Raw genomic sequence first — 55,035 nt, 5'->3', positions numbered from 1 at the left:
GGAAACCGGCGTGGACACCGACATGCTGGCCCAGCGCATGCTGGACGAGGGCTACCTCATCGCGCCCGGCGCGCTGTTCCACGCCACGCGCCGCCCCTGCACGCTGATGCGCATCAACTTCTGCACCACGCAGGACCCGGCGTTCTGGCGTACGTGGAAGAGAGTGGTCCAATCGGGCTGAAGCGCTTGATGGACAAGCGCAAGCAGCTCTTTTTTGCGTAGCGTTGGCGTCAACGCCGCGGCGGCGTGAGCCCCAAGGCGGTGTTCACCTTGTCCAGGTTGTCCACGTGTGCCTGCAGCATCTCCTGCAGCCCGGCGCGGATGCCCGCATCGTCCACCAGCGGCAGCAGTTCACGCAGCTTCTTGGCCACCCAGCCCTGGCCGCGGTTGAGGAAGGCCAGGCGCTCGCGCAGGTCGGGCACGGCCATGGCCTTGTCGTAGAAGTCGCCCGTGCGGCTGCCGGGCGTGCCCTCCAGCGTGCGGATGGTGCGCATCAGCATGCCGCACCACTTCACTTCGTCGCGGTGGATGGCGTCGATCAGCGCGCGCAGCGCTTCGTCCTCGGTTTCGGTGCGGCTGCGCAGCGCCACGCGCGCGCCGGCGCGCTCGGCCTCCAGCAGCTCGTCCAGCCGCGCGATGAGTGGGGCGTGGCGCTCGCGCTCCGCATCCCCCGCGTAGCACACGGGCGACGCCAAGGCCACGGGCGTGTCGTTCAGCAGCCGCAGGTGTGCGGTGGCCTCCGCGGCGATGCGGCGCAGCCGGTCGCCCGCGGGTTCGATGGCCGTGATGCGCCCCACACCCTGGCCGGCGTACAGCGCCATGGCCTCGAAGTCGCCGGTCATGGAGCGCAGCGGCGAGTCGGTGCTGAACAGGTAGATGGGCCGGCCTTCCTCGTCGCCGATCACCGTGCGTGGGATGTCGCCTGTGGCGGCGAACGGGTCGCCGCGCTCGCGCCGCGTGACGCTGTTGGCCAGCACACGCACCGCGGCGTGGGGCGGCCAGTTGATGTGGAAGTCCTCGGTCAGCACGGTGTCGCCGGCCTGCGCGCCCACCAGCCGCTGCTTGTGCGCGTCGTGGGCGAAGGACTCATGCGTGGCCATCAAGGCGGTCCCCAGCACCGCGGCCTGCGCGCCCTGGGCCAGTACGCGCGCCACGCCCTGCCCATCGGCCAGGCCGCCCGCGGCGGCCACGGGGACGCTGGCCATCGCCAGTACCTCGGACAACAGCTCGGCCAGCGGCTGGCGCCCGCGCACATGGCCGCCGGCCTCCACGCCCTGCGCGATGAGCGCCTGCGCGCCGGCCTCCTGCGCCTGCAGCGCCTCGGCGGCGGAGCCGATCTGGTGCACCACGGTGATGCCCGCTGCGCGCAGCCGCGCGATCACGCCGGCATCCACGTCCCAGAACAGGCTGACCACGGGCACCTGCAGCGCGATCAGCAGGTCCACCTGCGCGCGCAGCAGGGGCGCGGGCGTGGCCGCGGGGATCAGGTTCACGCCGAAGGGCAAGGCCGTGCGCTGGCGCACCTGCGCCACCTCGCGCTCGATCAGCGCCAGCGGCTCGCGCACCATGCCCAGGAAGCCGAACCCCCCGGCCTCGGTCACCGCAGCCACCAGTTCGCTGCGCGACACGCCGCCCATGCCCGCGACCATCAGCGGCAGGCGGCAGCCCAGCAGGCGGCACAGGGGGGTGGCGGGCGGGGCGTCGTGCATGGAGTTCTCCTGTGGGCTGGCGGCTATGGAAGAGCCGGCCATCATGCGTCCTGCGCCACGCACGGCGCAAAGGCCATGCCGGCGCCATGGATGGAGTGCGCTATGAAAAAACTAGCTGCTTGCGCTGGCCAGGAAAGGGTTGCGCGGTGTTTTTGCTCAAAACGCCGGGGTGCCGCGCCGTCACGTGCCGGAGAACACCCCCAGCCCCGCGAGCATGACCAGCAGGATCAGCACCGGCGTGACCCAGCGCAGCAGCAGGCTCACGACGCGGGCCAGCCCCTGGTTGCCCAACTGCCCGTGGTTGGAGAGTTGCGCCGCGAATGCGCGCTCGCCCCAGGCCCAGCCGACGAAGAGGGCGATGGCGATGCCCCCCGCGGGCAGCAGCAGGTTGGACGAGAGGTAGTCCGCCCAGTCGAACAGGGTGCGCCCGCCCGGCTGGAAGGCGGCCAGCGTGCTCTGGCTCAGGGCGCAGCCCGCGCCCAGCAGCCCCAGGATCAGCAGCGTGAGCAGCGTGGCCCGGGGCCGGCTCAGGCCCCAGCGCTCGTGCAGGATGACGACCGGTACCTCCATCAGGGAGAGCATGGCGCCGGTCGCGGCGATAGCGGTGAGGAGGAAGAACGCCGCCAGCAGCACCGAGCCACCCGGCATCTGTGCGAACACCGCGGGGATCGTGATGAACACCAGGGATGGCCCCGCCGACGGCTGGAAGCCGAAGCTGAACACCGCGGGGAAGATCGCCATGCCCGCTAGCAGCGACACCGACAGGTCGGCCAGCATCACGCGCGTGGCGGTGGCCGGGATGTTCTGCTCGGCGGTGAAGTAGCTGCCGTAGGTCATCATCGTGCCCATGCCGATGGACAGCTTGAAGAACGCCAGGCCCATGGCGGTCAGCACCACCGCGGGCGTGATCTTGTGCCACTCGGGCGCGAACAGGAACGACAGCGCCTGGCCGGCGCCGGGCAGCGTCAGGCTGTAGCCGCCCAGCAGCACCAGCAGCAGGAACAGCAGCGGCATCAGGCGTTTGGTGGCCGCCTCGATGCCGCGGGTGACGCCCAGCAGCAGGATGCCGCCGATGAAGGCCAGCACCACCCACTGCCACAGCAGCGCCTGCACCGGGTCCCGCACCAGGGCGTCGAAGCTGGCCTGCGTCTGCACCGGGTCGCTGGACAGCAGGTTGCCCGAAAGGGCCTTGGCCACGTAGGCAAACACCCAGGCGACGACCTCGGAATAGAACGCCATGATCAGGAACGCCGCCGCCATGCCTGCCACGCCGATCAGCCACCACGGCGCGCCGCGGGGCTGCAACTGGCGCAGCGCAGAGATGGGATTGGCGCGCGCCTGGCGGCCGATGGCGATCTCGGCCACCATGAGCGGCAGGCCGATGAACAGCGTCGAGAGCAGGTAGATCAGCAGAAAGCCCGCGCCACCGTTGGCCCCGGTGAGCGAGGGGAACTTCCAGATGTTGCCCAGCCCGACGGCGGAACCCAGCGTGGCGGCGAGCACGCCCAGGCTGGAGGAGAAGGCGCCGCGGCTGGTGGTTGCGTGGGTGCGGGAGGCGTCGGTGCTTGAAGGGCCGGATTTGCTCATGATTTGATAGTGGTCTGCGCGCCTGGATTGTGCGCTACGGCCCAAAAACACCACGGGCCGTGAGTCGCCATCAGTGCGCGTGCGGGCGCTCCACCACCAGCTCGGACAGCACGCGCAGCAGCGCGCGGTTGACGTATTCCAGCTCCAGCTCATGCGTCTCGCACAGCTGGCGGATGGCGCCCGCGTCGTCGCTCTCCAGCGCGCAGGCCATCTCCAGGCTGGGGGCGTAGGGGCCGGTGCGCAGCACCGCGGCGTCGTACACCCGCTCGGACAGCGGCACGCGGCGCAGGATGGTGCCCAGAGGCTCGCGCAGCACCTCGTCCAACTGCGAGAACAGGCCGCTCAGGTACACCTCGCGGCGCAGGTCTTTGCCCACGCCAGCGTCCAGCAGGTGCTCGGTCAGGCGCGCGCGCAGCACCATGCTGGCGCGGATGGGGCGCAGATCGGGTTCGGTGGCAGCGTGCGGCAACTGGTCGGCCAGCCAGCGCCCCAGCGAGCCGTAGCCCATCATCACCAGACCGCGGCGCAGCGAATCCACGCCGGTGGACAGGCCGAGCGCAGCGGAGTTGGTGTAGACCATGAAGCGGTAGGCCAGCAGCGGATCCTCGCCCAGGATCTGCTCGAAGCGGTCGATGGACTGCTCGTCGTCGATGGCCTTCATGAGCTTGAGCACCACCTCGTGCGCGGGCTGGGGCTGGCGATGGCGCAGGCTGTAGAGCACGTCCTCCACGGGCCAGCCGGCCACGGCCAGCGCGCCGCCTTCGTCCAGGCAGTGCGTGAGCAGCGCGCGGCTGGCCACGTTGTCATACATCTGCCCGGCGATCAGCGGACTGCGCTGGCCGGCGGCACGGGGGCTGGCATCGCTGCGCCCCGCAGCGGCGGCCTGCAGGGCCTGCACGGCGTCGCTGCTGGACAGGTGCAGCAGGCTGTTGTCGAACATCCGCGCGGTGTCGGCGTCGGGCAGGTGGTCCAGCTCGCCGCGCCACACCAGGCGCAGGCCGCGGGCGTGGGCCTGGCGCGCGCGCTCGCGGATCGCGGGCACGTCCAGCCAGGCCTGGGGCACTTCGATCCAGGGCGCGCCGCGAGGGGCGTGCTCCAACAGGTCCACCAGCAGCTGCTGCGAGCGAGCGGACAGCAGCAGCGGCGGCGAGCTGGAGGTCCACAGTTCCTGGATGGTGCGCAGCAGGTGCGGCGCATCCACCAGGGTGGCGCCCTCGCTGTGAACGTACAGCTGGATGCCGGCCAGCCGGCGCGCGGCATTCCAGAGGGGCCGGTAGCCCAGCACCAGGCTGCCAAGAACGGATTGGACCATGGGGTAGAAGTGTGGTCAGAGCGGGATGCCGGCCATTGTCACGCCAGTCGCGCGGGCGCGCACGTGGCGAAACCCTGCGTGCGCGGCGTCAGCTGATGAAATTGAAGAGCGACAGGCGCTGCACCTGCGCGTAGGACTTGAGGGCGGCCTCGTAGCCCACGCTGGCGTTCTGGAAGTCCGAGATACCCTGCACCATGTCGAGGTCCTCCGCGCGCGAGCGGTCGGCTTCGAGCTGGATCGAGCGCTTGTCCTGGTCGCCGGTGATGCGGTCGGCGCGGTTGAGCAGCTCGCCCGCATAGCCGCGCATGTTGTGCAGGCGTTCCATGCCGGCGTCGATGTTGGCCAGGGCCTGGCCGACGGCCTGGGACGCGGCCACGCTGTCGGTGGCGTCGGTGATCCCGCGGATCGCGCTGTCGATGGTGCCCATCAGGCTGGAGCTGGGCTGCAGGGAAACGCTGTCGCCCGCCGCGGGCGTGCCCGTCAGGCTGAACGACATGACCGTGTCCGGGCCTTCGTTGATGGTGATGGGAATGGGCTGGCCGGTCTTGACGGGCGCGGTGGTCACGTTCGAGGTGGTCACCGTGCCGTCCTTGGCGGTCTTGGTCAACTTGTAGTCGACGACGGTGGTGCCCGCTACCGGGTCCACCGTGACGGTGTTCACGGCCAGCGCATACTGCGCGCCGTCCAGTGCCTCGCGGTTGGAGGTCGTGATGGCGCTCGTCACCAGGGAACTGCCTGCGCCGCGCGTGACGGTGGCGGTGTACACGCCGTCGCGCACCGGGTCGAACATCAGCGCCGCATGCCCGTCCACGGTGGTGGGAATCGACGTGCCGCCGCTGGCCGCCTGCCCGGGCAGCCCGGCGAACAGGTAGTCGGGGTTGCTCAGTAGCGGGCCGGTGAAGGGCTCCAGCGCACTGCCCAGCGCGCCCAGCAGCGGCACACCGTTGGTGTCCTTGCGGTTGATCACCTGCGTGAGCTGCTCGCGCAGGCTCTGGATCTGGTTGGCGTAGGTCTTGCGGTCCTCGGGCTTGAGCGCGCCGCCACCGGCGGCCACGACCAGCTGGCGAATCTCCTGCACCAGGCCCACGGCGTCGCCCAGGGTGGATTCGGCCTGTGCGATGGCGTTGCGCTGCACGTCCAGCGCGCGTTGCTCGGTCTGGATGCGGCTGATGCGCGTGAGCGCGCGCTCGGCCTGGGCGGCGGCCACGGGGTCGTCGCTGGGACGCACCACGCGCTTGCCCGCGGTGAGGTTCTCCTGCAGGTCCACCAGGGATTTCTGCCGCGCGCTGAGGTTGCGCAGCGTGGCGTCGTACATGTTGGCGGTGCTGACGCGATAGAAAGAGCTGCTCATGGCGGTTCCTTTCAGCGGCCCATGGTCTGGATCAGGTTGTCGAAAATGTTCTGCGCAATCTGCAGCATCTTGGCGGATGCCTGGTAGGCCTGCTGGTATTGGATGAGCCGCGCGGCCTCCTCGTCCAGGTTCACACCGGAGACGGCCGTGCGGCTGGCTTCCAGATTGCTGGCGATGGAGTCCGAGAGCTTGGCCGCGTACTGGGCGCTCTGCGTGCGCGTGCCCACCTGGGCCATCAGCCCGGCGTAGCCGTCGGACAGCGTGGACTCGTCGAACATCTTCACGTCGCGCAGCGCCATGAGGGCCGATGCGTTGCCGGCGTTGCGGGTGTACCAGTCGCCACTGAGCTTGGCATCCCCAACGGTTACCGTGTCCCCGTCCTTGGGGGTGCCCTGCAGAGTGATGGACCAGCCGTCGATCCGAATCGGCTCTCCTGGCACATAGGGAACGACGGTCGTACCCGGGGTGTAGGGTGCTGGCGGAGGAAGGTTCAGCGGCTGATCATTGGTACCCGTGATGACAAATCCTGAGGGTGGCCCGTCGCGGTACGTGAGCTGCACCCCTCCAGCGGGTGGGAGATTGAGCACGCCAGTGGCAACCACCTTGCCTGCAGTCGCATCCCAATGCTGGCCAGTGGCCTTCAGTTCCGCCAGTTGCAGCGAGCCCGCGTTGGAGGTGCCCATGGCCGAACTGATGGGGTTTGCCGCGGCCAGCTCGCGCGGCGAGTACACCAGTGCCTGTATGTTGGCCGCGGCGCTGGCAAAGGGCTTGAATAGCACGCGCTCGTTGACGGCGCCCGCGGTGCTGAACTTGAAGGTTAGCCCGTCCATTTGTGTACCCGCTGAGGCCATCAGATTCGCTACGTTGATGGTCTTGCCGTCGGATAGCCGAATGATTTGCCCTGGAACCTCGCCAGTGGGAGTGGGTCCCCCCGTAAACCGCACCTCGTAGTCCGATGCGGCGAACTCGGAGGTGCCCAAAGGCGTTTGAAAATCGATGAATCCTTGTGCCGTTCCGCTGGTATAGCCCGGCGCCTTATCGGGTTCGGAGAACAGTGGCTTGCCGGCCTGTCCGTCAAGTGTCAGGCCCATGCCCTGTTGGTAGTTCATCGTCCGGCCGATGGCCAGCGCCATGCGCCCCAGCAGGTTGCGCCCCTCGGCCAGGTCCTGGTTGGCAAAACGCAGCAGGCCGGCCACTTCGCCACCGCCCAGCATGCCCTCGTTCAGCTCCACGGGCGAACCGCCCGCGGGCTTGAAGAATAGCTGCGTGAGCTGGCTGCCCGGGAATTGCTGCGATTCGGCGATGAGTACCTCGCTGGCCTTGCCGCCCAGCACCAGCGCCTGGCTGCCGCCGATGAACACGCCCACCGTGCCGTCGTCGGCCGGGATCTGCGTGGTCTGGATGAACTGGTTGAGTTCCCGGATTAGCTGGTCGCGCTTGTCCAGCAGGTCGTTGGGAGTCTGGCCGTTGCCCTTCACGCGGGCGATCTGCTCGTTCACGTCCGCGATGCTCTTGGCCAGCGAGTTGACGCGCGTGGCGTCGTTCTGCAGCTGCTCGTTGACCGAGTATGCGATCTCCTGCAACTGCTCCGCGCTGCTGCGCATGCGCGCGGCCATCTCGTCCATGCGCGTGAGCGTGACGGTGCGCGCCGTGATGTCGGTCGGCGAGGACACCACGTCGGCCAGCGAGTTCAGCATGTCGGTGATGGCGGCGCCCAGGCCGCTGGTGCCCCCCTGGAACACGTCCTGCAACTGGCCGAGGCGCTCGGCGCGCACGGTGTCGCCCGCCTGCACCGCCTGTGCGGCCGCGGCCTGGCGCGTGAGCAGCTCGTTGTGATTGCGCAGGATGGTCGCCACCTGCACGCCGTTGCCGATGTAGCCTGAGCCGGTGAACTGGCCCTGCACGGTCTCCATTGCCACGTTCTGGCGCGAATATCCGGCCGTGCTGACGTTGGCGATGTTGTGCCCGGTGGTCTGCAAGGCGACCTGGTTGGCGAGGAGGGCGCGGGCGCCGACGTTCAGAAGACTCATGGTTCAGTGCGTTGGTTCTTATGGGTTCAGGCCTGCGTGCCGGATGCCTGGGCCAGCACGGGCGCGCTGGGGGTGCGCGCCACGCCCAGCGTGCTCTGGATGGCGCGGCTGAGCTTGGCGGCGTATTGCGGATCGGTGGCGTAGCCGGCCTTCTGCAGCTCCGTGGCGTAGGCGACGGCGGAATGGGTCTTCTCGCGCGCCTTTTCGTAGCGCGGGTTGTCGTTGATCAGGCGTGCGTAGTCGCGGAACGACTCCTCGAACGAGTCGTAGGCGCGGAACTTGGCGACCACCTTGCGCGGCGCGCCGTTGATGTATTCGGTGGTGGTCACCTCGGCCACCTTCCCGGTCCAGCCCTTGCCGGCCTTGATGCCGAACAGGTTGAAGGAGTTGCTGCCGTCCTTGTGGCGGATCTCGCCCTTGCCCCAGCCCGTCTCGTGCCCGGCCTGGCCCAGCATGAAGCTGGCGGGAATGCCGCTGCTGCGCGCCACGCGCTCGGCCGCCGCGCGGTGGTGCTGTACGAAGTCGTCACGGCCCTTGGGCGACGCCGCGCGCGGATTGTCGGCAGGCGCGGCCTTGCGCAGCGCGACGTCCATGCTCAGCGTGGAGCCCGGCACCAGCGTGGTCTGGCCGTCGCCGCCCAACTGGCGCGAGAGCTGGCGCTGGATGGCCTCGGCCAGCCCACCGGGCTGACCCGCCATCTGCACCGACAGCTGCTGGTCGAACAGGTCGCTGGCCAGGTTGCCCTCGGCGCCCTCCAGCAGGCCGGACTTCATCGTGGCCTCGCGCATGCTCTTGATGAGCTCGCGCATGAACAGGGATTCGAGCTGTTTGGCCGCCTCCAGCGTGGCGTCCTTGGTGGCCTGGGCGTCGCCCTGGCTGGCTTGCGCCTTGAGGCTGTTGAGTGCGCGGCCGTCCACGGCCAGCGCCTGGCGTACGGACGTTGCGCCTGCATTGGGGAGCGAAAGGCTCATGTCCACCTCCCGTCGCGCCGCACGCGGCATGGGCCTTGAATGGAAGCGGCGCCGCCGCGGGGAAGGACGCGCAGGAGCGGCATCAGATCACCTCCAGCTCGGCGTTGAGAGCGCCTGCGGCCTTGATGGCCTGCAGGATGGCCAGCAGGTCCTGCGGTGTGGCGCCCAGCGTGTTGAGCGCGCGCACCACGTCGGCCAGCTGCGGCGAGGCGGGCACCTGCATCACCTTGCCGCCGTCCTGCTGGATGGCGATGTCGCTCTTTTGCGCCACCACGGTCACGCCGCGCGACAGCGGGCTGGGCTGGCTGATGACTGGCGTGGTGCTGATGGTGATGGACAGGTTGCCGTGCGCGATGGCGCAGGGGCCCAGCGTCACCGCCTGGTTGAGCACGATGGAGCCGGTGCGCGCGTTGATGACCACCTTGGCCGCGGGCGTGGAGTCGGGCAGTTGCAGCTCCTCCAGCTCGGCGATGAAGTTGACGCGCGCGCCGGGGTCCTGCGGCGCGCGCACCTGCACGGTGCGCCCGTCCAGCGCCACGGCGGTATCCGGGCCCGAGCGTGCGTTGATGGCCAGCGCCACCTTGCGCGCGGCCTGGAAGTCCGAGGCATTCAGGCCCAGGGTGATGGTGTCGCTGTCGTGCAGCGGCGTGGGCACGGCGCGCTCGACCTGGGCGCCATCGGGGATGCGTCCAGCGCTCAGGTGGTTGATCTGCACCTTGCTGCCGCCGGCCGATGCGCCCGCCCCGCCCACCACCACGTTGCCCTGCGCCAGGGCGTAGATCTCGCCGTCCGCGCCGCGCAGCGGCGTGGCGATCAGCGTGCCGCCCTTGAGCGACTTGGCGTTGCCGATGGAGGACACCGCCACGTCGATCATCTGCCCCGGCTGGGCGAAGGCGGGCAGTTGCGCCGTGATCACCACCGTGGCCACGTTCTTGAGCTGCGGCGCCGTGGTGCCCGGCGGCAGGCTGATGCCCGCCTGCTGCAGGTAGTTGGACATGGCCTGCGCGGTGAACGGCATCTGCGTGGACCGGTCGCCCGTGCCGTCCAGGCCCACCACCAGGCCGTAGCCGGACAACTGGTTGCTGCGCACGCCCTGCACGGCCGCGATTTCCTTCAGGCGCACGGCCTGCGCGGGCGCGGCCAGGCCCAGGGCGGTGGCCAGGGCCACCAGGCAATGGACGATGCGGGAGTAGGGCAAGGCTTTCATGCCCCCGATTGTGGGCAGCCGGGCCTTTGGGCAATGCGCGGAAAAGCGGGGGCTTTTGGGGCGTTTATCGGCGCTGGGGCGGCGGGTGTGGCGTGGCTTGCCGGTGGCGCAGCGCTGATAGCAAAATTGGCCTCCAGCGCTTTACCATCAAGCGCTAGTAGCTATAAAAGTAATAGTTTACTTGCGCGTGCGCGCGGCCCTGGCGGGCGCTGCGGCATGGCGGATGCAGTAGTAGTAGCCGTTGGGCACGCTGGCCAGGTGGTTGGGCCGCGCGCGGCCCGCGCCGTCGTGCGCAAGCGCCGTGTCGTACAGGCCCGCCTGCACGTGGTACACGCCGGCCGGCTGCAGGGCCACGCCGCCGCCGTAGAAGCCCGCGGCCTCGGCGGTTTCCAGTTCTGCCGCCGTGGGCAGGGCGGCGTTCTGCGACTGGCAGTAGCGCAAGGCCGCATCGCGCGACACCAGCCGGTCGGCATGGCCCGGCGCGGCCGTGAGCCACTGCGCGCTGCCCAGCGGGTTCTGGTGGGCCGTGAAACGCGTGCCCTGGAAGTAGTCGAACAGGTCGCGCGCCAGCGCCTCGGCCAATAGCGGCGCGGGCGCCGTGGCGGTGAAGCTCTGCGACGCACCGCTGCGCAGCTTGACCAGCGTGGCCGTGGCCTGCACCAGCGCGCCGTCCAGCCGCGTGTAGGTGATGTAGGCGGCCAGCGTGATGCGGCCCACGCGGCTGGGAAGGTCGTCCCGTGCGGAGGGGCGCTGCAGCTGCTCGGGGGTGATGTCGGCGAAGTCGAAGCGCAGTTTGGGGTTGCGCGTGTTGATGCGCCGTGCTTGCCGGTCCAGCTCGGCGATCAGCTGTACGTTGAGGCTGCGCCCCAGCTCGGCCAGGGCCGCGCGCTCGTGGTGGGCCTGCAGGCCGTCCACCGCTTGCAGCGCGGCGGCCACCTTGGCGGGGTCGGTCTTGTCGGCATGCAGGTCGGCAATGATCTGGCGGTCCTGGCCGTAGTCCCCCAGGTCGGAGGCGCGGATCACCGGGATGTTGGGCCACACGGTGAAGGGCTGGTCCACCGGGTCGCGGAAGTCCTGCGCGCCCGCCGGCGCGCAGGCCAGTGCCGCCACCAGCGCGGCCGCGCGCAGGGCACCTGCCCACAAGCGTTGCAGCGTCATTTAGAACGGGCTGATGGTGTTGAACGCGCGCGCCAGCCAGCCCATGGCCTGGGCCTCGGCCTGCTCGCCCAGGCCGCGCGAGATCACGCGCACATTGGCCACGTAGCGCGAGTCGATCACGCTGCCCGGATGGCCGGGCTGGCCGCGGCGCAGGTGGCGGGGGTCGACGATGCCCGAGAAGCGCAGCACATCCACGCTGCGGTTCACGCCCACCTGCTTCTCGCCGGTGATGACCAGGTGGCCGTTGGGCAGCACTTCGGTGACGAGGGTGGTGATGTTGCTCTTGAACTCGTTCTTGCTGGCGGTGTTGCCGCTGCCGTTGAAGGTGTTCTCGTAGCCTGCGCCCAGGCCCGATCGCGCGGCCAGCTTGCCCACCGTGGAGGGGGCCAGCAGCGGCAGCGCCGTGATGCTGCCCTTGGTGTCGCCGTTGCGGTTGACGTTGGACTTGGTGTCCTGCTTGGCGTCGATGCTCTCCAGGATCTCGATGGTGACCATGTCGCCCACCAGGCGCGCGCGTTGATCCTCGAAAGCAGGCCGGTAGCTGGCGGCATGGAACAGGCTTCCCGAGGCCGGGCCGGCGGGGCGCGGCAGGGCGGCGATCGGGGGCGGTGTGGTGGGCAGCACGTCCACCGGCGGGGGCGGGTTGATGCTGGCGCAGCCGGCGGCCAGCGCGGCAGCGGTGGCCGCTGCCAGAAGGCGCAGGAGGGAGGTGGTCATGGCAGGGTTCCTTGTCATGCGGCTCACAGCTGCGACAGCTTGGCCAGCATCTGGTCGGACGTCTGGATAGCCTTGGAATTCATTTCGTAGGCGCGCTGGGTCTGGATCATGGTGACCAGTTCCTCCACCACGTTGACGTTGGAGTTCTCCAGGAAGCCCTGCTTGATGATGCCCAGGCCGTTGGTGCCCGGCTCGGCCTGCTGCGGCGCGCCGGAGGCGGCGGACTCGCGGTACAGGTTCTGTCCCACGGGCTCCAGGCCCGCGGAGTTGATGAAGCTGGACATGCCCAGCTGGCCGATCTGCTGGGGGTTGGGGTTGCCCGCCACGGTCACGCTTACCATGCCGCGCTCGCTGATGCTGATGCTCTTGGCGTCCGCCGGCACGGTGATGCCGGGCGCCACGGGCAGGCCGCTGGAGGTGACCACGCGGCCCTGCGAGTCGAGCTTGAACGCGCCGTCGCGCGTGTAGCCGGTGGTGCCGTCGGGCAACTGGACCTCAAAGAAGCCGTTGCCGTCGATGGCCACGTCCAGGCTGTTGCCCGACTGCTGCAGGCTGCCCTGCGTGAAGTTGCGGCTGGTGGCGACCACGTTCACGCCCAGGCCCAGGTGCAGGCCCGTGGGCAACTGGTTCTCCTCGGTGGTTTGGCTGCCGACCTGGCGCAGGTTTTGGTAGATCAGGTCCTCGAACACCGCGTTGTTGCGCTTGAAGCCCGTGGTGGACACGTTGGCGAGGTTGTGCGAGATCACGTCCAGCTGGGTCTGCTGGGCGGTCATGCCGGTCTTGGCGATCCACAGCGAATTCATCATGGCGGTAGTCCTTCAGGGTTAGCCGTTGAGGCTCAGCAGCTGGCCTGCGCTCTTGTCGTCGCTCTCGGCGGTCTGCAGCAGGCGCATTTGTTGTTCGAACTGGCGGGCGGCGGCGATCATGCCGACCATGCATTCCACCGGGTTCACGTTGGATCCCTCCAGCACGCCCGAGCGCAGGCGCGCGTTGGGGTCGGCGGGCAGCGGGTCGCCGCCGGCCGTGCGGAACAGCCCGTCGTCGCCGCGCTTGAGCGGGTTGTCCGCCGCGGGCGTGGCCAGTTTCAGGCGGGCCACGGGCTGGGGTACTTCGCCCGCCAGGCGGGCGGTGATGGTGCCGTCGGCGCCCAGCGTCACTTCGGCATTAGGGGGCACGTCGATGGGTGCGCCGCCGTCCGAGAGCACGGCCATGCCGGTGCTGGTGACCAGCTGTCCGGCGGCAGTGACCTGAAAGGACCCGGCGCGCGTGTAGGTTTCCACGCCGTCCAGACCCTGCACGGCGAACCAGGCATTGCCCACGGCCATGGCGTCCAGCGGACGGCCTGTGGTCTGCGCGGGGCCGGGGGTGTCCACATGGCCCGAGGTGGCCTCCAGCGCGAACACGCGCGTGGTGGAGCCGCCGCCTTGCAGCGGCACCGAGCGGAAGTTGGACATCTCGGCGCGAAAGCCGGTGGTGGAGGCGTTGGCCAGGTTGTTGGCCAGCACCGCCTGCCGGTGCGCGGCGGCATTCGCGCCGGTCATGGAGGTGTAGATGATGCGGTCCATGGCGTGGCCTCGGCGTCAGTGGGTTATCAGCGCAGGTTGACGAGGGTGGACATCACCTGATCCTGCGTCTTGATGGTCTGGGCGTTGGCCTGGTAGGCGCGCTGGGCGGTCATCATGTTGACCAGCTCGGCCGTCAGGTCCACGTTGGAGTCTTCCAGGGCGCCGGCGCGCAGCGCGCCGAAGTTGCCATCCGTGGGCGCACCCAGCACGGGCTGGCCCGATTCGTAGGTCTCCACCCAGTTGTTGCCGCCCACGGCCGCCAGGCCCTGCGTGTTGCGAAAGCTCGCCAGCGCGATCTGGCCCTCGGCACGCGTCACGCCGTTGGAGTAGCGGGTCATGATCATGCCGTTGTTCTCGACATTGATGCCCGTGAGCTCGCCCGAGGTGTAGCCGTCCTGCGAGAGTTCGGAGACGGCGAACTTGGTGCCGAACTGGGTGACCTTGTTCAAGTCCAGCGTGACAGGGTAGGAGCCTGGCGCGGGGTTGCTGCCCGGCGCCGTGGGGCTGTTGGGGTTGGCCGGGCTGGGGTTGACCATGAGCGCCAGCTCGAACGACTGCTTGGCGGCCGCGGGCGCATCGGTCAGGTCGGCCACCCCGAAGGTGCCGCCCGCGGGCGACGTGCCGCCCGCGTAGTCCACCAGGTTGTCCTTCAGGCGGGCGGAGGCCACGAGGCTGTTGGTGGGCGCGTCCGAATAGGTGAAGTCCCAGGCGTCTTCGGGGTTGGTGAAGCTCAGCGTGGTCTCGCGGATGGCATACACGCCCTGGTCGTCCGGGCCGTAGAAACGGTAGGTGAAGGACGTGGGGAAATCGTCCTTTTGCGTCAACGCCGGGTCCGCATTGGCGACCGAGGTGGCCACGGGTTCCAGCGTGGCGGCCACGGCACCGTTCTTGTCGGCAATCAGGCGGCCAGTGATGGCCGGGACCGTCGGCGGCGTGGTGGTCAGGTCGTCCAGCTGGTTGTAAATGTCCCAGGTGTTCGCGCCGTTCTTCTCGAAGTAGAAGGACAGCGGCGTGGCCACGCCCTGGCTGTCGTACACGTTGAGCGAGGTGCCGTAGGTCGTGCGCGGCGTAGCCGCCACGGGTGGGGTGGCGCCCGGGTCGCCCTTGGCGTTGGGCGTGCGGGCATCCAGGTTGAAGGCCGTCTTGATGGCCGTGGTCTGCCGGGCCGGGATGGGCGCCGTGGTGGGGAAGGTCAGCGGCACGGCGGTGCTGGAGGTGCGCAGGCCGGTCACGGGGTCGATGGGGTAGCCCATGACCTGGGCGCCGTCATTGGTGACCACGTTGCCCACGTTGTCCAGCTTGAAGTTGCCGGCGCGCGTGTAGGCACGCGAGCCATCCGGCATCTGCAGCGTGAAAAAGCCGTTGCCGTTGATGGCCACGTCCAGGCTGTTGCCCGTGACGGTGAGGTTGCCCTGGTTGAACTGCTGCGCAATGGCCGACACCTCTACGCCGATGCCGGAGTTGGTGCCGCTGGCCGCGCCGATGGCCGAGGCAATCATGGCCGCGAATTCGGTGCGCGAGGCCTTGAAGCCCGTGGTGTTGGAGTTGGCGATGTTGTGGCCGATCACGTCGAGGTTCTTGGCCGACGCGTTCAGGCCCGAGAGGCCTTGCTGGAAACCCATGGTGTTCTCCTGGAGGAAAGCGCGGCTCTCAGAGCACGCTGTGAATGCGGAAGTAGTTGACGATGTCGCCGTTGTCCAGCGTGAGCGTCAGCGCACCGGCGTTGGAGCCCGTGGCGACCACCTGCGCCTCGGACAGTCCCGTCGCGGTGACCGCGGTCTCGCCCGACGTGGCCCGCACGCGGAACCGCAGGTCGGCGGCGTTGCCGCTGTAGCCGGCGGCGTCCCACTCGAAAGAGCGGCGGCCCTTGTCCTGTGCGCCGAGGTCCACGGTGTCCACCACCACGCCGCCGGGCGTGACGATGTCCACCTGCACGTCGGTGGCGGTGTTGTCCAGGTTGAAGTAGCCCTTGCCCTTGCCGTCGCTGACGCTCAGGCGGTCGCCCTCGGTCAGCACCGAGCGGCCGATGAGCGAGATGCCCTGGATCTGCTGCATGGTCGAGAACTCCTCGGCCATGGTTTGCATGGTGAGGTTGAGCGTCTGGATGCCGGTGACGGTGTTGATCTGCGCCATCTGCGTGGTCATCTGCGCGTTGTCCAGGGGGTTCATCGGGTCCTGGTTGTTCAACTGCGCGACCAGCAGCTTGAGGAAGCGGTCTTGCATGGCCGCGGGGTCGTTGGTCGCGTTGGCCGAAGCGCCGGTGTTGGTCGTGGCGGTGGTGCCGATGGGGTTGAGGATCATGGCGTGCTTTCGGAGGGCGGTTTACTGGCCCATCTGCAGGGTCTTGAGCAGCAGCGTCTTGGCCGTGTTCATGACCTCGACGTTGTTCTGGTAGGAACGCGATGCAGAGATCATGTTGACCATCTCCTCCACGGCGTTCACGTTGGAGTGGGTCACGTAGCCCTCGGCGTCGGCCATGGGGTTGGCCGGGTCGTGCACGCGGCGGCCGGGCTGGTCGCTCTCCTGGATGGACGACACGCGCACGCCCGCGGCGCTCTCGGGCCCCATGGGCGCGGTCTGGAAGACCACCTGGCGCGCCTTGTACGCCTGGCCGTCGGGGCCGGCCACGGCGTCCACGTTGGCCAGGTTGCTGGCCACGACGTTCAGCCGCTGCGACTGCGCGCTGATGGCGCTGCCCGAGACGTTGAAGATGGAGAACATGGACATGGCGGGTGCTCTCTTTCGGGATTACTGGCCCTGGATGGCGCTGAGCATGGTCTTGGACTGGCCGTTGATGAAGCGCAGCGTGGCCTCGTAGCGCACGGCGTTGTCCACGAACGCGGCGCGCTCGCGGTCCATGTCCACGGTGTTGTTGTCCAGGCTCGGCTGGGTCTGCAGGGCATAGCCCAGCGTGCTGTCCGAGCTGCCACTAGCGGCTGCCGGCAGCGGGATGTGGCGCGGGTCGCTCACGCTCTGGCTGCGCAGGGGGCTGGGGTTGTGAGCTTCGTTCACGGCACGCATGGCATCGGCAAACTTGAAGTCGCGCGCCACGTAGCCGGGCGTGTCCGCGTTGGCGATGTTGCTCGCGATGGCACGCTGGCGCTCCGAGCGCAGCAGCAAGGCGCTTCCGTGAAAGTCCAGGCGGTTGGTCATCTTGTCGAGCATGTGGGCCTCGGCGTGTAAAAAAGGGGTTCGGCCGCCATGGCCCAGGGGGCTTGTGGCGTGCGTCGATTATGGAAATCGCCCCGTTTTTCTAAAGCGCGAAGAGCGATGGGATTGGCCCGTTGTTCCGCGCTTGGCGCATGCGGTGGCCAGCCTACAGTGGCAGGTGTGAAAAGGCGTCCGGGGCCCGTTGTGCCGGACCGCCGTCAGACCCGTTGGAGTCCCGTCATGCCGCTTCCTATCCTGCGCTCATCCCGCCTTGCCTGCCTTCGCTTCCTGATGGGCGGCGCGCTGGCGCTGGGCTCTGCCCTGGCGCTGCCCGCCCATGCCCAGCAGGGAGGCGATCAGACCGCCGAGCTGGGCTCGATCACCCAGCACTGGCTGGACGATGCGCTGGCCCAGGCGCAGGCCGGGGGGCTGCCGCTGCGCATGGAAGTCAGTGTGGGCACGCTGGATTCGCGCCTGCGCCTGGCGCCCTGCGCGCGCGTGGAACCCTATCTGCCCGCTGGTGCCCGCCTGTGGGGGCGCACCCGCCTGGGCCTGCGCTGCGTGGACGGCCCCACCCGCTGGAACGTGTTCCTGCCCATCACGGTCAAGGCCTTCGGCCCCGCTTGGGTGCTGGCCGGCAATGTGGGCACCGGCGCAGTGCTGAGCGAGCAAGATGCCATCGAGGCCGAGGTGGACTGGGCCGCAGAACCCGCGGCCATCGTGGCCAACCCCAAGGACTGGGTGGGGCAGACCGCCACCCGTCCGCTGTCCGCCGGCCAGGCGCTGCGCCAGAACATGGTGCGCGCCCCCGACCTGTTCAAGGCCGGCTCTGCGGTGCGCGTGGTGGTGCAGGGGCCGGGTTATGCGGTCACCTCCTCGGGCCAGGCCATGAGCGCGGGCGCTCAAGGACAGAGTGTGCGCGTTCGCATGGCCAATGGGCGCATTATTGGGGGTACTGTGCTTGAGGATGGGACAATAGAAGCCACTTTGTGAGCCGCGAGGCACCACAAAGCGCTAAAGTCTGCTCCCTGCCGGCCGAAAACATGGCTACTGGCCCCACATCTCACAGGGGTGGTGGAGAGTGCGATGAAGATTGGACACAACCCGGATACTGCGACTGCGCTGTCAAAGGCCGCTGCCAACAAGCAGCAGGCCAAGGCCGCCGCACCTGCGCCGGCCGCTGAAGAAGCGGCCCAGGGCGCGACGCGCGCCGCCGCAGGCGTGCCCGTCACGCTGTCGGCCGCCGCCCGCGGGGTGGACGCCACCAAGTCCACGGCCGACTTCGACACTGCCAAGGTCAAGGCGATCAAGGCTGCCATCGAAAAAGGCACCTTCCGCGTGGACGCCGAAGCCGTGGCCGACAAGCTGCTGGCCAACGCCTACGAAACCCTGTCCCACTCGCGGGGCTGACCCGCCCTCCTGGGCCGGCTGGCCCGCCGGGGTGACAGGCTCTAGACTTGCACCCCATGTCACTCGACGACACCCTCACCTCCATCGAAGCGCAGCTGCAGGACATGCAGGCTGCGCTTCTTGCTTCCAACCTCCAGACTTTTGAAGACACTGCGGTGCAGCTGCGCGGCGCTGCCATGGCGCTGGCCCAGGCCCTGGCGCCTGTGGCGGGCGCGCTGGAGCCCGCCGCCGCGCAAAGGGTGCAGGCCATCGGCCGGCAATTGACGCTGGTGCGCGACCAACTGGCCCGGGTGATGGCGCTGACCGAGCGACAGGCGGCGTCGCTGCTGCCGCCCGTGGAGGGGGTGACTTACGGGCCTTCGTCCGGCGCTGCGGGGGCACGGATTTACCGGGCACCGGGGTGACTTTTAGCCCGAATTGCCGCCTGAGGCTTATGGGGTAAGCGCTGGCAGCTATCTTTTTTGATGGGTTCTTGGGGCTTGATGCTGTTGACCGGGACCCGCCCCGGCGGGCGCATATCCCGGCCCGCGCCATGAAAAGCCGCACCACAAGCTCAGAAAAATAGCTGCCCGCGCTTGTCCAGCAAGCGCAAAACAGCTATTTCATCCAAAAAATCAGTGCCCCCGCATCTTCGTCCGCAACCGCGCAATCGCCTGGCTGTGCAGCTGACACACGCGCGATTCGGTCACGCCCAGGACGGCGGCGATTTCCTTCAGGTTCATGTCGTGCTCGTAGTACATGCCCATGATGTACTGCTCGCGCTCAGGCAGGGCCTTGATGGCCTCGACCAGCGAGGCGCGTAGGCGCTGGTCGCGCAGCACGGCCATGGGATCGGCGCCCTCGTCGGCCACGTGGCGGTCCAGGAAGCCCTCGTCCTCGTCATCGTGGTGAAAGTCTTCCAGGTACACCAGCTGCGTGCCGCGCACCTTGCTCAGCAGGGCCTGGTAGTCCTCCAGGCTCATGCCCAGTTCGGCGGCGATCTCGGACTCGATGGGGCTGCGGCCCAGGCGCTGCTCCACGCGGTGCAGGGCATGCTCGATGTCCTTCTGGCTCTTGCGCGAGCTGCGGCTCATCCAGTCGCCCTCGCGCAGCTCGTCGAGCATGGCGCCGCGGATGCGCTGGCTGGCAAAGGTCTCGAACTGCACGCCCTGCGCGACTTCGTAGCGCGAGAGCGCGTCGTTCAGACCGATCATGCCGACCTGGATCAGGTCGTCCAGCTCCACGTTGGGCGGGAGCTTGGCGATCATGTGGTGGGCGATGCGCCGCACCAGGGGCACGTGCTGGTGGAACAGCGCGTCCCGGTCGAGCTGGCCTTTCGCGGTGTACATCGGGTCAGTGGCTCCGGTCCAGGGGCGAGAGGGAGGCGCACAGGCTGTGCGGGGGCAGCAGGGGCATGGCAGCGTCAATGGTGCATGCGTTTTCCAGCAGTTGCAAGGCCAGCCGCTGGATGTCCTGCGCGCGCGCCGCGGCCACGGTGGTGGTGTGGACCTGCAGGCCCAGGTGGGTGCGCGCGCTGCGCTGCAGCGTGTCCAGCGCCTCGGCGGTCTGGCGGTGCTGCACAGGCTCCTGTGGCGCGAGGATGGACGCCACCGTGCAGCGCACGCCGGCGTGCAGCGCCATGTGCTTGAGCTGGCGGTAGCTGCGCACCATGCCTTGCGCGCCGGGGCCGGTCATGATCAGCGGTACGCTGGCGCTGCCGCGCAGCAGCGGCGCCAGTTGCTCGGGCGGAGCATGCAGCACCACCAGCGCGTAGGCGCGAAACAAGGGCTGCAGGCGCTGCAGCACGGTGGCGCCATGGTGTTCGGACTGCTGCGCGAGGCGGGCCAGCCCGCGGGCCGCGGGCACCACGGCCAGCGACGCGCCGGTGGCGGAGGCCAGCGTCTGCGCGCCGTTCCAGGGAGCCGGGTGCAGCAGCTGGTCCAGGCCGGGCATGTGCGGGCTCTCCAGCGCCGTGCCGTCCAGCACCACGACGGGGTAGCCCAGGCGCTGCAGGCTGGAGCACAGCTGCCACAGCATCTCCAGCCACGGGCCGCTGCCCGGCTGGCTCAGCACGGCCAGCAGGCGCAGGTCCTGCTGCGGCGTGTAGCTGTGCAGCCCGGCGGCCTGGTGCAAAGCGGTATCAAGCAACATCGGCCATCCCCCGCTCATCGGCCGTTTCCGTGGCGTGCGAGAAGAAGAAGTTCAACTCGGCGGCCTTGGGGTCGAAGGCCGACTTCACGCTCGTGCGCATGGAGGCGCTCACGAGCTTGCGGGCGTCGGCCGCTTCCCAGTCCTCGGGCACGCGCTGGCCGTTGGTCACGCCGCGCAGCACCATCTGGTGGCGGATCAGCGCATCAATGGCGGGGCCCAGCTTCACGGCCTCGTCCACCTTGGACAGGATGGCCTGCTGCGAGCCGGTGGTCTTGAAGCCGGTGAGCACGTCGTCCAGCGTATCGCCGTGGCTGCTGGCGTTGAGCACCAGCAGGCGCTTGACACCGGGCAGCGCCAGCACGTCCAGCAGGTCGCGCTTGCGCGGGTCGCGCGGGGCCACCCCCGTGGTGTCGATGAGCACCATCTTCTTGGACGACAGCAGGCCCAGCAGGTCCTGCAGCGCCGCGCGGTCGTGCGCCAGGTGCGCCACCACGCCCAGCATGCGGCCGTAGGAGCGCAACTGCTCGTGCGCGCCCACGCGGTAGGTGTCCAGCGTGATCAGGCCCACGCTGGCGGGGCCGTGGATGCGCGCGCACAAGGCGGCCAGCTTGGCGGTGGTGGTGGTCTTGCCCACGCCGGTGGCGCCCACCATGGCGAAGATGCCGCCTTCCTCGTACAGCGGCAGCGTCTGCGCGTCGGTGCGCAGGTTGCGCTCCAGCACTTCCATGAGCCAGCGCACGGCGTCCTGGGCGCCCAGATGCTCGGGCAGGTGTTCCAGCACCGCGCGCGAGAGGGCGGGCGAATAGCCCGCACGGATGAGCTTGAGCATCAGCGTGGACTGGATCGGGTTCTGGCGGGCCTGGCCCAGCCAGGCCAGGGTGTTGAAGCGGTCCTCGATCAGCTCCTTCATGGACTGCAGTTCCTTCATGAGGTTCTGCTGTCCCAGGCCGGCCGCCAGCGTGGGCGCGGCTGTGGCGGGCGCCTCGGCGCGGCGCGGCGTGAGCTGCTCGGCGCCCAGGGCGGCATGCATGGGCCGCAATGGGTTGTGGCGTGCCACCGGGGCATTCACGGGCTGTGGCGCGGGTGGCTCGGGCAGGCGCTCAGCGCGGGGTTCGAAGCGTGGCTCGGGCAGACCGCGCTCCAGCGCGGCGCGCTCGTTCAGGGGCGCGGGGGCGCTTGTGCCGTGCAAGGCCTCGTGGCGACGGCGCAGCATGCGCTCGCGCACATAGTCCTGGAACGACAGCGTGCTCATGGCCAGTTGCTCGGTGTCGTGCGCCACGGTGCTGCGTGCCGCGGGCTCCGGCTGGCGTGCGGGCTGCGGGACAGGGGCTGCATGGGGCTGCGTCTGGGACATGCGCACCGGCTGGCTCGCGGCCAGGTCGTCGGCGCGCTCCTGCAGACGGTTGGGTGCCGGCTCGGCACCGCCGTGCAGGGACGACAGCGCGTCCTCGGCCGTGGCCACCACCTCGACGCCGCCCGCCGTGGGGCGGTTGGACAGGATCAGCGTGCCTTCACCGAAGGCCATGCGCGCCTTGGCCAGGGCCTCCCGTGCGGTGGGAGCGGTAAAGCGTTTGATGTTCATGCGGATGCACCTTTGAGGATCGGGCCGATGCGGATGGTGTGGGTCTCAGGAATCTCGCTGTGGGCGAGCACCTGCAAGCGGGGAGCCACGCGCCGCACCAGGCGGGCGATGGCGTTGCGGATCTGGTCGGGCACCAGCAGGCAGGCGGGCATGCCCAGCTCTTCCTGCTGCAGGGCGACTTCGGCGGCCTTGTGGGTGAGCAGGTCGGCCACGCCGGGGTCCAGCGCCGGGCCGCTGGCATTGCCCAGGGCCTGCATCAGCAGGCGCTCCAGCCCGGGCTCGATGGCGATGACGCTGAGCTCGCGCGTGGGGCCGTAGATCTGCTGCACGATGGCGGGGGACAGGGCGATGCGCACGCGGCGCGCCAGTTCCACCGGGTCTTGCGTGCTGCCGGCGTGTTCCGCCAGCGTCTCGATGATGGTGCGGATGTCGCGGATGTGCACGGACTCCTCCAGCAACAGCTGCAGCACTTTCTGGAATGTTGTGATGGACACCATCTTGGGCACGACTTCTTCGATGAGTTTGGGTGCCAGCCGGGTCACATGCTCCACGAGCTGCTGCGTCTCGGTGCGGCTCAGGAGCTTGGCGGCGTGCACTTGCATCAAGTGTGACAAATGGGTCGCCATCACGGTTTCCGAATCAACCACGGTAAAGCCCGCCATTTGTGCCGCTTCCTTCTGCGCGGCGTCGATCCAGTGCGCGGGCAGGCCGAAGGCGGGGTCGGTGGTGGGAGTGCCGATCAGCGGCGTGGAGATGCCGCCGGGGTTGATGGCCAGGTACATGCCGGGGAAGGCCTCGCCTTCGCCCACCACCACACCGCGCAGTGTGATGCGGTAGGCGCTGGGCTTGAGCTCCAGGTTGTCGCGCACATGCACGGCCGGCGGCAGGAAGCCCACCTCCTGCGCAAACTTGCGGCGCACGCCCTTGATGCGCGTGAGCAGGTCGCCCTGGCGGCTCTTGTCCACCAAGGCGATCAGGCGGTAGCCCAGCTCCAGGCCCAGCAGGTCCACGGGCTGCAGGTCGTCCCAGCTGGCCTCGCCGTCGCTCACAGGCGCGGGGGCTTCTTCCACCGGGGCGGGGCGGCGCTGGCGCTGCAGCAGCACCCAGGCGCCGTAGCCGAGGAGACTGCCCATGACCAGGAACACGGTGTGCGGCATGCCGGGGATGAGGCCCAGCAGGATCAGCACGCCCGCGGTCACGCCCAGCACGCGTGGCGACATGAGCAACTGCTGCACGATCTGCTGGCCCATGTCGGAGTCCTTGCCCACGCGCGAGATCACCATCGCGGCCGCGACGGAAATCAGCAGGCCGGGGATCTGGGCCACCAGCGCATCGCCCACGGCCAGCAGGATGTAGCTGTTGGCGGCGTCGTTGGCCGACAGGCCATGCTGCAGCATGCCGATGGCGAAGCCGCCCACGATGTTGATGATCAGGATCAGGATGCCGGCGACGGCATCGCCGCGCACGAACTTGCTCGCGCCGTCCATGGAGCCGAAGAAGTTGGCCTCTTCCTGCACCTCGGCGCGGCGGCGCTTGGCTTCCTTCTCGTCGATCAGGCCGGCGTTCAGGTCGGCGTCCACGGCCATCTGCTTGCCGGGCATGGCGTCCAGCGTGAAGCGGGCCGACACCTCGGCGATGCGCTCCGCGCCCTTGGTCACCACCACGAAGTTGATCACCACCAAGATCGCGAACACGATCAGGCCCACGGCGAAGTTGCCGCCGATCAAGAAGTGGCCGAAGGCCTCGATCACCGCGCCGGCGGCGCCCGGGCCGGTGTGGCCTTCCAGCAGCACCACGCGGGTGGACGCCACGTTCAGCGACAGGCGCATCAGCGTGGTGAGCAGCAGCACCGACGGGAAGGCCGCGAAGTCCAGCGGCTTGATCATGTACGCGGCCACCATCATCACCATCAGCGCCACGGCGATGTTGAGGGTGAAGAAGGTGTCCAGCATCCAGGGCGGCACGGGCAGCACCATCAGCGCCAGGATGGCCACTACCAGCAGCGGGGCCGACAGCCCCTGCAGTGCCGGGCCGTGGTTGCCGGCCCATTGCCGGACGGAATGGATCGAGGGGGACGTCATCTTGCGTTACCTGTGGCGGGTGCGGGGCGCAGGGTGTGGTGGGCGCTGTGGGGGTCGAGCTCGGGCGGCACGTAGGGATCGGGCTGGGCCTCGGGCATGCGGCCATCGCCGCGCAGCGCGGCCTTCAGGCGATACACGTAGGCCAGCACCTGGGCCACGGCGGTGTACAGCTGTGCGGGAATCGGTTGCTCCAGCTCGGCGTGCGCATACAGCGCGCGCGCCAGCATGGGCGACTGCAGCACGGGCACGCCATGCGCCTGGGCCACTTCGCGGATCTTGAAGGCCAGCAGGTCGGTGCCCTTGGAGACGACCTGGGGTGCGCCCATGGTGGCGTCGTCGTACTTCAGGGCCACGGCGTAGTGCGTGGGGTTCATGACCACGAAGTCGGCCTTGGGCACGGCGGTGATGCTGGCGCCGTCGGCGATCTCGCGCGCGCGCTGGCGCTGGCGGCCCTTGAGCTGCGGATTGCCGTCGGATTCCTTGTGCTCCTGCTTGACTTCCTCGTGCGACATCTTCAGGCGCGACTTGAAGAAGAACGCCTGCAGCGGCACATCCACCACGGCGAACAGGAACACCACCAGCAGCAGCAGGCTGGTGCCCGAGACGATCCAGTCGCCCACGTGGCGCAGCGACAGGGGCGAAGGCTGCAGCACCAGCGCGGCCATCTTCTCGATGCTCTGGCCCATGAAGTTCCAGGCCACGAACGACAGGATGCCGGTCATGAGCACCATCTTGCTCACGTTGGCGAGCTGCTGCTTGGAAAACAGGTTGGTGAAGCCGGTCAGCGGGTTGAGCCGGTTGAACTGCGGCGTGATGGGCTTGAAGCTGAACACCCAGCCGCCGGCGCCCACGGCGCTCAGCAGCGCCGCGCCGCCGGTGAGCGCGGCGAAGCTGGCGCTGGCCAGCAGGCCCACGCCCGCCATGGTCTGCAGGCGCTCCAGCATGTGGCCGGGCGCCTGCACGGTGGCCGCGTTGAATGCGAGCTGCTGGCGCATCGCGCGCTGCAGGTATTCCACGAACCAGGGCGCGAGCACCAGCAGCGCCAGCGCGCCCATGCCCAGGATGGCCAGGTGCGACAGGTCCCGCGAGCGCGCGGCCTGGCCGTCGCTGCGCGCTTTCTGGAGCTTGCGCTCGGTTGCTGGGAGGTTTTTGTCTTGGCTCGAGCTCATGGCGGCGTGACTGCTGGGTCACGCCATTGTCGGGAGCCGGGGCGAAAGCTAAAGCCCGAATAAAGGGGTTGCGCCGGCGTTATTCGCGGCGGTGGCGGCGGTTGCGCCGACGATTGGTAAGCTATTAAAATAATAGCTGTTTGCGCTTGCCCAGTGGGCGTTAAAGCCTGATTTTGCTGAGGTTTATGTCATGCACCGGGCTCCTGCCTGGGCCCGGCCGCGTCAGAACCCCAGACTGGCCAGCAGGTCGTCCACCTGCGACTGGCTGGTCACCACGTCGGGTGCGGACTCGGGATTGACCACGGGCCCCTGCAGTTGGTCGCGCCGCGGCTCGGGCGCGATGGGTGTTTGCGCCTGCGGCGGCGCGGTCTGGATCAGCAACTGCACCAGCTGCTGCTCGATCGTCGCCGCCAGGTTGACCACGCGCGCGATCACCTGGCCGGTGAGATCGTGGAAGTCCTGCGCCATCATGATCTCGGTCAGGTGGCTGTCGGCCTCCTGCGTGGCGCGCTCCACATCGGTCAGGAAGTTGTAGATCTCGCCCTTGGCCACCGCGGCCACGGGGTCGGCCACCAGCGAGTTGACCACGCGGCGCGTTTCCGAGGCCACGTGGTCGTGCAGCGACTTGGCCTGCTCCACCCGGCCCAGCACCTTCTCGGCCGCCTCGCCCGTCAAGCGGGCGATGTAGGACAGGCGGCTTTGCGCATCGGGCAGCTCACCCATGGTGCCGCGCAACTGGTCCGCGTAGCCGAGCTCGTTCAGGGCGGAATGCAGCTGCCGCGTGAGCTGGCCTATCTTGTGGTGGACGTCGTCTGCCCCGTCGGCTGGCGCGCCGTTTTCTGCCGCCGTCATGCTCACAGCCCCATTTTCTTGAGGATCAGGTTGACCTTCTCTTCCAGCGTGGCCTTGGTGAAGGGCTTGACGATGTAGCCGGCGGCGCCGCCCTGGGCGGCGGCGACGATGTCTTCCTTGCGCGCCTCGGCCGTCACCATCAGCACGGGCAGGTGCTTGAGCTTGTCGTCCTTCTTGATCTCGCCCAGCAACTGGAAGCCGTTCATGTTCGGCATGTTGATGTCGGTGACCACGAAGTCGAACTTGCCGTTGCGCAGCTTGTTCAGTGCCGCCACGCCGTCTTCGGCCTCGTCGGCATCAGCGAAACCGCTTTCCTTGAGCAGGTTGCGGACGATGCGCCGCATGGTGGAAAAGTCGTCAACGATCAGAAAGCGAAGGGCGGAGGACACAAAGGACCCTTTCGGTGAATATGGGGCTATTGTCGTAAGTCATCAGCAACGTGACAAGTTGTTACTGATTCGGCGATGAGGAAGCTGGATTGTCCTGCTTTTCTGCCACGGGCGACGGTAACGGAAATACCATGTTCTTTTTACCCATGAGCCGCTCTTCGGCTTCATGAGTGAGTACGGTGATGGTGATGCGCCGGTTCACGGCGGCGCGGGGGTTCTGGGGCTCCAGCAGATCGCTGGCAGCCATGCCCACCACGCGGCCCAGCTTGGCGTCGGGCATGCCCGCGGCCACCAGTTCGCGACGCGAGGCGTTGGCGCGGTCGGCCGACAGCTCCCAGTTGCTGTAGCCGCGGTCGCCGTTGCCATAAGGCACGGCATCCGTGTGGCCGGACAGGCTGATGCGGTTTTCTACCCCGCCCAAGGCCGCACCAATCTGGTGCAGGATGTCGCGCATGTAGGGTTTGACCAGAGCGCTGCCACTGTCGAACATCGGGCGGTTCTGATCGTCGACGATCTGGATCTGCAGGCCGTCGGGCGTCAGGTCCAGCCGGATCTGCGAGCGGTATTCGTTCAGGCGAGGGTTCTCGGTGATCATTGCCTCGATCTTGGTCTGCAGCGCCTTGATGCGCTGTGCGTCCTGCCGGGCACGCTCGGCGCGCGAGGCCTCCACGCTGGAGCGCATGTTGGTGGAGCTGTCGGAATTGGAGCGGCGCACCTGCCCGTGCACCTTGGACAAGTCGTTGCCGCCGCCCGGGATCACGCTGGAGCTGTTGCCCGCCCCGTCGCCGCCCTGCATCGCCACCTTGAGCGGCGACGAAAAGTAGGCCGCAATGCCCTGCAGCTCGCCCTTGGCGGTGGAGCCCAGCAGCCACATCAGCAGGAAGAAGGCCATCATGGCCGTCACAAAGTCGGCGTAGGCGATCTTCCATGCACCGCCGTGCGGCGCATGGGGGCGCTTCTTGGCGCGCTTGATGATGATGGGCTGGAGCTTCTTTTCGGCCATGGCAAAGGCGGTTCAGGCGTGGCGCGTCACTTTTTGCCCTTGACGTGGGCTTCCAGCTCGACGAAGCCCGGGCGGTCCCCGGAGAACAGCACCTTGCGGCCGAACTCGATGGAGGTGGCGGGGTTGTAGCCCTGCATGCTAGCCAGCAGGGTGGACTTGATGCACTCGTATTCCTTGGCGGCGTCGGCGGCCTTTTGCTCCAGCAGCCCGGCCAGCGGCTCCACCGCGCCGTAGGCCAGCAGAATGCCCAGGAAGGTGCCGACCAGCGCCGAGGCGATCATGCCCCCCAGCACGGCGGGCGGCTGGCCCACCGAGCCCATGGTGTTCACCACCCCGAGCACCGCGGCCACGATACCGAAGGCCGGCAGGGCGCCGGCCAGCCGCGTGAGCGCCGCCACGGGGGCGTGCGCCTCGGCGTGGTGGGTCTCGATCTCGCTGTCCATCAGCGCCTCGATCTCGTGGGCGTTCAGGTTGCCCGAAACCATCATGCGCAGGTAGTCGGTGGTGAATTCGATCACGTGCGGGTCGCTGCCCACGGTGGGGAATTTCTTGAACAGCTCTGATTCCTTGGGCGACTCCACGTCCTGCTCGATCGACATCAGCCCTTCCTTGCGGGCCTTCTGCAGGATCTCGTAGAGCATGGCCATCAGTTCCATGTAGCGCGCCTTGGTGTACTTGTTGCCTTTGAACACCTGGGGCAGGGTGGCCATGGTGGCCTTGAGCACCTTGGGCTGGTTGGTCACGATGAATGAGCCCAGCGCGGCCCCGCCGATGGTGATCATTTCAAAGGGCAGGGCCGTCAGCAGCACCTGAACGTTGCCGCCATGGGCGACGAACACGCCGAAGACGCAGCCGAAGGTGATGATGTAGCCGAGGATGACGAGCATGCTGGGGAGTTCTGGGAGCGAGGAGACTGCGAAGACGCCGTTTTCAGGCGAGACGATGGCAAGACTGTTGCTTTTGTATCGGATTGTCGTGACAAAAATAAAGTCTGCACTCGTGGGCGATGTGCTTTCCGGGGATCTGAGGTTTCAGTGTGAAAAAAGCCTCTAATGCCTATGGAATAAGCGTTAGAAGCTCCTCATACAGTAGCAAAAACGCGAATGCCTTACTTGAGCAACGCCAGCACGCCCTGAGGAATCTGGTTGGCCTGGGCCACCATGGCGGTGCCGGCCTGCTGCAGGATCTGGGTGCGCGACAAGTTGGCGGTTTCGGCTGCGAAGTCGGCGTCCTGGATGCGGCTGCGCGAGGCAGACAGGTTTTCCGAGGTGATGTTTAGGCTGGCAATGCTGGTTTCAAAGCGGGATTGCAAGGCGCCGAGCTTGGCGCGCTCACCGCTGATGAACGCCAACGAGGAGTCCACTGTCTTCAGTGCTTCGGTGGCCTTCTTGAAGGTGGTCACATCCAGATCGGCCACCCGTTTCAGATCGGAGCTGCCATTCGCCAGGATGGTGCTGGCTGAAGTGAATGAAAACGATTTTTGCGAATCCAGGATCAGGTAGCCGCTCACGGTGGAGTAGTTCGCCGTGGCGTCGGCCGTCAGGGTGACGGCTGCGCCTGCCGCTGTGCCATCCGCCTGGAGCTTGGTCAGGACCACATTGCCCGCGTTGACCACGGCAGTGTCGCCCACAACGATGTTGTTGCCCGTGGCATTGGTCAGGATAACGCGGTCGCCCGTGGTGTTGAGCGCGGCGGTAATGCCGGTCTTGGCCGATTGGTCGTTGATGGACTGGACGGCGGCGGACAAACGGTCGGCGCCGGTAGTGCTGGGCAGCGTGAACGACACCGTCTGTGGCGTCGAATTGTCACCCAGGAGCGCCAGGGTGTAGGAGCCTGCCGTGGCGATATTGAGTTCGACCTCGGTGCGTGCAGAAGCGGTGACGCCCGTGTTGGCCTGGACAGCATTCACCTGGTCGGCAATGGTTTTGGCGGAGCTGTCCGCCACCACACTCACGGTCGCCGATCCGATGGAGCCGTTGATCGCGACGGCGCCCACTGTCACGCCATTGACAGCAGAGGGCGTGGTGGCCACGGCCTGGGCTGCGGGGCCGGCGCCGTTGGCCGACAGATTCTGGTTGTTGCCATAGACGCTGGTGCGCAAATTGGCCGTGGCGGCAATGATGGTCTGGTTGGCATTGGCGCCCACCTGGAACTGCTGCGTGCCAAAGGTGCCATCCAACAGCTTTTGGCCATTGAACTCGGTGGTCTGGGCGATGCGATCGAGTTCTGCGACCAGTTGGCCTACTTCCTGCTGCAAAGCCTGGCGGTCGCTGGCACTGTTGCTGGCGTTGGCCGACTGCACGGCCAGTTCGCGCACGCGCTGCAGGATGTCGCCGGCCGATTTCATGGCGCCTTCCGTTACCTGGGCCAGAGAAATACCGTCGTTGGCATTGCGCGCCGCCTGGTTCAGGCCGCGGATCTGGCTGGTGAAGCGCTCGGAGATGGCCAGGCCGGCGGCGTCGTCCTTGGCGCTGTTGATGCGCAGACCCGACGACAGGCGCTGGATGGAGGTGTTGAGGGAGGCCTGGCTCATGCCCAGATTGCGCTGGGCGGTCAACGAGGCGACGTTGGTGTTGATGGTCGATGCCATGGCGGAACTCCTGCGTGGCTGGAAACGATGATTTCTGCCGGCTTAAGCGTGGCCCCTCCGGCGGACTGTGCGGGAACGATGGGCAGATTGTGGAGAGCCGGCGTGGGGGCGTTGCCGCGATAAGCGGCGCAAAAGTCGTCCAGTCCGTGCGTTTGTCCCTAAAGTTTTCCAGCCACAGCCCGAAAACACATTCAACGGGCCGTTTGAAACAAGAAGTGACGACCCGCCGTTCAACAAGGCGCCCATGGGGGCCCTGTGAACCCTGAGGCCAGACGGTTCTGGGCCCAGATGGCGGTAACGCCTTATTCAGTCAGTTCTTTCAGGAGATTTGCAATGGCATCGACCATCAATACCAACGTCGCCTCGTTGACCGCCCAGCGCAACCTGGGCATGAGCCAGGCCTCCCTCAACACCTCCATCCAGCGCCTGTCGTCGGGTCTGCGCATCAACAGCGCCAAGGACGACGCCGCCGGCCTGGCCATCTCCGAACGCTTCACCAGCCAGATCCGCGGCCTGAACCAGGCCGTGCGCAATGCCAACGACGGTATCTCCCTGGCACAAACGGCCGAAGGCGCGCTCAAGGCGTCGGGCGACATCCTGCAGCGCGTGCGTGAACTGGCCGTGCAGTCGGCCAACGCCAGCAACAGCGCCAGCGACCGCCAGGCCCTGCAGGCCGAAGTCGGCCAGCTGGTCTCTGAACTGGACCGCATTTCGCAGACCACCGAGTTCAACGGCACCAAGCTGCTGGACGGCACCTTTGGCACGCAGCAGTTCCAGGTCGGGGCGAACGCCAACCAGACCATCATTGCCGCCACGGGCAACATGCGCACCAACGTGTATGGCAACAACCAGAACACCGCTGTCAATGGCGCGGGTGCTGCGGGTGTGGCGGCTGCCTGGGGTGCCAACGGTGCCACGGCCGGTGCCGTGGCCATCAACGGCGCGCTGGGTTCCTCCACGGTGACCACGGTGGTCAATGCCACGGCCAAGGCCACGGCGGATCAGATCAATGCGGTCAAGTCTTCCACGGGTGTGTCGGCAACGGCACGCACGGACATGGAAGTCACGCTCGGTGCCGCAGGCTCTTACTCCCTCACGCTGCAGTCCGACAACAGCACGGCGGTGAGCGTGTCCTTCAACACCTCTGGCGGCGCCGGCCTGTCGGCCGCCGTGGCGGCCTTCAACGACCAGACCTCCAAGACGGGCGTGACCGCTTCACTCAACACGGCCGGGACGGCCATCGTCCTGTCCAACGCAACGGGTAACGACATCCATATCGCCAACCTGGATGCCGCGATCACGAACGCCGGAACCGCTTCGGTGCAAAAGCTGAATCAAGCCGGGGCTGCCAGCGGTGGCGCCGTGGTCGTGGCTGCCCTTGGTGCTGCGGGCAACCAGGCACTGGTCAGCGGCAACATCACGCTGGACTCTGAAAAGTCGTTCTCGATCACTTCGGCTTCTACGGCGCTGACCACGGGGGGCTCCACGCTCAACAAGGTGGCTGATCTGGACGTGACGACCTTCAAGAAGGCGTCCGACGCGCTGAAGACCGTGGACTCGGCCCTGTCGTTCATCAATGGCGAGCGCGCCAAGCTGGGTGCCCTGCAGTCGCGCTTCGAGACCTCGATCAGCAATCTGCAGGTGACATCGGAGAATCTGTCCTCCTCGCGCAGCCGCATCCTGGATGCCGACTTCGCAGCAGAAACCGCCAACCTGTCGCGCGCCCAGATTCTGCAGCAGGCCGGCACCGCCATGGTGGCACAGGCCAACCAGCTGCCCCAGGGCGTGTTGTCCCTGCTGCGCTGATAAAAGGTAGGGGGCAAGGGCGCGCGAAAGGCCCGCCTCCTTACTTTTTCAGGTGCGCGGCGGTGAGTTTTCTCACTGCCGCGTTTCGTCGTTCCAGGGGCACACCTGTCGTGGCGGATGACGCGAGAGATTGGCGGCTTTCTCCCTCGTTTATCGGGGCGACGCCATCGGCGCTGGACCAGATAATTCTTGCGTTACCCGGATATCCATCTAAGCGCATACTGAGGAGGTGATTCATGGCGAGCTTTTCATCGATTGGCGTCGGCCTGGGCGGCAACGTGGATGTGAACGCGCTCATCCAGGCCTCCGTGGATGCGGTCAAGCTTCCCATCTCCCGCACCAATGGCTTGAACGACCAGGCCAAGTTCACACAGTCCAAGATTTCAACATTTGGACAGCTCAAGTCCATGGTCTCCACCCTGCAGACGGCGGCGAGCAAGCTGACGAGTGTGACGGGATGGAATGCCGTCAGTGTCGCGTCTTCGGACTCCAGCGCCGTTTCGGCGACGGCGATCGGTGGGACGGTGGAAACGAACTTTGGAGTTGAAGTGCAGCGCCTGGCCAAGGCGCAGCTGTCCACTTCCGCGGCCCTGCAGCCGGTGGGCGGCAAGCTGGGGGCCGGGACGCTGAAGCTGGAAGTCGGGCGCTGGGACGCAGGAGGGGGTGGGGCTTTCACCGCTTCGGATAGCGTTGTCGGGCTGGATATCACTGTAAGCGCCAACGACACATTGGCGGACATTGCAGGAAAGATCAACGGCTCCAATGGGAGCGTCACAGCCACCATATTGACGGACGCCTCGGGCGAGCGCCTCATGCTGCGCAGCAAGGCCACAGGCGAAGAGTCGGGTTTTCGGCTGTCCGCAACGGATGCGGATGGCCAGTACGCTGATGGCGCTGGTTTGTCGCGCCTGGCTACGGGCATGGCCACCGATTACGGGGCTAATGCGTTGGCCACGATCAATGGCTTTGAGGTGACATCGCCCACCAATACTTTTGCCAATGCGGTGGCGGGCGTAACCTTCAAGGCCGAGAAGGTGACCACCGCCGCCGTGCAGATTACCGTGACCAAAGACGCGGCTGCGGTGAAAAAGAACATCGAGGACTTTGTCATCGCCTACAACGCGGCCAACCAGGCGCTGAGCGATCTCACCAGCTACGACCAGGCCACCAAGACGGCCGGACTGTTGCAAGGCGACTCAACTGCGGTGGCGCTGCAGAACACGTTGCGCAATGTGGTGCAGTCGCTCTCCAGCAGCACGGGGGCGTTCCGCACACTGTCCGATATCGGGGTGGGTGTCATCAAGGGGGGGGACTTGTCGATAGACAGCACCAAGCTCGATACTGCCTTGAACGACCCCGCAGCTCTCAAGGCCCTTTTCCTGGGAGCTGACGGCCACGAGTCCGCCACGGACGGCGTGGCAGAGAAAATCAAGGCTGCAACCTCCAAGATGCTGGATTCCGATGGTTTCTTTGCCGCCAAAGACACCTTGCTGCAGAACGCCCTGAAGCGTAACGCGAAGGAAATCGAGCGCATCAATGATCGGGCGGACAGCACGGAAACGCTGTTGAAGGCGCGCTATACGGCGCTGGACTCCAGAATGAGCCAGCTCAATGCCCTTAACGCCTACATCGCCCAGCAGGTCACCACCTGGAACAAGTCCTCGGGCTGAAAAGGCTTCAGTTTGACGGCGTGATGCCGATAAATTGAATAGCAGCCAGCTCAAGGATTACCACCATGTTCAGTACCTTCAACCCCCGCGCAGCGTCCGCCTACCAGCGGATCAATGTCGAAACCAGCATGCACACGATCGACCAGCACCAGCTGGTCAGCCTGCTGCTGGATGGCGTGCTGAGTGCCGTGGCCACCGCCCGTGGCGCGCTGGCGCGCAGCGACGTGCTGACCAAGTGCAACAGCATCTCCAAGGCGGTGCGCATCCTGGAGGAAGGCCTGATGACCGCGCTGGACCGCGAAGGTGGCGGCGAGGTGGCGGCGAACCTGGAGGCGGTGTACGACTACGCGCTGCGCAGGCTCATTGAGGCGAACGCGGGCAATGACGACGCCAAGCTGCAGGAGGTGGCCCGCCTGATCGAGCCGATCGCGCTGGCCTGGAAAGAGATGAAGAAGAGTACCGAGGCGGCCAACGACGTGGCGCAGCCCGCGCTGGCGGAGGCCTGAAGAATGCCCGACATGCTGATTGACTACTACAAGGCCATCGAGGACAGCAGCGCCAAGATGCTGGAGGCGGCCAAGCTCAAGGACTGGGACGGCGTGGTGCGCTACGAGGGCACCTGCGCGGTGCTCATCGAGCAGTTGCGCTACCAGTCGCAGCAGCAGGAACTGGCGCCTGAGCACCGCAAGGAAAAGGCCCGCATCATGCAGCGCATCTTGCGCAACGATGCCCAGATCCGCTGCCTGGCCGAGCCCTGGCTGGCGCAGTTCGAGCACCTGTTCGACGGGCAGCCGCAGATGATGCACTGACGTTGTGCTTTCCTTCCCTGGCTGCGGCGTGATGGCGCCGGGCAGGGGCTCCAGGGGCAACGCAAAAAGCCGGCACCGCAAGGTGGCCGGCTTTTTTTATATACGAAATGTGCCTCTAGCGCTTATCCAGCAAGTGCTGGCAGCTATCAAATCATGAGCTAAAGTCGCGTCGATGCGGGCCTTACACTTGCATGTTCATGATGTCGGTGTAGGCCTGCACCATGCGGTTGCGCACATGCAGCGTGGCCTGGAAGCCGATCTGCGCCTTCTGCATGGCGACCATGGTTTCCTCGATGCTGACGTTGGGGTTTTCCAGTTGCACTTCGCGTTGCAGGCCGCTGGCCTGGTCCTGCGCGGCGCTCACGGACTGCAGCGCGTTCTTGAACGCCGAGGAAAAGCCGGCCTCCTGCACGCCTTCCTGCGGCGCGGTGACGCGGCGCGCCACCTGGGTGCCGGTGAGGGGAAACTGGGTGCTGTTGATGCGCAGGTCCATGGTGGGATCGGGAAATGTCAGGAATGGCGCAATCGTAGGGCGCCGCGGGGCGCGCAGAGGCGGGAAATGATGGCCAAAGCCGCGCTTTATCGGCTGAACGGCGGACGGGGCGGATTCCATAATCGCCGCACGCCAGAGCCTCGCCTGGCGCCCGTCTTTTTGTGGAAAACCCGATGTCTGCAGTTGCCGAAGTTCCCGTCGCTCCGCCTCCCGTCGCCAGCCCTGGCTGGCCGCAGCGGCTGGCCTCGCTCGACCGTGCCGCACGCCTGCGCCTGGGGGTGGTGGCAGCGCTGCTGGTCGCGGCGCTGCTGGCCGCATTCTTCTACAGCCGCCAGCCCGACTACCGGGTGCTGTTCTCCGGCCTGAACGACAAGGACGGCGGCGCCATCGTGGCGCAGCTGTCGCAGATGAATGTGCCTTACAAGTACACCGAAGGGGGCGGTGCCATCCTCGTGCCGGCCGAGCGCGTGCACGACGTGCGCCTGCGCCTGGCCACGCAGGGCCTGCCCAAGGGATCGGTGACCGGGTTCGAGCTGATGGAGACCAACCGCTTCGGTGTCACCCAGTTCCAGGAGCGCCTGAACTTCCAGCGCGGGCTGGAGGGGGAGCTGACGCGCTCGATCCAGGCGCTGGCCTCGGTGCAGAGCGCACGCGTGCACCTGGCGCTGCCACAGCAAAACGGTTTCTTCCGCGAGCAGCAAAAGCCCTCGGCCTCGGTGTTGCTCAGCCTGTACCCCGGGCGCTTCCTGGACCGCGCGCAGCTCGCAGGCATCGTGCACCTGGTGGCCTCCAGCGTGCCGGAACTCGCTCCCTCAGCCGTGAGCGTGCTGGACGATACCGGCAAGCTGCTGTCGCAGACGCCCGACATGGCCGGCGCCGGCGTGGACGCGCAGCAACTGGCCTATGTGCAGCAGATCGAGCAGCAGTACGCGCGCCGCATCCTGGACCTGCTGGAGCCCGTCGTGGGCAAGAACAACGTGAAGGCCCAGGTGACCGCCGAAGTGGACTTCAACCAGACCGAGTCCACCGTCGAGCAGCACAAGCCCAACCTGGCGCCCGATGCCAGCGCCGTGCGCAGCCAGCAGGTGGTGGAAAGCGGCGGCACGCCCGGCGCGCAGCCACCCACGGGCGTGCCTGGCGCGGTGACCAACCAGCCACCGCAGGCCTCTGCGGCTCCCATCAACGGTGCCAACCCCGCACCCACGGCGGCCGGTGGCGCGCCGGGCAGCGGCGCTGCGGGCCAGGCCAAGCGCGAGTCCATCACCAACTATGAGGTGGACAAGACCACCCAGGTGACGCGCGGCGGCGCCGGCGCCATCAAGCGTGTGAACGCAGCCGTGGTGGTGAATTACCAGCCCGTGAGCGAAGGGCCGGGCAAGCCCGCGGTGAACAAGGCGCTGACGCCTGAACAGCTGGAGCAGATGACGGCGCTGGTGCGCGAGACGATCGGCTTCAACAAGGAGCGCGGCGATTCCGTCAACCTCATGAATGCCCCCTTCCTGGTGGAGGAGGTCCCCCCGGGCGAACTGCCGCTGTGGAAGCAGCCCGAAACGATCGAGTTGGCCAAGACGCTGGGCTGGCCGCTGGGCATCTCGCTGGCCGCGGCCATCCTGCTGCTGGGGCTGCTGCGCCCGGCGCTCAAGGCCCGCGCCCGCGCCGTGCAGATGGCGGCGCAGCAGCCGGCGGGGGCGCAGCTGAGTGCCATCGCCTCCGAAGAACTGCAGCGCCCCGGCCTGCCGGCGCCTGCGCAACCCGAAGAGCTGCAGCCCACGGCGGAACAACTGCGCCTGGAAGAGGCGCGCCAACTGGCCCGCGACAACCCCGTCGCCGTGGCCAGCATCCTCAAAACCTGGGTCAATGGCGACTGACGCCGCCGGCCCACACCGAATCACGAGACTGTCATGGACGAGCAAGGCCTGAACGACGCCGCCATCATGCTGATGTCCCTGGGCGAGGAAGAGGCCGCCGAGGTCTTCAAGCATCTGTCGCCCAAGGAAGTGCAGAAGCTGGGCGAGACCATCGCGCGCATGCGCACCGTCTCCCGCGAGAAGGTGGACGAGGTGCTCAACCGCTTCACCAGCGACGCGGCTGCGCAAAGCCTGCTGGTGTCCGACACCAGCAACTACGTGCGTGCCGTGCTCAAGCGCGCCCTGGGCGACGACAAGGCCGCGTTGCTGATCGACCGCATCCTGCAGGGCGGCGACGTGTCGGGCATCGAAAGCCTGAAGTGGATGGACCCGCTGTCGGTGGCCGAGCTGCTGCGCAACGAGCATCCGCAGATCGTCGCGGCCATCCTGGTGCACCTGGACGCGGAGCAGTCCTCGGACATCCTGATGCACCTGACCGAGCGCCAGCGCAGCGAAGTGATGCTGCGCATCGCCACGCTGGAGGGCATACAGCCCACGGCCTTGAAGGACCTGAACGAGGTGCTGTTCAAGGTGCTGGCCGGCGGCGACAAGGTGCGCAAGAGTTCGCTGGGCGGCATCAAGGCGGCGGCCGAGATCATCAACCTGCTGGGTTCGGGCATGGATGCGGCGGTGCTGGAGTCCATCCGCGGCTACGACATAGAACTGGCCCAGAAGATCATGGACAAGATGTTCGTGTTCGATGACATCGTCAAGCTCGACGACCGCGCCATCCAGACCGTGCTGCGCGAAGTGGCCTCCGAGACCCTGGTGGTTGCGCTCAAGGGAGCGCAACCCGAGGTGCGCGAGAAGATATTGTCCAACATGTCCTCGCGCGCCGCAGAGGCGCTGCGCGAAGACCTGGAGTCGCGCGGCCCGATGCGCCTGTCCGAGGTGGAGGCGCAGCAGAAGGAAATTCTCAAGACGGTGCGGCGCCTGGCCGACGAGGGCCAGATCGCGCTGGCCAGCGGCGGCGACGACGCCTTTGTGTAGGACTGATCAATGACCCGGTCCCTGCGTTATTACACCCGCTTCATCCCGCGCGAAGAGGTGGGCGACGTCACCCGTTGGGAGTTCGGTGACGTGGAGTTTCCCCCGGGCAGCCAGCCGCTGGCGCCCGAGCCGCCGGTGCTGGAGCCCGAGGCGGCGCCCGTTGCGCCCGGTATCGACGAGGCGCAGCACCAGGCCCTGGTGCAGCAGGCGCGCGAAGAGGGCTATGCCCAGGGCCTGGCTGAAGGCCAGGAGCAGACGCGGCTGCAGTGGCAGCAGCGCATGGACGACTACGTGGCCGGCCAGGGGCGCGAAGGCGCCGAACGGCTGGCCCGGCTCGCCCAGGCGCTGGAAGAAAGCTTCACCGGCATGCAACAGGGCATGGCGCAGGAGGTATTGCAACTGGCCTGCGACATCGCGCGCCAGGTGGTGCGCCAGGAGGTCGCGGGCAACTCCCAGGCGGTGCTGCCCGTGGTGCGCGAGGCGCTGGGCATGCTGGTCAGCGAGGCGCGGCCCGCCACCGTGCGCCTGAATCCGGGCGACTGGGCTGCGCTGGAGCAGCCACTGCGCGAGGAGTTTCCCGCCGGCCGCATCCAGTGGCTGGCCGACACCGCCGTGGAGCCTGGCGACTGCCAGGTGGAGTCGGGCGGCATGGTGGTGGACGGGTCGCTGGACAAGCGCTGGCGCCGCGCCATTGCCGCGCTGGGCCTGACCGCGGCCTGGAAGGACGTGGACCATGGCGATTGAGCCGGCCCGCGCCTGGGATGATTTCATGGCACAGGCGCGCGCGCGCCTGGCGCCGGAGCAGCCGCTGGAGACGCGCGGCACGCTCACCCGCCTGACCGGCCTGGTACTCGAAGCCACCGGCATCCGCGTGCCCGTGGGGTCGCAGTGCCAGGTGCAGATGAACGGCCAGGAGCCAGTGCTGGCCGAGGTGGTGGGGTTCGCGGGCGACACGGCCTACCTGATGCCTGCGGGAGACATCCATGGCCTGTCCAGCGGCGCCAGCGTGATGCCGGCTCCCGCCTACGTGCCGGCGTTGCAGTTGGGCGCGGCGCCGGTGGAGGAAGCCGGCGCGGGCGTGGGCGCACTGCTTCTTCCCATGGGTGACGGCCTGCTGGGCCGTGTGGTGGATTCGCAGGGCAACCCCCTGGACCATGCGGGACCGCTGACGCAGGTGACGGCCCAGCCCATGGACCGCAGCCCCATCAATGCCATGGAGCGCGACCCGGTGCGCGAGCCGCTGGACACCGGCGTGCGCGCCATCAATGCCCTGCTCACCGTGGGCCGTGGCCAGCGGCTGGGCCTGTTCGCCGGCTCGGGCGTGGGCAAGAGCGTCCTGCTGGGCATGATGGCCCGCTACACCCAGGCCGACGTGATCGTGGTCGGCCTGATTGGCGAGCGCGGGCGCGAGGTCAAGGAATTCGTCGAAGACATCCTGGGCGTGCAGGACCGCGGCCGCGCCGTGGTGGTGGCCGCACCGGCCGATGCACCGCCGCTCCTGCGCATGCAGGGCGCGGCCTATGCCACGGCGATTGCCGAGCACTTCCGCGACAAGGGCCAGCATGTGCTGCTGCTCATGGACTCGCTCACGCGCTACGCCATGGCGCAGCGCGAGATTGCCCTGGCGATCGGTGAGCCCCCGGCCACCAAGGGCTACCCGCCCAGCTGCTTCGCCAAGCTGCCGGCGTTGGTGGAGCGCAGCGGCAACGGGTTGAACGGCGTGGGCTCCATCACCGCCTTCTACACCGTACTGTCCGAGGGCGACGACCAGCAGGACCCGATCGCCGACGCAGCCCGCGCGATCCTGGACGGGCACATCGTGCTGTCGCGCGCGCTGGCCGAAAGCGGGCACTACCCGGCCATCGACATCGAGCAATCTGCCTCGCGCGTGATGCACAACGTCGTGCCGCGCGCGCACTTCGAGCTGGCGCGCGGCTTCCGCGCGGTGTACTCGCGCTATCAGAAGAGCCGCGATTTGATCCAGGTCGGCGCATACATGAGCGGATCTGACCCGCAGCTGGACGAGGCGATCCGCCTGCAGCCGGGCATGACCGCCTTTTTGCAGCAGAGCATGTTCGAGGCCGCCCCCATGGACGACAGCATCGCCGCCATGGGCCAGGCGCTGGAAGGCGCGTGAGGCTAGGGCGATGGGAGGGCACGCCGCATGTCGTCGCTGAAGGCCTTCGAGGTGGCGGTGGAGCTGGCCGAACGCCGGCGCGACGCCGCGCGCCAGGCGCTCAAGAACGTGCAGGACGCGCGCCACGCCGCGCAGGCCCAGCTGGAGCAGCTCACGGGCTACGCCGCGGAAACGCAAGGCCGCTGGGGCATGAAGGCCGACAGCGCCATGCAACCCGAGGTGATGTACCACCACTACCAATTCATGGGCCGGCTGGACCATGCCATCGGCCTGCAGACGGGCGTGGTGAGCGGGCAGGACGTGCGTGTGGACAAGGCCCGGCAGGCGCTGCTGGAGGCCGAACTGCGCATGGCCAGCCTGCGCAAGGTGCTGGAGCGGCGGCGCGCCGAGGTGGCCTTACAGCAGCAGCGCCGCGAGCAGAAACAAACCGATGAGCGCGCCGCGTTGCGCGCCGGGCGGGGGGCACGCTCCCCGCAGGATCAGGAGTATTGACCATGGAACAGACCCGTATTTCCTCCTCGCCTTCCACGGCTGCGCACGAGGCGCGCGGCGCCCGGGGCACCTCCGCCAAGGCTGGCAGCGCCGCTGAGGACCAGGCGGCAGCGCAGGGCGACGGCTTTGCCCTGCTGCTGGCGGCTCTGGGCGGCGGCGAGGGCGCGGCCACGGTGCTGGACACACTGTCGGTGGCTGGCGAGGCATTGCAGACGCCCGAGGCGCTGCCGGACGCGGGCGCGCTGGCGGCCTGGGCGGCGGGTCTTCAGCCGGGAGCCGCGCTCGCGCAGCGGACGGGGGAGGCGCTGGCAGCCGAGGCGGATGCCCTGGCCGGCCGCCTGGGCCTGGGCCTGGTGCGCGCGGGGCAGGATACGCTGGTGGGGCAGACCGCCCTGCTGGACGGCGCGGCGGAGCGGGCGGCTCTGCAGGGCGGGGCCTCCATGGCGGGGCCCGGCGGCGCCGCGGGCCGCGGCACAGCCTGGCGCGCGCAAGGCATGGCACTGCAGGCTGCGGCACAGGACGCCACCGTCGCCGCGGGGGATGCCTTGCGCGCCGGTGCCCATGCGGCGCGCTCTGGCCTGCAGCAGGCCGCGGACACGGTGTCGCACCTTGCGGCGCAGGTGTCCCAGGCCGTGGATGCGACCGCGCAGCGGCGCGACGGCGTGCCGGTCGCTGGCACGCCGTTGCAGGCCCAGCCCGGCGAATGGATGGCTGCGCAGGCAGCCCCCGCGGGCATCTCGGGCGCCGCACCCGGCTCCGCAGCGGCGGGCGCTGGCGGGGCGGTCACCACCGCGGGACTGCGGGGTGCGGACGCTGCCGCAGGCACTTCGGGCGCGGAGCCTTTCAGGTCACCTGCCGAGGGGGCCGGGCTGGAGCCGGCCGACGCCACGCTGGCGGGCATGGCCGGGGCGGAGGACGCCCTGGCGGATCAGTTGGCCGAGCAGGTGGCCTACTGGGTGCACCAGAAAACCCAGAATGCCGAACTGACGCTGGACCAGGATGGCCGGCCCGTGGAGGTGAGGGTGGCGCTCACGGGCGACGAGGCGCATGTGACCTTCCGCAGCGACCAAGCCGATGCGCGCCAGTGGCTGGACGGCAGCACGGCCCAGCTGCGGGAGATGCTGCAGCGCGAGGGGCTGCAGCTCGCCGGCGTGACGGTGGACACGGCGGGTGGCGGTGCCGCCGACCGGCAGGGCCGACGGGACGAGGGCCGCCCGGGCGCGCGCCAGGCCGCCGTGCAGGCCGCCGCGCCTGCGGGGCAGGCAGGCGGCGGGCGGGGCGTGGCAGAGCGCTCGGTGGATATCTTCGTCTGACGCATCCTCGGGGTGGCCCCTGTGCCGCCCCGGCGGCAGCGGTGCGCACCGGGCGCATGCGGCTGAAAACCCGGGTTTTGGGCGCTTATTCAGGCTTTCGCGGGGCGCCGGGGCGTTCAATAATCGGCCATCACTGCGGGGAAGGGCCTTTCGGCCCGCCGCCCGCAGCCCACTTCCCCTGCCCTTGTTGCGCAAGAAAGCCCCAACGTGTCCGACAACACTGCTGCCCCGGCCAAAAGCAAGAAACTGATCATCATCCTGGCCGTTCTCGCCCTGGTGCTGGTGGCGGGCGGCGCCGCAGCCTGGATGATGACGTCCCAGCGCCATGCGGCCGAGGACGAGGAGGGCGGCGGCCGGGCGGTCGCCCAGGCGGGCACGCCCAAGACACCTCCCACCTTCCTGCCCATGGACAACATGGTGGTCAACCTGGCCGACCCCGGCGGCGACCGCTTTGCCCAGGTGGGCATCACGCTGGAGCTGGCCGACGGCAAGACGGCGGACCAGGTAAAGGCCTACATGCCCACCATCCGCAGCGGCGTATTGCTGCTGCTGTCGCAGCGTACGACCGACGAGTTGCTGACGCGCGAGGGCAAGGAGAAGCTGGCGGTGGACATCCGCCGCGAAGTGTCGCGCCCGCTGGGCTACAGCGTGCCCAAGCCGCGCAAGCGCTCGGCCAGCCGCGATCCCTTGGACGAGGATGTCGAAGAAGAAGAACCCCGTCCCCGCGCCGACACCAATCCGGTGCGGCAGGTGCTGTTCTCCAGCTTCATCATCCAGTGAGGAAAGGTTGCAGCCATGAGTGAGTCCTTTCTGTCCCAGGAAGAAGTCGATGCCCTGCTGGAGGGCGTGACGGGCGAAAGCCAGAAGACCGTCAAGGAGGAGATCGAGGCCGGCGCCGTCCGCAACTACGACATCTCCAGCCAGGAGCGCATCGTGCGCGGCCGCATGCCGACGATGGAAATCGTCAACGAGCGGTTTGCGCGCAACTTCCGCATCGGCCTGTTCAATTTCATCCGCCGCAGCCCCGAGATTTCCGTGGGCACCGTGTCGGTGCAGCGCTACAGCGCCTTCCTGCGCGAGCTGGTGGTGCCGACCAACTTCAACATCGTCGCCATTCGCCCGCTGCGCGGCAGCGGCCTGGTCGTGTGCGAACCGTCGCTCGTGTTCGGCATCATCGACACGCTGTACGGCGGCGTGGGCAAGTTCCAGACCCGCATCGAAGGGCGTGACTTCTCGGCCACCGAACAGCGCGTGATCAATCGCCTGGTGGACGTGATCTGCGCAGAGTACAAGAAGGCCTGGCAAGGCATCTACCCCCTGGAGCTGGCCTACCAGCGCTCGGAGATGCAGCCGCAGTTCGCCAACATCGCCACGCCCAGCGAGATCGTGGTGTCCACCGCCTTCCAGCTGGAGATCGGCGACCTGGCCGGCGCGATCCACATCTGCATGCCGTATGCCACGCTGGAGCCCATCCGCGACGTGCTGTACTCGTCCGTGCAGGGTGACGCGATCGAGGTGGACCGGCGCTGGGTGCGCGTGCTCACGCGCGAGATCCAGGCCGCCGAGGTCACGCTGGTGGCCGAGTTGGCGCGCGCCGACGCCACGGTGGAGCAACTGCTGGCCATGAAGCCGGGCGACTTCATCGAACTGGAGCGCGAGCCGCGCATCCGCGCCTCCATCGAGGGGGTGCCCGTTTTCGAGTGCCAGTACGGCACACACAACTCCAAGTACGCGATCCGCATCGAGGAATGCCTGCGCGGTGCCGAAGCGCACTGGATGGGAGAAAAGAATGTCAACTGAATCCGACCACAACGACAACTCTGGCGGGTCCGCTGCGGACGACCCGTTTGCCGGCTGGGCCGAGGCGCTGGAAGAGCAAAAGCGCGTCGACGGGCAGACCATCGATGCCGAGCAGGGAGGCCCGTTGTCGGGCGAGCCCGCGCGCCCCTATGCCGCCGGTGGCGAGCCGCAGGTGCACGACATCAACATGGTGCTGGACATTCCGGTGCAGCTGTCGGTGGAACTGGGCCGCACCAAGGTGCCGATCAAATACATCCTGCAGCTGGCCCAGGGCTCGGTGGTGGAGCTGGACGCGCTGGCCGGCGAGCCCATGGACGTGCTGGTCAACGGCTACCTCATCGCCCAGGGCGAAGTGGTGGTGGTGAACGATAAGTTCGGTATCCGCCTGACCGACGTTGTCACGCCTTCGGAGCGGCTGCGCCGCGTCAGCCGTGGATAGCGTGGGTATGACGCAGACGCTGCTGCTGGTGGTGCTGTTCGTCGGCGCGCTGGCGGCCTTGCCGTGGCTGATTCGCCGGCTACAGCAGCGCCAGGCGGGCTTGCAGGCCCATGCGGGCGGTGCCTCGCGTGTGCTCTCGGCGGTGGCCGTGGGGCCGCAGCAGCGCGTGGTGACCGTGGAGGTCGGCCCGCCGCAGCAACGCACGCTGCTGGTGCTGGGCGTGACCGCGCAGCAGATCAACTGCCTGCATGTACTGCCGGCGGCTGCAGCGCCGGGGTCGGCGCCAGCGCCTTCGTTTGCCGCCGAGATGGCGGCCGCGCGCGCGCAGACCGTACAGCCGGCGCATGCGGGCGGAGACGGCCATGCATAAGGCCGTGCGCGGCATTGCGGCCGGTGCGGCTGGCCTGCTGCTGGCGGGCGCCGCCTGGGCGCAGCAGCAGCCCGCGGGCGCGCTGCCGCTGGTGATCGGCTCGGGGCCGGGCGGCACGAGCTACTCGGTGCCCATCCAGACGCTGCTGTTCTTCACGGCGCTGTCGTTCCTGCCGGCCGTGCTGCTCATGATGACGGGCTTCACGCGCATCGTGATCGTGCTGTCGCTGCTGCGCCAGGCCATCGGCACGCAGTCCGCGCCGCCCAACCAGGTCATCATCGGCCTGTCGCTGTTCCTCACGCTGTTCGTCATGGGGCCCACGCTGGACAAGGTGTACCAGGAGGCCTACGTGCCCTACACCACCAACGCCATCACCTTCGAGCAGGCCATCCAGAGGGCAGAGGCGCCCATGCGCGGCTTCATGCTCAAGCAGACGCGGCAGTCCGACTTCGCGCTGTTCGCACGCCTGGCCAAGCTGGACGAGGGCGTGACGGCCGAGACTGCGCCGCTGCGCGTGCTGGTGCCGGCCTTCGTGACCAGCGAGCTGAAGTCGGCCTTCCAGATCGGCTTCATGATCTTCATTCCGTTCCTGATCATCGACATGGTGGTCTCCAGCGTGCTCATGTCGCTGGGCATGATGATGCTGTCGCCGGTGCTGGTGGCGCTGCCGTTCAAGCTCATGCTGTTCGTGCTGGCCGATGGCTGGAACCTGCTCATCGGCTCGCTGGCCGCGAGCTTCGCGACGTGAAGGATTCCGCATGACCTCCCAGTTCGTGCTCACCATGGGCCGTGACGCGCTCACCCTGCTGCTGATGATCTCCATGCCGGTGCTGGGCGTGGTGATGGCCGTGGGCCTACTGGTGAGCATCTTCCAGGCCGTGACGCAGATCCACGAGGCCACGCTGGCCTTCGTGCCCAAGCTGATCGCGGCCGTGGTGGTGTTCGCGATCGCCGGGCCGTGGATGCTGACCACGCTGGTGGACTTCCTGCGCCGCACGATCGAGGCCATTCCGTCCGTCGTCGGGTAGGCATCTTGATCACCTTCACCGAGGCGCAGATCATGGCCTGGCTGTCGCCGGTGCTGTGGCCGTTCCTGCGCGTGCTGGCGCTGTTCACGTCGGCGCCGGTGTTCTCGATGCGCGTGATCCCGGTGCGCACGCGCATCGGGCTGGCCTTTTTGGTGGCGGTGTGCGCGCAGGCAGTGCTGCCCGAGCAGCCGGTCATCAGCCTAAACAGCCGCGAGGCTGCGGGCGCGGTGGTGCAGCAGGTGGGGATTGGCCTGGCGATGGGCTTCGCTGTGCGTCTGGTGTTCGCGGCCGTGGAGCTGGCCGGCGAAATCATCGGCCTGCAGATGGGCCTGAACTTCGCTTCATTCTTCGACCCCGCGAGCAATGCGCAGGTGAGCGCGGTGGCGCGCTTCTTCGGCAACATCTCCATGCTGCTGTTCGTGGTGATCAACGGCCACCTGATGGTGTTGATGGCCGTGGTCAAGAGTTTCGACAGCTTCCCCGTGGGCGGCAACTTTCTGCAGGCCATCGGGCAGATGCGGCTGCACGAGCTGGGTGCTTCGCTGTTCTCCAGCGCTTTGTGGATCGCGTTGCCCATGATTGCGCTGCTGCTGTTCGTGAACCTGACCCTGGGCATCATCTCGCGCGTGGCGCCGCAGATGAACATCTATGCCGTGGGCTTCCCGGTCACGCTCACCGTGGGCATGCTGGGCATCACGGCCACCCTGCCGATGCTGGAGCAGCCCATGCTGGCGCTGCTGCAGCAGTCCATCGACCTGTTCGCCGCGCCGCGTTAGCCGGTCAAAAAAGAGAGCTGCCAGCGCTTGCTGCAAGCCATTTTCAATATCAAAACATATTGAAATGCTTGTGCATCAAGCGGTGGCAGCTATTGTTTTCATACCAACCGATTGCGGATCGCATACACCGTCAGCTCCGCGTTGTTGGCCAGCTTGAGCTTTTCCAGCACCCGCGCGCGGTACACGCTCACGGTTTTGGGGCTGAGCATCAGCTCCTCGGCGATGTCTGACAGGCGCTTGCCCGAGGCGATCTTCACCAGCGTCTGCAGCTCGCGCTCCGACAGCGATTCATGCGGCAGCTCGGGCGTGGGCTGCGCCAGGCTGTCGGCCAGCAACTGCGCCACCTCGGGCGTGAGGTACTTGCGCCCCTGCACGATGGTCTGCACCGCGGCGATGAGCTGCACCGGGTCGCCCGCCTTGTTGGCGTAGCCGTGCGCCCCGGCCTTCAGGCAGCGCAGCGCGTACTGGTCCTCGGGGTACATGGAGACGATCAGCACCTTGATGTCCGGGTGCGTCTCCTTCACGCTGGCCATCACCTCCAGGCCGCTGCGCCCGGGCAGGTTCAGGTCCAGCAGCAGCACGTCGCAGGCGGCCGTGCGCAGCACCTCGCGCAACTCGGGATAGCTGCCGGCCTCGCCGGTCACGTGGATATCGGGCGACTCGGTCAGCGTGTCGCGTATGCCGCGCCGCAGCACGGCATGGTCATCGCATAGCACCACCTGGATCACTGCACATCTCCTGCTTTGCCTGCGGGCGATGTTAGCGGCACGGTCATGATCACCGACGTGCCATGCCCTGGCCGGCTGCTGATGTCCATCCAGCCGCCCGCGCGCCGCGCGCGCTCCTGCAGGCCCTGCAGGCCGAAGGAGCGGGGTTTCTTGCGCATCTCGGGCGCCATGCCGCGGCCGTCGTCGGTCACCTCCAGCGTCAGCACGTCCTCGTGGTCCGACAGGTCAATGCGCACCTGGCCGGCCTGCGCGTGCTTTTGCACGTTGGTCAGCGCCTCTTGCGCGGTGCGGTAGGCCACCAGTTGCAGCGCGGGCGGCACGTCCAGCGCCTCGCGGCTGGCGGTGACGCGCACGGGGATGCGCGTGCGGCGCTCGAAGGTATCGGCCAGCCAGCGCACGGCGGCGACGAGACCCTGGTCCAGCACGGGCGGGCGCAGGTTCATCATGAGGCGCTGGGCCGCGTCGATGGCGTGCTGCAGCATCTCGGTGGCGGTGCCGGCGTGTTCGCGCAGGCCGTCCTCACCGGCGTGGCGGCCGATCCAGGCCAGGTCGAATTTCACCGCGGCCAGTGCGCCACCGATGTCGTCATGGATCTCGCGCGCGATGGCGGCGCGCTCCTCCTCGATGGAGGTCTGCAGGTGCTCGGCCAAGTCGGCCAGCTGCTGCCGGGACTCGGCCAACTCGGCCGCGGCCTCCTCGCGCGCGCGGCGGGCCTGCGCGACCTCCATCGCACGCGCCAGCACATGCGGCAGGCGCGCCATGTCGTCCTTGAGCAGGTAGTCGGCAAAGCCCAGCCGCATGGCGTCCACCGCGGCGGCCTCGCCGATCGCGCCGGACAGCAGCACGAAGGGCGGGTGCCCCGGGCATTGCTCCACGATGCGCCAGGCATCCAGCGCCGTGAAGCCGGGCAGGCGGTAGTCCGCCAGGATCACGTCGAACGATTCCCGCTCCAGCCACCCGGTGAAGGCCTCCAGGGAGTCCACTTGGTGGATCTCATGGGACAGCCCGGCGCGCCGCAGCGTCAGCCGCACCAGCGCGTGGTCGGCGGTTGAGTCCTCGAGATGCAGCACTCGCACGGGTCTTTTCGGGGCCTCAAGATCGGTGGGAGTGGGTATCATAGGATACATATTGGAACAAATTGGGCCCGAAACGGTCATTCCAGCCTGTGGCGCGGTACAACGGATGCCGTAATGCTGCAGCACAGGCGACAGGATTGGGCCCCGGACGATGGTGCCGCCGGCTGTGCGCCAGCAGCAATGGAGAAACGATGCAATCTACGCTAAATACGCCAGATGGGCCTGCCGTGCAGGTGCCCGTCATGGTGGCGGCCGAGTTGCAGGATTCCCTGCTGATGGCCATGCACGACCTGCACCGGCTGGAAGGGCTGCTCAACCACGCCACCGAGAACCTGCTCGCGCGTTTCGGCGAGGCCAACGCCTCGCTGACGGATGAGCTCATCGGCGCGTCGGCAGAGCTGGCCGATCTGCGCACCGCCTTGCGCAGTGCAGTGACGGAGTTGCAGTTTCACGACATGGCGACCCAGCTCATCATCCACACTACCAAGGTGTTGCAGGGATGCGCCTTTCGCCTGGCGGCCGAGACCATGGGACAAGAAGAGGGGGAGGACGCCGCGCCGCTGGAGGGCGTGGTGCCCGATCGGCCCAACCCTGTCACGCAAAGCGAGATGGAGGCCGGCTCGATCGAGCTGTTCTGATCCAGGCGCGGTTCCCGTATCTCCCAACCCATTAACCTTATTCAAATCAAAAGTCGTTGGAGCTTTACATGCAGTCCATTCTTGCGGTCGATGATTCTCCGTCCATGCGGAAAATGGTTTCCTTCACGCTCACCGGAGCGGGGTACCACGTGGTGGAAGCGGTGGATGGCCAGGACGCGCTGGAAAAGGCCGAGACCCACGACATCCATCTGGTGCTGGCCGACCAGAACATGCCGCGCCTGGACGGCATCGGCCTCACGCGCAAGCTGCGCGAGCATCCGCGCTTCAAGAGCATTCCCATCCTCATCCTCACGACGGAATCCAGCGACCAGATGAAGCAGGCCGGCCGCAGCGCGGGCGCCACCGGCTGGCTGGTCAAGCCGTTCGACCCCACGCGCCTCATCGAAGTGATCCAAAAGGTCATCCGCTGATCGCGCCGGCCACACCAACACCTACGACGTAGCACACAGGAACTCGGGACCATGGCGGATACCTACCAAGAGGGCGCAGGCGCGGACTTTGACCTCAGCCAGTTCTATCAGATCTTCTTCGAAGAGGCCGGCGAGAACCTGGACCAGATGGAGCAGATGCTGCTGGACCTGGACGTGGATGCCGCCAACGACGAAGAGCTGAACGGCATCTTCCGCTGCGCGCATTCCATCAAGGGCGGCTCGGCCACCTTCGGTTTTTCGGATGTGGCGGAACTCACGCACCAGATGGAATCGCTGCTGGACCGGTTGCGTCGCCACGAACTGCAGCTGATCCCGCAGATGGTGGACGTGCTGCTGGAGTCGGCGGACGCCTCGCGCAGCCTGCTGGCACGCCATCAGGCGGGCGGGCAGGGTGAGGCGGTTTCCACGCATGACCTCGTGCGTCGCATCAGCGAACTGGCGGCCGGCGCCGTGCCAGCGGCAGCGCCCGCCGCAGCGGTGCCAGCTCCAGCGCCTGTGGTTGCTGCGGCACCTGCGCCAACGCCCGCGGTTGCGCCGGTGGTGCCCGCTGCGGCGGTTCCCGGCGGCGCTCGCTCGCTGGAGATCCACATCGGTCCACTGGCCCAGGTGACATTGGCCGATGCGATCAAGGACCTGTTCCGCGACATCCCGGGCTTGGGCAGCATCAACGATCTGCCGGAAGACCGCCCCGGCATGCGCCGGTTCGCGGTGCAGACCACGTCCACGGACGAGGATCTGCTGGACCTGTTCGCATTCCATGTGGCGAAGGAGCAGGTGGCCATCCACGACGCGGCGACCTCCGCGGCGCCTGCTGCGCAAGAGGCCCATGAGCCGCTGGAGCCATCCGCTGCGGCCCTGGCCGAGCCGTACGGCTTCTTTGCCGGCGCACCGGGCGTGCCTGTCGAGGCCGCTGCTGCTGCCACCCCGGCCAGTGCCGCTGAGCGGCCCGCCGCGCGTGCCGCCTCCGCCGAGGCCAAGGGCGGCGCGCAGGCCTCCATGGAATCGTCCACCATCCGCGTGGCGGTGAGCAAGGTGGATCAGCTCATCAACCTGGTGGGCGAACTGGTCATCACCCAGGCCATGCTGGCGCAGAACAGCCGTGGCCTGGATGCGGGCGTCTACCAGCAACTGCTGGCAGGCCTGGCCGACCTGGACCGCAACACGCGCGACCTGCAGGAATCCGTGATGTCCATCCGCATGATTCCCATGTCGATCGTGTTCAACCGCTTCCCGCGCATGCTGCGTGACTTGGCGGGCAAGCTGGGCAAGAAGGTGGATTTCGTCACCCACGGCGAGGCTACCGAACTGGACAAGAGTCTGGTCGAGAAGATCACCGACCCGCTGACCCACCTGGTGCGCAACAGCTGCGACCACGGCATCGAGATGCCCGCCGACCGCCTGGCTGCGGGCAAGCCAGAACACGGAACCATCACGCTGTCGGCATCGCACCAGGGGGGCTCCATCGTGATCGAGGTGCGCGACGACGGCAAGGGCATGTCGCGCGAGAAGATCCTCAAGAAGGCGCGCGAGCGTGGGCTGGATGTTTCCGACGCCATGCCCGACAGCGAGGTCTGGAACCTGATCTTCGCGCCCGGGTTCTCCACGGCGGATGTGGTGACCGATGTCTCTGGCCGCGGCGTGGGCATGGACGTGGTCAAGCGCAACATCACCGCGCTGGGCGGTTCGGTGGAGATTGATTCCGCTGAAGGCTACGGCATGCGTGTGTCCGTGCGCCTGCCGCTGACGCTGGCCATCATGGACGGCATGTCGGTGGGCGTGAGCGACGAGGTGTACATCCTGCCGCTGTCGTCGGTGGTGGAGTCGTTCCAGGTCAACGGTGGCGAAGTGAACACCGTGGCCCAGGGCTCCCAACTGGTGAAGGTGCGCGACGAATACATGCCCGTGGTGGCGCTGGAGAAGATCTTCCAGGTGCCGCGCCCCGACGCGAATTCCACCAGCAGCATCATGGTGGTGGTGGAGGCCGATGGCAGCCGCGTGGCCGTGCTGGTCGACGAACTGCTGGGGCAGCACCAGGTGGTAGTGAAGAACCTGGAGACCAACTACCGCAAGGTGCCCAACGTGTCGGGCGCCACCATTCTGGGGGATGGCACCGTGGCCTTGATTCTGGACACGGCTGCCCTGGTGCGCCGTGCGCGCCACTGAATTGCGAAACGCTGAACGACGAGGAGTGAGGGCATGAGTCTGGTGGACAAGGGCGCAGAGACCACGGCTGCGGGCGCGAGGGAATACCTGACGTTCCGCCTGGGCCAGGAGGAATACGGCATCGACATCCTCAAGGTGCAGGAAATCCGCGGCTATGAAAACCCCACGCGCATCGCCCATGCGCCGGCTTTCATCAAAGGGGTGACCAACCTGCGAGGCACCATCGTGCCGATCGTGGACATGCGACTGCGCTTCAACTGTGCGCAGGCCGAGTACAACAGCTTCACGGTCGTCATCATCCTGAACCTGCGCGAGCGGGTGGTGGGCATCGTGGTGGATTCCGTGAGCGACGTGATGGAGCTGACGCCCGAGCAGGTACGCACGGCCCCGGACATCGAGAGCTCCATCGACGCGCAGTGCATCCGCGGGCTTGGCTCGGTGGGCGACCGCATGCTCATCCTGCTGGACATTGAAAAACTCATGGCCGGCATGGACATGGGCCTTGCCATGGCCGGGGACTGATGCGGCGAGCCGCAGCCTTCCCGCTATACACACGTTGACGAGCGCGCCATGAGCCTGACCGCCAGCCCCACCGCCGCGCCACGGCGCCCGGCCCGCCCCGCTGCGGGGGCTGCTGCTCCCGTGGCCGAGAGTGGCGAAGGGCGCGAGTTCGCCTGGACCCATCAGGACTTCGCGCGGGTGCAGTCCCTGATCTACCAGCGCGCCGGCATCAGCCTGCATGATGGCAAGCACGCCATGGTGTACAGCCGCCTGTCGCGCCGCTTGCGCGATACCGGGTACGACAGCTTTCATGAGTACCTGAGCTGGCTGGAAGGCCACGACGGGCCGGAGTGGCAGGAGTTCGTGAACGCCCTGACCACCAACCTCACGGCGTTCTTTCGTGAGCAACACCATTTCGAGATCCTGGCGTCGCTGCTGCGCATGCGCTCTGCCGGGCCATGGAACATCTGGTGCAATGCGGCATCGACCGGCGAAGAACCTTACTCGATCGCGATGACGGTCCTGGAAACCCTGGGCAACAACGCGTCTTTCAAGCTGATGGCCAGCGACATCGATTCGCGGGTGCTGGCCACGGCCGCCCGCGGGGTCTATCGCCTCGACGGTCTGAAGGGCTTGAGCCAAGAGCGCCTGCAGCGCTTCTTTCTGCGCGGCAAGGGCGGCAACGCCGGGCTGGCGCGTGTGCGCCCCGAGTTGCGCAAACCCATCGAGTTCCTGAGCGTGAACCTGATCCGCGACGACTGGCCGTTCCGCGAGCCCTTCGACGTGGTCTTTTGCCGCAACGTGATGATTTATTTTGACGGCCCCACCCAGCGACGGGTGCTGGAGCGCATCCACCGTGTGCTCAAGCCCGGCGGCATGCTGTTCGTGGGGCATGCCGAGAATTTCAGCGATTCGCGCGACCTTTTTGCCCTGCGAGGCAAGACGGTGTACGAACGCATCTGATGCGGGCATTTTTGACCTACCGCGAGGCGCTGGCGAATCCATGAGCATCACACCCGGAGCTGATCCACGGCCCTCTGCCTTGCCGGGCGGGGGGCTGGAGCGCCGGCGCACCCCACGCATCACGCCTTTGCCTGCAAATGCCTCCGCAGGCACCGCGCCTGCCATGTCGCTGCAGGAGCTCAAGGCCTGTCCGCGCAGGCCGGGTGAGGCATCGTTCTTCTTTTTCGATCACCATTTCCAGCACAACGCGGTGAAGGTCTTGCCAGGCGAGTTTTTTGTCTCGCACGACAGCCTGGCCATCATGACGGTGCTGGGATCGTGCATTGCCGCTTGTCTGTGGGACAGCCGCATGCGCGTGGGAGGCATGAACCACTTCATGCTGCCCGAGGGGGACAGCGCCGATGCGTCGGGCCGGTATGGTTCCTACGCCATGGAACTGCTCATCAATGAGATGATGAAGCTGGGCGCTCGCCGCGAGACGCTGCAGGCCAAGATCTTCGGCGGTGCCCAGGTGATGCACAACTTCACCACGCTCAACGTGGGCGAGCGCAACACCCGCTTTGTGCAAGACTATCTGGCCACGGAGCGCATTCCGGTGGTGTCGGAGGACGTGCTCGACATCTATCCGCGCAAAGTGGTGTTCTTTCCGGTGACAGGCAAGGTGATGGTCAAGCGCCTGGCGCATGCCCATCCCGAAACGCTGGAGCAGGAAGTGGTGCGGGGCAACGCGGCTACCGTGGCGCGCGCCACCAGCGGAGGCTCCGTGGATCTGTTCTGATCGGCGGCACTAACAATACAGCAAGGATTTGAAAGGCATGAGCGGCAAGATCAGGGTGATCGTGGTGGACGATTCGGCATTGGTGCGCAGCCTGCTGTCGGAGATCATCAACCGCCAGAGCGACATGGAGTGCATCGGCACGGCCAACGACCCGCTGATCGCGCGCGAGATGATCCGTGAGAAAAATCCCGACGTGATCACGCTCGATGTGGAGATGCCGCGCATGGACGGCATCGACTTTCTCGGGCGCTTGATGCGCCTGCGGCCAATGCCCGTGGTGATGATCTCGACCCTGACCGAGCGCGGCGCCGAAGTGACCATGCGGGCGCTCGAACTGGGGGCCGTGGATTTCGTCGCCAAGCCACGCGTGGGGCTGTCCAGCGGACTGAACGAATTGGCGGCTCAGATCGTGGACAAGATCCGCGTTGCGGCCGTGGCCCATGTGCGGCGCGCCCCCGCGCGCAGCGCCGCCGCCATTGTCCACCCCGATGCAGGTGCCGCTACCGCGCCGGCTCCCGCTCCCGCGGCGTCGGCGCTGCTGGGGCGCGTCTCTACCGAAAAGGTGATCTGCATTGGCGCGTCGACCGGCGGCACCGAGGCCATCCGCGAGGTCCTGATCCATATGCCGGCGGACTCTCCGGCCATCGTGATCACCCAGCACATGCCGCCAGGGTTCACCACCAGTTTTGCCGCGCGGCTCAACAGCCTGTGCCAGATCACGGTCAAAGAGGCGGTGAACGGCGAGCGAATTCTGCCCGGCCATGCCTATATTGCGCCGGGGGGGCGGCAGTTCTACCTGGCACGCAGCGGCGCCAACTATGTAGCGGTGGTGGATGACGGCCCGCCGGTCAACCGGCACAAGCCTTCGGTGGAGGTGCTGTTCAAGTCGGCAGCCGCCGTGGTGGGGCGCAATGCCTACGGCATCATGCTCACCGGCATGGGCGGCGATGGCGCTGCTGCCATGCGTGAGATGCGCGACGCAGGCAGCTACAACTACGTGCAGGACGAAGCCAGTTGCATCGTCTTCGGCATGCCGCGCGAGGCCATCGCCCATGGCGCTGCCGACGAGGTGCTGCCGCTGTCGCAGATCGCACAGGCGCTGATTGCGCGCCTGCGCGGTTCCACCGACCGGTTGCACCACCGCATCTGACCGGCCTCGTCAGGACGAGAGCGCGGACCAGCGCTCCAGCGCCTGCATCAACAGATCTTCGATCTCCCCGTCACGCGTATGCAGCGCCGTCGCCCGCGCGCCGTCTCGGCTGTACAGGCTGCCGTCCGCCAATTCTTCGCGGATCGCCTTTTGCTCGGCCTCCAGTGCGTCGATCTGGGCAGGTAGCTGCTCCAGTTCACGCTGCTCCTTGTAGCTAAGCTTCTTTTTTTGTAGCTGATCGCGCTTGTCTGACGGGCGTTTTGGCTCGTTTTTGCTTGTATTTTTCTCAGGAGCCGCCGGTCCGCCCGCGAGTGAACGGCTGCGGTTCGACTGGGCGAGCCAGTCCTGCACGCCGCCCTCATACTCCCGCCACAGGCCATTCCCCTCGAACGCAAGGGTGCTGGTGACCACGTTGTCCAAGAAGGTGCGGTCGTGGCTCACCACGAACACCGTGCCGTCGTAATCCTGCAGCAGCTCCTCCAGCAGCTCGAGGGTGTCAATGTCCAGGTCGTTGGTGGGCTCGTCCAGCACCAGCACGTTGGCGGGCCGCGCAAACAGCCGTGCCAGCAGCAGGCGGTTGCGCTCGCCGCCGG

57 protein-coding genes (2 of these 57 only partly in view) are annotated in these 55,035 nt (G+C 67.4%); 28 read left to right on the top strand and 29 right to left on the bottom strand.

Annotation, left to right across the window (positions count from 1 at the left end; all coding sequences use genetic code 11):
* Positions 1-181 carry the final stretch of an aminotransferase-like domain-containing protein gene (locus tag DTPSY_RS15610; protein WP_015914376.1) on the top strand. 1,277 nt of this gene lie to the left of the window's left edge, so 181 of the gene's 1,458 nt are visible here — the last part of the coding sequence; its start codon lies off the left edge, out of view; its stop codon occupies positions 179-181.
* Between the two features lie 49 nt (positions 182-230).
* On the opposite strand, the gene DTPSY_RS15605 is transcribed toward DTPSY_RS15610, so the two are convergent.
* The 15 genes from DTPSY_RS15605 to flgB all read right to left on the bottom strand — a co-directional run bounded on the left by DTPSY_RS15605 (position 231) and on the right by flgB (position 16,772).
* The gene (locus DTPSY_RS15605; RefSeq protein WP_015914375.1) at positions 231-1,709 is read right to left on the bottom strand and encodes a nitronate monooxygenase; all 1,479 of its coding nucleotides are present in this window, start codon (positions 1,707-1,709) and stop codon (positions 231-233) included.
* A gap of 180 nt (positions 1,710-1,889) precedes the next feature.
* The gene (locus DTPSY_RS15600) at positions 1,890-3,296 is read right to left on the bottom strand and encodes a sodium-dependent transporter (protein ID WP_015914374.1); all 1,407 of its coding nucleotides are present in this window, start codon (positions 3,294-3,296) and stop codon (positions 1,890-1,892) included.
* Positions 3,297-3,366: 70 nt separating this feature from the next.
* On the bottom strand, positions 3,367-4,608 hold the full coding sequence (locus tag DTPSY_RS15595) for an HDOD domain-containing protein (RefSeq protein ID WP_015914373.1): 1,242 nt from the start codon (positions 4,606-4,608) through the stop codon (positions 3,367-3,369).
* An 88-nt stretch (positions 4,609-4,696) separates the two neighbouring features.
* Positions 4,697-5,959 (bottom strand): flagellar hook-associated protein FlgL, encoded by a 1,263-nt coding sequence (gene flgL / locus DTPSY_RS15590; protein ID WP_015914372.1) that lies wholly within the window; start codon positions 5,957-5,959, stop codon positions 4,697-4,699.
* A gap of 11 nt (positions 5,960-5,970) precedes the next feature.
* Entirely contained in the window at positions 5,971-7,989 is a 2,019-nt protein-coding gene (gene flgK / locus DTPSY_RS15585) for a flagellar hook-associated protein FlgK (RefSeq protein WP_015914371.1), read from the bottom strand.
* A gap of 26 nt (positions 7,990-8,015) precedes the next feature.
* Complete coding sequence (gene flgJ / locus DTPSY_RS15580; RefSeq protein WP_015914370.1) at positions 8,016-8,960, bottom strand: flagellar assembly peptidoglycan hydrolase FlgJ; 945 nt, start codon at positions 8,958-8,960, stop codon at positions 8,016-8,018.
* An 82-nt stretch (positions 8,961-9,042) separates the two neighbouring features.
* Positions 9,043-10,167 carry a flagellar basal body P-ring protein FlgI gene (locus DTPSY_RS15575; protein WP_015914369.1) on the bottom strand — a complete coding sequence of 375 codons (1,125 nt, stop codon included), beginning with the start codon at positions 10,165-10,167 and terminating at the stop codon, positions 9,043-9,045.
* A 177-nt stretch (positions 10,168-10,344) separates the two neighbouring features.
* Positions 10,345-11,325 (bottom strand): hypothetical protein, encoded by a 981-nt coding sequence (locus DTPSY_RS15570; protein ID WP_015914368.1) that lies wholly within the window; start codon positions 11,323-11,325, stop codon positions 10,345-10,347.
* Positions 11,326-12,042, bottom strand: coding sequence for a flagellar basal body L-ring protein FlgH (locus DTPSY_RS15565; RefSeq protein WP_015914367.1), 717 nt, complete (start codon positions 12,040-12,042; stop codon positions 11,326-11,328).
* A gap of 23 nt (positions 12,043-12,065) precedes the next feature.
* Positions 12,066-12,848, bottom strand: a complete 783-nt coding sequence (gene flgG, locus DTPSY_RS15560) for a flagellar basal-body rod protein FlgG (RefSeq protein WP_011806919.1) — start codon at positions 12,846-12,848, stop codon at positions 12,066-12,068.
* Between the two features lie 18 nt (positions 12,849-12,866).
* A complete protein-coding gene (locus DTPSY_RS15555) occupies positions 12,867-13,607 on the bottom strand; it encodes a flagellar basal body rod protein FlgF (protein ID WP_011806918.1) in 741 nt (246 codons plus the stop codon).
* Positions 13,608-13,633: 26 nt separating this feature from the next.
* On the bottom strand, positions 13,634-15,229 hold the full coding sequence (locus DTPSY_RS15550; RefSeq protein WP_015914366.1) for a flagellar hook protein FlgE: 1,596 nt from the start codon (positions 15,227-15,229) through the stop codon (positions 13,634-13,636).
* Between the two features lie 28 nt (positions 15,230-15,257).
* A complete protein-coding gene (locus DTPSY_RS15545) occupies positions 15,258-15,908 on the bottom strand; it encodes a flagellar hook assembly protein FlgD (protein ID WP_015914365.1) in 651 nt (216 codons plus the stop codon).
* Between the two features lie 21 nt (positions 15,909-15,929).
* Positions 15,930-16,334: a flagellar basal body rod protein FlgC gene (gene flgC / locus DTPSY_RS15540; RefSeq protein ID WP_011806915.1), complete on the bottom strand. Its 405-nt coding sequence runs from the start codon at positions 16,332-16,334 to the stop codon at positions 15,930-15,932.
* 21 nt (positions 16,335-16,355) lie between these two features.
* A complete protein-coding gene (gene flgB / locus DTPSY_RS15535; RefSeq protein ID WP_015914364.1) occupies positions 16,356-16,772 on the bottom strand; it encodes a flagellar basal body rod protein FlgB in 417 nt (138 codons plus the stop codon).
* 225 nt (positions 16,773-16,997) lie between these two features.
* Between flgB and flgA the strand changes: the two genes are divergently transcribed.
* The 3 genes from flgA to DTPSY_RS15520 all read left to right on the top strand — a co-directional run bounded on the left by flgA (position 16,998) and on the right by DTPSY_RS15520 (position 18,571).
* Positions 16,998-17,750 (top strand): flagellar basal body P-ring formation chaperone FlgA, encoded by a 753-nt coding sequence (flgA, locus tag DTPSY_RS15530; protein WP_011806913.1) that lies wholly within the window; start codon positions 16,998-17,000, stop codon positions 17,748-17,750.
* A gap of 93 nt (positions 17,751-17,843) precedes the next feature.
* A complete protein-coding gene (flgM, locus tag DTPSY_RS15525) occupies positions 17,844-18,167 on the top strand; it encodes a flagellar biosynthesis anti-sigma factor FlgM (RefSeq protein ID WP_011806912.1) in 324 nt (107 codons plus the stop codon).
* A gap of 56 nt (positions 18,168-18,223) precedes the next feature.
* Positions 18,224-18,571, top strand: coding sequence for a hypothetical protein (locus DTPSY_RS15520; protein ID WP_015914363.1), 348 nt, complete (start codon positions 18,224-18,226; stop codon positions 18,569-18,571).
* 210 nt (positions 18,572-18,781) lie between these two features.
* Here DTPSY_RS15520 and DTPSY_RS15515 read toward each other — a convergent pair whose 3' ends face one another.
* The 10 genes from DTPSY_RS15515 to DTPSY_RS15470 all read right to left on the bottom strand — a co-directional run bounded on the left by DTPSY_RS15515 (position 18,782) and on the right by DTPSY_RS15470 (position 29,963).
* Positions 18,782-19,495, bottom strand: a complete 714-nt coding sequence (locus DTPSY_RS15515) for an RNA polymerase sigma factor FliA (protein WP_011806910.1) — start codon at positions 19,493-19,495, stop codon at positions 18,782-18,784.
* Positions 19,496-19,499: 4 nt separating this feature from the next.
* Positions 19,500-20,297 carry a hypothetical protein gene (locus DTPSY_RS15510; RefSeq protein ID WP_015914362.1) on the bottom strand — a complete coding sequence of 266 codons (798 nt, stop codon included), beginning with the start codon at positions 20,295-20,297 and terminating at the stop codon, positions 19,500-19,502.
* Positions 20,287-21,879, bottom strand: a complete 1,593-nt coding sequence (gene flhF, locus DTPSY_RS15505) for a flagellar biosynthesis GTPase FlhF (RefSeq protein WP_015914361.1) — start codon at positions 21,877-21,879, stop codon at positions 20,287-20,289. Before flhF ends, DTPSY_RS15510 begins: the two co-directional genes overlap by 11 nt.
* Entirely contained in the window at positions 21,876-23,960 is a 2,085-nt protein-coding gene (gene flhA / locus DTPSY_RS15500) for a flagellar biosynthesis protein FlhA (protein WP_015914360.1), read from the bottom strand. Before flhA ends, flhF begins: the two co-directional genes overlap by 4 nt.
* Positions 23,957-25,129, bottom strand: a complete 1,173-nt coding sequence (locus DTPSY_RS15495) for an EscU/YscU/HrcU family type III secretion system export apparatus switch protein (protein ID WP_015914359.1) — start codon at positions 25,127-25,129, stop codon at positions 23,957-23,959. Before DTPSY_RS15495 ends, flhA begins: the two co-directional genes overlap by 4 nt.
* 222 nt (positions 25,130-25,351) lie before the next feature.
* Positions 25,352-25,981: a protein phosphatase CheZ gene (locus DTPSY_RS15490; protein WP_015914358.1), complete on the bottom strand. Its 630-nt coding sequence runs from the start codon at positions 25,979-25,981 to the stop codon at positions 25,352-25,354.
* A gap of 2 nt (positions 25,982-25,983) precedes the next feature.
* Complete coding sequence (gene cheY / locus DTPSY_RS15485; protein ID WP_011806904.1) at positions 25,984-26,370, bottom strand: chemotaxis response regulator CheY; 387 nt, start codon at positions 26,368-26,370, stop codon at positions 25,984-25,986.
* A gap of 61 nt (positions 26,371-26,431) precedes the next feature.
* The gene (gene motB / locus DTPSY_RS15480) at positions 26,432-27,373 is read right to left on the bottom strand and encodes a flagellar motor protein MotB (RefSeq protein ID WP_015914357.1); all 942 of its coding nucleotides are present in this window, start codon (positions 27,371-27,373) and stop codon (positions 26,432-26,434) included.
* Between the two features lie 26 nt (positions 27,374-27,399).
* The gene (motA, locus tag DTPSY_RS15475) at positions 27,400-28,260 is read right to left on the bottom strand and encodes a flagellar motor stator protein MotA (RefSeq protein ID WP_015914356.1); all 861 of its coding nucleotides are present in this window, start codon (positions 28,258-28,260) and stop codon (positions 27,400-27,402) included.
* A gap of 221 nt (positions 28,261-28,481) precedes the next feature.
* Positions 28,482-29,963, bottom strand: a complete 1,482-nt coding sequence (locus tag DTPSY_RS15470; protein ID WP_015914355.1) for a flagellin N-terminal helical domain-containing protein — start codon at positions 29,961-29,963, stop codon at positions 28,482-28,484.
* A gap of 333 nt (positions 29,964-30,296) precedes the next feature.
* Between DTPSY_RS15470 and DTPSY_RS18750 the strand changes: the two genes are divergently transcribed.
* The 4 genes from DTPSY_RS18750 (at position 30,297) to DTPSY_RS15450 (ending at position 34,248) form a co-directional block, all read left to right on the top strand.
* Positions 30,297-31,769 (top strand): flagellin N-terminal helical domain-containing protein, encoded by a 1,473-nt coding sequence (locus tag DTPSY_RS18750; protein ID WP_015914354.1) that lies wholly within the window; start codon positions 30,297-30,299, stop codon positions 31,767-31,769.
* Between the two features lie 236 nt (positions 31,770-32,005).
* Positions 32,006-33,439 carry a flagellar filament capping protein FliD gene (gene fliD / locus DTPSY_RS15460; RefSeq protein ID WP_015914353.1) on the top strand — a complete coding sequence of 478 codons (1,434 nt, stop codon included), beginning with the start codon at positions 32,006-32,008 and terminating at the stop codon, positions 33,437-33,439.
* 65 nt (positions 33,440-33,504) lie between these two features.
* A complete protein-coding gene (gene fliS, locus DTPSY_RS15455) occupies positions 33,505-33,945 on the top strand; it encodes a flagellar export chaperone FliS (RefSeq protein WP_015914352.1) in 441 nt (146 codons plus the stop codon).
* Between the two features lie 3 nt (positions 33,946-33,948).
* Positions 33,949-34,248 (top strand): flagellar protein FliT, encoded by a 300-nt coding sequence (locus DTPSY_RS15450; RefSeq protein WP_015914351.1) that lies wholly within the window; start codon positions 33,949-33,951, stop codon positions 34,246-34,248.
* Positions 34,249-34,429: 181 nt separating this feature from the next.
* Here DTPSY_RS15450 and fliE read toward each other — a convergent pair whose 3' ends face one another.
* A complete protein-coding gene (fliE, locus tag DTPSY_RS15445) occupies positions 34,430-34,741 on the bottom strand; it encodes a flagellar hook-basal body complex protein FliE (RefSeq protein WP_015914350.1) in 312 nt (103 codons plus the stop codon).
* 173 nt (positions 34,742-34,914) lie between these two features.
* Between fliE and fliF the strand changes: the two genes are divergently transcribed.
* From fliF to fliR, 13 genes are all read left to right on the top strand, one after another.
* Entirely contained in the window at positions 34,915-36,609 is a 1,695-nt protein-coding gene (gene fliF / locus DTPSY_RS15440) for a flagellar basal-body MS-ring/collar protein FliF (RefSeq protein WP_015914349.1), read from the top strand.
* Between the two features lie 33 nt (positions 36,610-36,642).
* The gene (gene fliG / locus DTPSY_RS15435) at positions 36,643-37,638 is read left to right on the top strand and encodes a flagellar motor switch protein FliG (RefSeq protein ID WP_015914348.1); all 996 of its coding nucleotides are present in this window, start codon (positions 36,643-36,645) and stop codon (positions 37,636-37,638) included.
* Positions 37,639-37,647: 9 nt separating this feature from the next.
* Positions 37,648-38,382 carry a FliH/SctL family protein gene (locus DTPSY_RS15430; protein WP_015914347.1) on the top strand — a complete coding sequence of 245 codons (735 nt, stop codon included), beginning with the start codon at positions 37,648-37,650 and terminating at the stop codon, positions 38,380-38,382.
* Positions 38,372-39,775, top strand: a complete 1,404-nt coding sequence (gene fliI / locus DTPSY_RS15425) for a flagellar protein export ATPase FliI (RefSeq protein WP_015914346.1) — start codon at positions 38,372-38,374, stop codon at positions 39,773-39,775. Before DTPSY_RS15430 ends, fliI begins: the two co-directional genes overlap by 11 nt.
* A gap of 27 nt (positions 39,776-39,802) precedes the next feature.
* Positions 39,803-40,267: a flagellar export protein FliJ gene (gene fliJ / locus DTPSY_RS15420; RefSeq protein WP_015914345.1), complete on the top strand. Its 465-nt coding sequence runs from the start codon at positions 39,803-39,805 to the stop codon at positions 40,265-40,267.
* 2 nt (positions 40,268-40,269) lie between these two features.
* Positions 40,270-41,580, top strand: a complete 1,311-nt coding sequence (locus DTPSY_RS15415) for a flagellar hook-length control protein FliK (RefSeq protein ID WP_015914344.1) — start codon at positions 40,270-40,272, stop codon at positions 41,578-41,580.
* A 207-nt stretch (positions 41,581-41,787) separates the two neighbouring features.
* Positions 41,788-42,360, top strand: coding sequence for a flagellar basal body-associated FliL family protein (locus tag DTPSY_RS15410; RefSeq protein ID WP_015914343.1), 573 nt, complete (start codon positions 41,788-41,790; stop codon positions 42,358-42,360).
* A 15-nt stretch (positions 42,361-42,375) separates the two neighbouring features.
* The gene (gene fliM / locus DTPSY_RS15405) at positions 42,376-43,380 is read left to right on the top strand and encodes a flagellar motor switch protein FliM (RefSeq protein ID WP_011806887.1); all 1,005 of its coding nucleotides are present in this window, start codon (positions 42,376-42,378) and stop codon (positions 43,378-43,380) included.
* Complete coding sequence (gene fliN / locus DTPSY_RS15400; protein WP_011806886.1) at positions 43,370-43,819, top strand: flagellar motor switch protein FliN; 450 nt, start codon at positions 43,370-43,372, stop codon at positions 43,817-43,819. The genes fliM and fliN overlap by 11 nt, the downstream gene beginning before the upstream one ends.
* A 7-nt stretch (positions 43,820-43,826) precedes the next feature.
* Positions 43,827-44,189, top strand: a complete 363-nt coding sequence (locus tag DTPSY_RS15395) for a FliO/MopB family protein (protein WP_015914342.1) — start codon at positions 43,827-43,829, stop codon at positions 44,187-44,189.
* Positions 44,182-44,937, top strand: coding sequence for a flagellar type III secretion system pore protein FliP (gene fliP / locus DTPSY_RS15390; RefSeq protein WP_015914341.1), 756 nt, complete (start codon positions 44,182-44,184; stop codon positions 44,935-44,937). Before DTPSY_RS15395 ends, fliP begins: the two co-directional genes overlap by 8 nt.
* 10 nt (positions 44,938-44,947) lie before the next feature.
* Positions 44,948-45,217 (top strand): flagellar biosynthesis protein FliQ, encoded by a 270-nt coding sequence (gene fliQ, locus DTPSY_RS15385; protein ID WP_015914340.1) that lies wholly within the window; start codon positions 44,948-44,950, stop codon positions 45,215-45,217.
* Positions 45,218-45,222: 5 nt separating this feature from the next.
* On the top strand, positions 45,223-45,993 hold the full coding sequence (fliR, locus tag DTPSY_RS15380; RefSeq protein ID WP_011806882.1) for a flagellar biosynthetic protein FliR: 771 nt from the start codon (positions 45,223-45,225) through the stop codon (positions 45,991-45,993).
* A 98-nt stretch (positions 45,994-46,091) separates the two neighbouring features.
* On the opposite strand, the gene DTPSY_RS15375 is transcribed toward fliR, so the two are convergent.
* Both DTPSY_RS15375 and DTPSY_RS15370 read right to left on the bottom strand, forming a co-directional pair.
* A complete protein-coding gene (locus DTPSY_RS15375; protein WP_011806881.1) occupies positions 46,092-46,721 on the bottom strand; it encodes a response regulator in 630 nt (209 codons plus the stop codon).
* Positions 46,718-47,839: a hybrid sensor histidine kinase/response regulator gene (locus tag DTPSY_RS15370; RefSeq protein WP_015914338.1), complete on the bottom strand. Its 1,122-nt coding sequence runs from the start codon at positions 47,837-47,839 to the stop codon at positions 46,718-46,720. Before DTPSY_RS15370 ends, DTPSY_RS15375 begins: the two co-directional genes overlap by 4 nt.
* Before the next feature lie 149 nt (positions 47,840-47,988).
* On the opposite strand from DTPSY_RS15370, the gene DTPSY_RS15365 reads away from it, so the two are divergent.
* The 7 genes from DTPSY_RS15365 to DTPSY_RS15335 all read left to right on the top strand — a co-directional run bounded on the left by DTPSY_RS15365 (position 47,989) and on the right by DTPSY_RS15335 (position 54,442).
* Positions 47,989-48,435 carry a hypothetical protein gene (locus DTPSY_RS15365; RefSeq protein ID WP_015914337.1) on the top strand — a complete coding sequence of 149 codons (447 nt, stop codon included), beginning with the start codon at positions 47,989-47,991 and terminating at the stop codon, positions 48,433-48,435.
* Between the two features lie 68 nt (positions 48,436-48,503).
* Positions 48,504-48,866 (top strand): response regulator, encoded by a 363-nt coding sequence (locus tag DTPSY_RS15360; RefSeq protein ID WP_011806878.1) that lies wholly within the window; start codon positions 48,504-48,506, stop codon positions 48,864-48,866.
* 51 nt (positions 48,867-48,917) lie between these two features.
* Entirely contained in the window at positions 48,918-51,050 is a 2,133-nt protein-coding gene (locus DTPSY_RS15355; RefSeq protein ID WP_015914336.1) for a chemotaxis protein CheA, read from the top strand.
* Positions 51,051-51,083: 33 nt separating this feature from the next.
* Complete coding sequence (locus tag DTPSY_RS15350) at positions 51,084-51,572, top strand: chemotaxis protein CheW (protein WP_011806876.1); 489 nt, start codon at positions 51,084-51,086, stop codon at positions 51,570-51,572.
* Positions 51,573-51,620: 48 nt separating this feature from the next.
* Positions 51,621-52,514, top strand: coding sequence for a CheR family methyltransferase (locus tag DTPSY_RS15345; RefSeq protein ID WP_015914335.1), 894 nt, complete (start codon positions 51,621-51,623; stop codon positions 52,512-52,514).
* Between the two features lie 40 nt (positions 52,515-52,554).
* Complete coding sequence (cheD, locus tag DTPSY_RS15340; RefSeq protein WP_041838896.1) at positions 52,555-53,292, top strand: chemoreceptor glutamine deamidase CheD; 738 nt, start codon at positions 52,555-52,557, stop codon at positions 53,290-53,292.
* A 37-nt stretch (positions 53,293-53,329) separates the two neighbouring features.
* Positions 53,330-54,442 carry a protein-glutamate methylesterase/protein-glutamine glutaminase gene (locus DTPSY_RS15335; protein ID WP_015914333.1) on the top strand — a complete coding sequence of 371 codons (1,113 nt, stop codon included), beginning with the start codon at positions 53,330-53,332 and terminating at the stop codon, positions 54,440-54,442.
* A gap of 9 nt (positions 54,443-54,451) precedes the next feature.
* Here the strand turns inward: DTPSY_RS15335 and DTPSY_RS15330 are convergent, their stop codons facing one another.
* Positions 54,452-55,035, bottom strand: the final stretch of a protein-coding gene (locus DTPSY_RS15330; protein ID WP_015914332.1) for an ATP-binding cassette domain-containing protein. 1,303 nt of this gene lie beyond the right edge of the window; only the last 584 of its 1,887 coding nucleotides appear in the window; its start codon lies beyond the right edge, outside the window; it ends in the stop codon at positions 54,452-54,454.

The organism is [Acidovorax] ebreus TPSY, assembly GCF_000022305.1.
Lineage (GTDB): Bacteria > Pseudomonadota > Gammaproteobacteria > Burkholderiales > Burkholderiaceae_C > Diaphorobacter > Diaphorobacter nitroreducens.
The sequence above is the reverse complement of the archived record's forward strand: the minus strand, read 5'-3'. Positions and strand labels throughout refer to the sequence as shown.

Bases quoted from the DNA above. Each gene is read 5' to 3' on its own strand.
- DTPSY_RS15605 (WP_015914375.1), bottom strand. From the start codon at position 1,709: ATGCACGACGCCCCGCCCGCCACCCCCCTGTGCCGCCTGCTGGGCTGC.
- DTPSY_RS15600 (WP_015914374.1), bottom strand. From the start codon at position 3,296: ATGAGCAAATCCGGCCCTTCAAGCACCGACGCCTCCCGCACCCACGCA.
- DTPSY_RS15595 (WP_015914373.1), bottom strand. From the start codon at position 4,608: ATGGTCCAATCCGTTCTTGGCAGCCTGGTGCTGGGCTACCGGCCCCTC.
- flgL (WP_015914372.1), bottom strand. From the start codon at position 5,959: ATGAGCAGCTCTTTCTATCGCGTCAGCACCGCCAACATGTACGACGCC.
- flgK (WP_015914371.1), bottom strand. From the start codon at position 7,989: ATGAGTCTTCTGAACGTCGGCGCCCGCGCCCTCCTCGCCAACCAGGTC.
- flgJ (WP_015914370.1), bottom strand. From the start codon at position 8,960: ATGAGCCTTTCGCTCCCCAATGCAGGCGCAACGTCCGTACGCCAGGCG.
- DTPSY_RS15575 (WP_015914369.1), bottom strand. From the start codon at position 10,167: ATGAAAGCCTTGCCCTACTCCCGCATCGTCCATTGCCTGGTGGCCCTG.
- DTPSY_RS15570 (WP_015914368.1), bottom strand. From the start codon at position 11,325: ATGACGCTGCAACGCTTGTGGGCAGGTGCCCTGCGCGCGGCCGCGCTG.
- DTPSY_RS15565 (WP_015914367.1), bottom strand. From the start codon at position 12,042: ATGACCACCTCCCTCCTGCGCCTTCTGGCAGCGGCCACCGCTGCCGCG.
- flgG (WP_011806919.1), bottom strand. From the start codon at position 12,848: ATGATGAATTCGCTGTGGATCGCCAAGACCGGCATGACCGCCCAGCAG.
- DTPSY_RS15555 (WP_011806918.1), bottom strand. From the start codon at position 13,607: ATGGACCGCATCATCTACACCTCCATGACCGGCGCGAATGCCGCCGCG.
- DTPSY_RS15550 (WP_015914366.1), bottom strand. From the start codon at position 15,229: ATGGGTTTCCAGCAAGGCCTCTCGGGCCTGAACGCGTCGGCCAAGAAC.
- DTPSY_RS15545 (WP_015914365.1), bottom strand. From the start codon at position 15,908: ATGATCCTCAACCCCATCGGCACCACCGCCACGACCAACACCGGCGCT.
- flgC (WP_011806915.1), bottom strand. From the start codon at position 16,334: ATGTCCATGTTCTCCATCTTCAACGTCTCGGGCAGCGCCATCAGCGCG.
- flgB (WP_015914364.1), bottom strand. From the start codon at position 16,772: ATGCTCGACAAGATGACCAACCGCCTGGACTTTCACGGAAGCGCCTTG.
- flgA (WP_011806913.1), top strand. From the start codon at position 16,998: ATGCCGCTTCCTATCCTGCGCTCATCCCGCCTTGCCTGCCTTCGCTTC.
- flgM (WP_011806912.1), top strand. From the start codon at position 17,844: ATGAAGATTGGACACAACCCGGATACTGCGACTGCGCTGTCAAAGGCC.
- DTPSY_RS15520 (WP_015914363.1), top strand. From the start codon at position 18,224: ATGTCACTCGACGACACCCTCACCTCCATCGAAGCGCAGCTGCAGGAC.
- DTPSY_RS15515 (WP_011806910.1), bottom strand. From the start codon at position 19,495: ATGTACACCGCGAAAGGCCAGCTCGACCGGGACGCGCTGTTCCACCAG.
- DTPSY_RS15510 (WP_015914362.1), bottom strand. From the start codon at position 20,297: ATGTTGCTTGATACCGCTTTGCACCAGGCCGCCGGGCTGCACAGCTAC.
- flhF (WP_015914361.1), bottom strand. From the start codon at position 21,879: ATGAACATCAAACGCTTTACCGCTCCCACCGCACGGGAGGCCCTGGCC.
- flhA (WP_015914360.1), bottom strand. From the start codon at position 23,960: ATGACGTCCCCCTCGATCCATTCCGTCCGGCAATGGGCCGGCAACCAC.
- DTPSY_RS15495 (WP_015914359.1), bottom strand. From the start codon at position 25,129: ATGAGCTCGAGCCAAGACAAAAACCTCCCAGCAACCGAGCGCAAGCTC.
- DTPSY_RS15490 (WP_015914358.1), bottom strand. From the start codon at position 25,981: ATGACGGCGGCAGAAAACGGCGCGCCAGCCGACGGGGCAGACGACGTC.
- motB (WP_015914357.1), bottom strand. From the start codon at position 27,373: ATGGCCGAAAAGAAGCTCCAGCCCATCATCATCAAGCGCGCCAAGAAG.
- motA (WP_015914356.1), bottom strand. From the start codon at position 28,260: ATGCTCGTCATCCTCGGCTACATCATCACCTTCGGCTGCGTCTTCGGC.
- DTPSY_RS15470 (WP_015914355.1), bottom strand. From the start codon at position 29,963: ATGGCATCGACCATCAACACCAACGTCGCCTCGTTGACCGCCCAGCGC.
- DTPSY_RS18750 (WP_015914354.1), top strand. From the start codon at position 30,297: ATGGCATCGACCATCAATACCAACGTCGCCTCGTTGACCGCCCAGCGC.
- fliD (WP_015914353.1), top strand. From the start codon at position 32,006: ATGGCGAGCTTTTCATCGATTGGCGTCGGCCTGGGCGGCAACGTGGAT.
- fliS (WP_015914352.1), top strand. From the start codon at position 33,505: ATGTTCAGTACCTTCAACCCCCGCGCAGCGTCCGCCTACCAGCGGATC.
- DTPSY_RS15450 (WP_015914351.1), top strand. From the start codon at position 33,949: ATGCCCGACATGCTGATTGACTACTACAAGGCCATCGAGGACAGCAGC.
- fliE (WP_015914350.1), bottom strand. From the start codon at position 34,741: ATGGACCTGCGCATCAACAGCACCCAGTTTCCCCTCACCGGCACCCAG.
- fliF (WP_015914349.1), top strand. From the start codon at position 34,915: ATGTCTGCAGTTGCCGAAGTTCCCGTCGCTCCGCCTCCCGTCGCCAGC.
- fliG (WP_015914348.1), top strand. From the start codon at position 36,643: ATGGACGAGCAAGGCCTGAACGACGCCGCCATCATGCTGATGTCCCTG.
- DTPSY_RS15430 (WP_015914347.1), top strand. From the start codon at position 37,648: ATGACCCGGTCCCTGCGTTATTACACCCGCTTCATCCCGCGCGAAGAG.
- fliI (WP_015914346.1), top strand. From the start codon at position 38,372: ATGGCGATTGAGCCGGCCCGCGCCTGGGATGATTTCATGGCACAGGCG.
- fliJ (WP_015914345.1), top strand. From the start codon at position 39,803: ATGTCGTCGCTGAAGGCCTTCGAGGTGGCGGTGGAGCTGGCCGAACGC.
- DTPSY_RS15415 (WP_015914344.1), top strand. From the start codon at position 40,270: ATGGAACAGACCCGTATTTCCTCCTCGCCTTCCACGGCTGCGCACGAG.
- fliM (WP_011806887.1), top strand. From the start codon at position 42,376: ATGAGTGAGTCCTTTCTGTCCCAGGAAGAAGTCGATGCCCTGCTGGAG.
- fliN (WP_011806886.1), top strand. From the start codon at position 43,370: ATGTCAACTGAATCCGACCACAACGACAACTCTGGCGGGTCCGCTGCG.
- DTPSY_RS15395 (WP_015914342.1), top strand. From the start codon at position 43,827: ATGACGCAGACGCTGCTGCTGGTGGTGCTGTTCGTCGGCGCGCTGGCG.
- fliP (WP_015914341.1), top strand. From the start codon at position 44,182: ATGCATAAGGCCGTGCGCGGCATTGCGGCCGGTGCGGCTGGCCTGCTG.
- fliQ (WP_015914340.1), top strand. From the start codon at position 44,948: ATGACCTCCCAGTTCGTGCTCACCATGGGCCGTGACGCGCTCACCCTG.
- DTPSY_RS15370 (WP_015914338.1), bottom strand. From the start codon at position 47,839: ATGATACCCACTCCCACCGATCTTGAGGCCCCGAAAAGACCCGTGCGA.
- DTPSY_RS15365 (WP_015914337.1), top strand. From the start codon at position 47,989: ATGCAATCTACGCTAAATACGCCAGATGGGCCTGCCGTGCAGGTGCCC.
- DTPSY_RS15360 (WP_011806878.1), top strand. From the start codon at position 48,504: ATGCAGTCCATTCTTGCGGTCGATGATTCTCCGTCCATGCGGAAAATG.
- DTPSY_RS15355 (WP_015914336.1), top strand. From the start codon at position 48,918: ATGGCGGATACCTACCAAGAGGGCGCAGGCGCGGACTTTGACCTCAGC.
- DTPSY_RS15350 (WP_011806876.1), top strand. From the start codon at position 51,084: ATGAGTCTGGTGGACAAGGGCGCAGAGACCACGGCTGCGGGCGCGAGG.
- DTPSY_RS15345 (WP_015914335.1), top strand. From the start codon at position 51,621: ATGAGCCTGACCGCCAGCCCCACCGCCGCGCCACGGCGCCCGGCCCGC.
- cheD (WP_041838896.1), top strand. From the start codon at position 52,555: ATGAGCATCACACCCGGAGCTGATCCACGGCCCTCTGCCTTGCCGGGC.
- DTPSY_RS15335 (WP_015914333.1), top strand. From the start codon at position 53,330: ATGAGCGGCAAGATCAGGGTGATCGTGGTGGACGATTCGGCATTGGTG.